55 protein-coding genes and 1 other annotated feature (1 of these 56 cut by a window edge) are annotated in these 57,671 nt (G+C 43.4%); of the genes, 10 read left to right on the forward strand and 45 right to left on the reverse strand.

The genetic code is table 11. The annotated features are described in order from the left end of the window. Nucleotides 1-8 precede the first annotated feature (8 nt). Nucleotides 9-136 (reverse strand) — a sequence feature (ribosomal protein L20 leader region). A gap of 159 nt (nt 137-295) precedes the next feature. The 19 genes from thrS to J2S25_RS05660 form a co-directional block, all read right to left on the reverse strand. After that, nucleotides 296-2,227: a threonine--tRNA ligase gene (gene thrS / locus J2S25_RS05570; RefSeq protein WP_044393439.1), complete on the reverse strand. Its 1,932-nt coding sequence runs from the start codon at nt 2,225-2,227 to the stop codon at nt 296-298. Between the two features lie 359 nt (nt 2,228-2,586). Then, complete coding sequence (gene ytxC / locus J2S25_RS05575; RefSeq protein WP_044393438.1) at nt 2,587-3,462, reverse strand: sporulation protein YtxC; 876 nt, start codon at nt 3,460-3,462, stop codon at nt 2,587-2,589. A gap of 131 nt (nt 3,463-3,593) precedes the next feature. Next, the gene (gene dnaI, locus J2S25_RS05580) at nt 3,594-4,526 is read right to left on the reverse strand and encodes a primosomal protein DnaI (protein WP_044393481.1); all 933 of its coding nucleotides are present in this window, start codon (nt 4,524-4,526) and stop codon (nt 3,594-3,596) included. Nucleotides 4,527-4,531: 5 nt separating this feature from the next. Then, complete coding sequence (locus J2S25_RS05585; RefSeq protein WP_044393432.1) at nt 4,532-5,938, reverse strand: replication initiation and membrane attachment family protein; 1,407 nt, start codon at nt 5,936-5,938, stop codon at nt 4,532-4,534. Between the two features lie 51 nt (nt 5,939-5,989). Next, the gene (gene nrdR, locus J2S25_RS05590) at nt 5,990-6,448 is read right to left on the reverse strand and encodes a transcriptional regulator NrdR (RefSeq protein ID WP_044393479.1); all 459 of its coding nucleotides are present in this window, start codon (nt 6,446-6,448) and stop codon (nt 5,990-5,992) included. Nucleotides 6,449-6,578: 130 nt separating this feature from the next. Further along, nucleotides 6,579-6,983, reverse strand: coding sequence for a hypothetical protein (locus tag J2S25_RS05595; protein ID WP_044393431.1), 405 nt, complete (start codon nt 6,981-6,983; stop codon nt 6,579-6,581). 104 nt (nt 6,984-7,087) lie between these two features. Continuing rightward, nucleotides 7,088-7,468 (reverse strand): adenosylmethionine decarboxylase, encoded by a 381-nt coding sequence (speD, locus tag J2S25_RS05600; RefSeq protein ID WP_044393430.1) that lies wholly within the window; start codon nt 7,466-7,468, stop codon nt 7,088-7,090. A 241-nt stretch (nt 7,469-7,709) separates the two neighbouring features. Next, nucleotides 7,710-8,741 carry a glyceraldehyde-3-phosphate dehydrogenase gene (locus J2S25_RS05605; protein ID WP_044393429.1) on the reverse strand — a complete coding sequence of 344 codons (1,032 nt, stop codon included), beginning with the start codon at nt 8,739-8,741 and terminating at the stop codon, nt 7,710-7,712. A gap of 188 nt (nt 8,742-8,929) precedes the next feature. Beyond that, nucleotides 8,930-9,526, reverse strand: a complete 597-nt coding sequence (gene coaE / locus J2S25_RS05610; RefSeq protein WP_044393427.1) for a dephospho-CoA kinase — start codon at nt 9,524-9,526, stop codon at nt 8,930-8,932. 26 nt (nt 9,527-9,552) lie between these two features. Next, nucleotides 9,553-10,185, reverse strand: a complete 633-nt coding sequence (ytaF, locus tag J2S25_RS05615) for a sporulation membrane protein YtaF (RefSeq protein ID WP_307191463.1) — start codon at nt 10,183-10,185, stop codon at nt 9,553-9,555. Between the two features lie 84 nt (nt 10,186-10,269). Next, nucleotides 10,270-11,097 carry a DNA-formamidopyrimidine glycosylase gene (mutM, locus tag J2S25_RS05620; protein WP_044393421.1) on the reverse strand — a complete coding sequence of 276 codons (828 nt, stop codon included), beginning with the start codon at nt 11,095-11,097 and terminating at the stop codon, nt 10,270-10,272. Between the two features lie 26 nt (nt 11,098-11,123). Beyond that, the gene (gene polA / locus J2S25_RS05625) at nt 11,124-13,751 is read right to left on the reverse strand and encodes a DNA polymerase I (protein WP_044393420.1); all 2,628 of its coding nucleotides are present in this window, start codon (nt 13,749-13,751) and stop codon (nt 11,124-11,126) included. Nucleotides 13,752-14,049: 298 nt separating this feature from the next. After that, entirely contained in the window at nt 14,050-15,816 is a 1,767-nt protein-coding gene (pnpS, locus tag J2S25_RS05630) for a two-component system histidine kinase PnpS (RefSeq protein ID WP_044393417.1), read from the reverse strand. Then, a complete protein-coding gene (locus J2S25_RS05635) occupies nt 15,813-16,526 on the reverse strand; it encodes a response regulator transcription factor (RefSeq protein WP_044393414.1) in 714 nt (237 codons plus the stop codon). The genes pnpS and J2S25_RS05635 overlap by 4 nt, the downstream gene beginning before the upstream one ends. Nucleotides 16,527-16,704: 178 nt before the next feature. Beyond that, on the reverse strand, nt 16,705-17,181 hold the full coding sequence (locus tag J2S25_RS05640; RefSeq protein WP_044393412.1) for a MaoC/PaaZ C-terminal domain-containing protein: 477 nt from the start codon (nt 17,179-17,181) through the stop codon (nt 16,705-16,707). Nucleotides 17,182-17,259: 78 nt separating this feature from the next. Beyond that, the gene (mdh, locus tag J2S25_RS05645) at nt 17,260-18,198 is read right to left on the reverse strand and encodes a malate dehydrogenase (RefSeq protein WP_044393410.1); all 939 of its coding nucleotides are present in this window, start codon (nt 18,196-18,198) and stop codon (nt 17,260-17,262) included. Nucleotides 18,199-18,272: 74 nt separating this feature from the next. After that, nucleotides 18,273-19,541, reverse strand: coding sequence for an NADP-dependent isocitrate dehydrogenase (gene icd / locus J2S25_RS05650; protein ID WP_044393408.1), 1,269 nt, complete (start codon nt 19,539-19,541; stop codon nt 18,273-18,275). A 160-nt stretch (nt 19,542-19,701) separates the two neighbouring features. Then, nucleotides 19,702-20,823 carry a citrate synthase gene (citZ, locus tag J2S25_RS05655; RefSeq protein WP_307191464.1) on the reverse strand — a complete coding sequence of 374 codons (1,122 nt, stop codon included), beginning with the start codon at nt 20,821-20,823 and terminating at the stop codon, nt 19,702-19,704. Nucleotides 20,824-21,186: 363 nt separating this feature from the next. Continuing rightward, entirely contained in the window at nt 21,187-21,645 is a 459-nt protein-coding gene (locus tag J2S25_RS05660) for a DUF441 domain-containing protein (protein ID WP_307191465.1), read from the reverse strand. Nucleotides 21,646-21,931: 286 nt separating this feature from the next. Between J2S25_RS05660 and ytvI the strand changes: the two genes are divergently transcribed. Then, nucleotides 21,932-23,053 (forward strand): sporulation integral membrane protein YtvI, encoded by a 1,122-nt coding sequence (gene ytvI / locus J2S25_RS05665; protein WP_307191466.1) that lies wholly within the window; start codon nt 21,932-21,934, stop codon nt 23,051-23,053. A gap of 92 nt (nt 23,054-23,145) precedes the next feature. On the opposite strand, the gene J2S25_RS05670 is transcribed toward ytvI, so the two are convergent. The 8 genes from J2S25_RS05670 to dnaE all read right to left on the reverse strand — a co-directional run bounded on the left by J2S25_RS05670 (nt 23,146) and on the right by dnaE (nt 34,235). Next, a complete protein-coding gene (locus J2S25_RS05670; RefSeq protein WP_307191467.1) occupies nt 23,146-23,532 on the reverse strand; it encodes an FxsA family protein in 387 nt (128 codons plus the stop codon). Nucleotides 23,533-23,685: 153 nt separating this feature from the next. Continuing rightward, entirely contained in the window at nt 23,686-25,446 is a 1,761-nt protein-coding gene (pyk, locus tag J2S25_RS05675) for a pyruvate kinase (protein WP_044393398.1), read from the reverse strand. A gap of 32 nt (nt 25,447-25,478) precedes the next feature. Further along, nucleotides 25,479-26,438 carry a 6-phosphofructokinase gene (gene pfkA / locus J2S25_RS05680; protein ID WP_044393395.1) on the reverse strand — a complete coding sequence of 320 codons (960 nt, stop codon included), beginning with the start codon at nt 26,436-26,438 and terminating at the stop codon, nt 25,479-25,481. A 301-nt stretch (nt 26,439-26,739) separates the two neighbouring features. Continuing rightward, the gene (accA, locus tag J2S25_RS05685; RefSeq protein ID WP_044393393.1) at nt 26,740-27,717 is read right to left on the reverse strand and encodes an acetyl-CoA carboxylase carboxyl transferase subunit alpha; all 978 of its coding nucleotides are present in this window, start codon (nt 27,715-27,717) and stop codon (nt 26,740-26,742) included. Then, entirely contained in the window at nt 27,702-28,586 is an 885-nt protein-coding gene (gene accD, locus J2S25_RS05690; protein ID WP_044393392.1) for an acetyl-CoA carboxylase, carboxyltransferase subunit beta, read from the reverse strand. Before accD ends, accA begins: the two co-directional genes overlap by 16 nt. Nucleotides 28,587-28,787: 201 nt before the next feature. After that, entirely contained in the window at nt 28,788-29,351 is a 564-nt protein-coding gene (locus J2S25_RS05695; protein ID WP_044393478.1) for a FadR/GntR family transcriptional regulator, read from the reverse strand. Nucleotides 29,352-29,415: 64 nt separating this feature from the next. Further along, a complete protein-coding gene (ystJ, locus tag J2S25_RS05700; RefSeq protein ID WP_044393391.1) occupies nt 29,416-30,654 on the reverse strand; it encodes an NADP-dependent malic enzyme in 1,239 nt (412 codons plus the stop codon). Between the two features lie 215 nt (nt 30,655-30,869). Beyond that, on the reverse strand, nt 30,870-34,235 hold the full coding sequence (gene dnaE / locus J2S25_RS05705; protein ID WP_307191468.1) for a DNA polymerase III subunit alpha: 3,366 nt from the start codon (nt 34,233-34,235) through the stop codon (nt 30,870-30,872). A gap of 168 nt (nt 34,236-34,403) precedes the next feature. Between dnaE and ytrH the strand changes: the two genes are divergently transcribed. Together ytrH and ytrI are read left to right on the forward strand one after the other, a co-directional pair. Next, nucleotides 34,404-34,733: a sporulation membrane protein YtrH gene (gene ytrH / locus J2S25_RS05710; protein WP_044393387.1), complete on the forward strand. Its 330-nt coding sequence runs from the start codon at nt 34,404-34,406 to the stop codon at nt 34,731-34,733. A gap of 1 nt (nt 34,734) precedes the next feature. Continuing rightward, a complete protein-coding gene (gene ytrI, locus J2S25_RS05715; RefSeq protein ID WP_044393385.1) occupies nt 34,735-35,238 on the forward strand; it encodes a sporulation membrane protein YtrI in 504 nt (167 codons plus the stop codon). Nucleotides 35,239-35,299: 61 nt separating this feature from the next. Here ytrI and J2S25_RS05720 read toward each other — a convergent pair whose 3' ends face one another. Beyond that, nucleotides 35,300-36,235: a DHH family phosphoesterase gene (locus J2S25_RS05720; protein WP_044393383.1), complete on the reverse strand. Its 936-nt coding sequence runs from the start codon at nt 36,233-36,235 to the stop codon at nt 35,300-35,302. Nucleotides 36,236-36,392: 157 nt separating this feature from the next. Between J2S25_RS05720 and J2S25_RS05725 the strand changes: the two genes are divergently transcribed. Further along, nucleotides 36,393-36,695, forward strand: coding sequence for a YtpI family protein (locus J2S25_RS05725; RefSeq protein ID WP_044393381.1), 303 nt, complete (start codon nt 36,393-36,395; stop codon nt 36,693-36,695). A gap of 39 nt (nt 36,696-36,734) precedes the next feature. On the opposite strand, the gene J2S25_RS05730 is transcribed toward J2S25_RS05725, so the two are convergent. The 3 genes from J2S25_RS05730 to J2S25_RS05740 form a co-directional block, all read right to left on the reverse strand. Continuing rightward, nucleotides 36,735-38,054 (reverse strand): CBS domain-containing protein, encoded by a 1,320-nt coding sequence (locus J2S25_RS05730; RefSeq protein ID WP_307191469.1) that lies wholly within the window; start codon nt 38,052-38,054, stop codon nt 36,735-36,737. A gap of 150 nt (nt 38,055-38,204) precedes the next feature. Beyond that, entirely contained in the window at nt 38,205-38,453 is a 249-nt protein-coding gene (locus J2S25_RS05735) for a hypothetical protein (protein ID WP_044393377.1), read from the reverse strand. 104 nt (nt 38,454-38,557) lie between these two features. After that, complete coding sequence (locus J2S25_RS05740) at nt 38,558-39,238, reverse strand: metal-dependent hydrolase (RefSeq protein WP_044393375.1); 681 nt, start codon at nt 39,236-39,238, stop codon at nt 38,558-38,560. 160 nt (nt 39,239-39,398) lie between these two features. On the opposite strand from J2S25_RS05740, the gene J2S25_RS05745 reads away from it, so the two are divergent. The 3 genes from J2S25_RS05745 (at nt 39,399) to J2S25_RS05755 (ending at nt 41,757) form a co-directional block, all read left to right on the forward strand. Further along, nucleotides 39,399-40,496, forward strand: coding sequence for a M24 family metallopeptidase (locus tag J2S25_RS05745; RefSeq protein ID WP_044393373.1), 1,098 nt, complete (start codon nt 39,399-39,401; stop codon nt 40,494-40,496). A gap of 148 nt (nt 40,497-40,644) precedes the next feature. Continuing rightward, nucleotides 40,645-41,319, forward strand: a complete 675-nt coding sequence (deoC, locus tag J2S25_RS05750) for a deoxyribose-phosphate aldolase (RefSeq protein WP_307191470.1) — start codon at nt 40,645-40,647, stop codon at nt 41,317-41,319. 30 nt (nt 41,320-41,349) lie between these two features. Then, nucleotides 41,350-41,757, forward strand: a complete 408-nt coding sequence (locus tag J2S25_RS05755; protein WP_307191471.1) for a cytidine deaminase — start codon at nt 41,350-41,352, stop codon at nt 41,755-41,757. Between the two features lie 94 nt (nt 41,758-41,851). Here J2S25_RS05755 and J2S25_RS05760 read toward each other — a convergent pair whose 3' ends face one another. The 3 genes from J2S25_RS05760 to J2S25_RS05770 all read right to left on the reverse strand — a co-directional run bounded on the left by J2S25_RS05760 (nt 41,852) and on the right by J2S25_RS05770 (nt 45,985). Further along, complete coding sequence (locus tag J2S25_RS05760; RefSeq protein ID WP_044393367.1) at nt 41,852-42,781, reverse strand: manganese-dependent inorganic pyrophosphatase; 930 nt, start codon at nt 42,779-42,781, stop codon at nt 41,852-41,854. Between the two features lie 1,150 nt (nt 42,782-43,931). Continuing rightward, the gene (gene ald / locus J2S25_RS05765; RefSeq protein ID WP_044395686.1) at nt 43,932-45,056 is read right to left on the reverse strand and encodes an alanine dehydrogenase; all 1,125 of its coding nucleotides are present in this window, start codon (nt 45,054-45,056) and stop codon (nt 43,932-43,934) included. Between the two features lie 785 nt (nt 45,057-45,841). After that, nucleotides 45,842-45,985 carry a hypothetical protein gene (locus J2S25_RS05770; RefSeq protein WP_307191472.1) on the reverse strand — a complete coding sequence of 48 codons (144 nt, stop codon included), beginning with the start codon at nt 45,983-45,985 and terminating at the stop codon, nt 45,842-45,844. 106 nt (nt 45,986-46,091) lie between these two features. On the opposite strand from J2S25_RS05770, the gene J2S25_RS05775 reads away from it, so the two are divergent. Next, entirely contained in the window at nt 46,092-46,532 is a 441-nt protein-coding gene (locus J2S25_RS05775; protein WP_307191473.1) for a universal stress protein, read from the forward strand. A gap of 53 nt (nt 46,533-46,585) precedes the next feature. Here J2S25_RS05775 and argH read toward each other — a convergent pair whose 3' ends face one another. Both argH and J2S25_RS05785 read right to left on the reverse strand, forming a co-directional pair. Next, the gene (gene argH / locus J2S25_RS05780) at nt 46,586-47,956 is read right to left on the reverse strand and encodes an argininosuccinate lyase (protein ID WP_307191474.1); all 1,371 of its coding nucleotides are present in this window, start codon (nt 47,954-47,956) and stop codon (nt 46,586-46,588) included. After that, nucleotides 47,953-49,158, reverse strand: coding sequence for an argininosuccinate synthase (locus tag J2S25_RS05785; RefSeq protein WP_307191475.1), 1,206 nt, complete (start codon nt 49,156-49,158; stop codon nt 47,953-47,955). Before J2S25_RS05785 ends, argH begins: the two co-directional genes overlap by 4 nt. 201 nt (nt 49,159-49,359) lie before the next feature. On the opposite strand from J2S25_RS05785, the gene J2S25_RS05790 reads away from it, so the two are divergent. Beyond that, on the forward strand, nt 49,360-49,677 hold the full coding sequence (locus J2S25_RS05790) for a hypothetical protein (RefSeq protein WP_044390754.1): 318 nt from the start codon (nt 49,360-49,362) through the stop codon (nt 49,675-49,677). Between the two features lie 121 nt (nt 49,678-49,798). Here J2S25_RS05790 and J2S25_RS05795 read toward each other — a convergent pair whose 3' ends face one another. From J2S25_RS05795 to sppA, 9 genes are all read right to left on the reverse strand, one after another. Beyond that, entirely contained in the window at nt 49,799-50,311 is a 513-nt protein-coding gene (locus J2S25_RS05795) for a MogA/MoaB family molybdenum cofactor biosynthesis protein (protein WP_044390752.1), read from the reverse strand. 4 nt (nt 50,312-50,315) lie between these two features. Then, nucleotides 50,316-51,152, reverse strand: a complete 837-nt coding sequence (locus J2S25_RS05800) for an EcsC family protein (protein WP_307191476.1) — start codon at nt 51,150-51,152, stop codon at nt 50,316-50,318. A 97-nt stretch (nt 51,153-51,249) separates the two neighbouring features. Further along, complete coding sequence (locus tag J2S25_RS05805; RefSeq protein ID WP_044390750.1) at nt 51,250-52,437, reverse strand: acetate kinase; 1,188 nt, start codon at nt 52,435-52,437, stop codon at nt 51,250-51,252. 254 nt (nt 52,438-52,691) lie between these two features. Further along, a complete protein-coding gene (locus J2S25_RS05810) occupies nt 52,692-53,687 on the reverse strand; it encodes a class I SAM-dependent methyltransferase (RefSeq protein ID WP_307191477.1) in 996 nt (331 codons plus the stop codon). A gap of 161 nt (nt 53,688-53,848) precedes the next feature. Then, nucleotides 53,849-54,349: a thiol peroxidase gene (gene tpx / locus J2S25_RS05815; RefSeq protein ID WP_307191478.1), complete on the reverse strand. Its 501-nt coding sequence runs from the start codon at nt 54,347-54,349 to the stop codon at nt 53,849-53,851. Nucleotides 54,350-54,499: 150 nt separating this feature from the next. Then, the gene (gene ytfJ / locus J2S25_RS05820) at nt 54,500-54,979 is read right to left on the reverse strand and encodes a GerW family sporulation protein (RefSeq protein ID WP_307191479.1); all 480 of its coding nucleotides are present in this window, start codon (nt 54,977-54,979) and stop codon (nt 54,500-54,502) included. A gap of 13 nt (nt 54,980-54,992) precedes the next feature. After that, nucleotides 54,993-55,694, reverse strand: a complete 702-nt coding sequence (locus tag J2S25_RS05825) for a DUF2953 domain-containing protein (RefSeq protein WP_307191545.1) — start codon at nt 55,692-55,694, stop codon at nt 54,993-54,995. Nucleotides 55,695-55,765: 71 nt separating this feature from the next. Then, on the reverse strand, nt 55,766-56,236 hold the full coding sequence (locus tag J2S25_RS05830) for an RDD family protein (RefSeq protein ID WP_439117489.1): 471 nt from the start codon (nt 56,234-56,236) through the stop codon (nt 55,766-55,768). A 29-nt stretch (nt 56,237-56,265) separates the two neighbouring features. Beyond that, nucleotides 56,266-57,279 (reverse strand): signal peptide peptidase SppA, encoded by a 1,014-nt coding sequence (gene sppA, locus J2S25_RS05835; protein ID WP_307191481.1) that lies wholly within the window; start codon nt 57,277-57,279, stop codon nt 56,266-56,268. Nucleotides 57,280-57,424: 145 nt separating this feature from the next. Here sppA and J2S25_RS05840 point away from each other — a divergent pair, with 145 nt between their 5' ends. Next, a protein-coding gene (locus tag J2S25_RS05840) for an NAD kinase (RefSeq protein WP_307191482.1) crosses the window boundary here: on the forward strand, nt 57,425-57,671 show its beginning. The gene runs 554 nt beyond the window's last position; the window shows 247 of its 801 coding nt (coding positions 1-247); the start codon lies at nt 57,425-57,427; the stop codon falls past the right edge of the window.

Genomic DNA, 57,671 nt, shown 5'->3' on the forward strand with positions numbered 1-57,671 from the left:
TTTATTTTGCAATAAAAAAAGTGCAGGCAATGACACCCACACTTACGGAAACAAAATAATCAGACGTTTACGTATTACCTGCCAACAGCTGTGAATGCGTCAGCCAGGTGAGAAGCGGGTGCTTCTTCTTTCCTAAAACTTGTATTCAGTTCACTCTTGCTAATATAGCATAATGTATTTGATGTGTCAAACGAATTAACTGCAACAAAAGGTATTTTAGCAGATAGCCATACAGGCTGCAATCTTTTTTTTACATAAAAGCCGATTGAATACGAACTTGTGATCAAAGCCTTTCCTATATCTTCGCGTCCTTCCTGAATAATTCAAGGAATTCATCGAAGGAGATAGTCTCGGAATTCTGTTCGCTGTATGGACGGACGTTGACTGATTTGTCGGCAACTTCCTTGTCTCCGACAACCAGCATATAAGGAATTTTCTGCATTTGCGCTTCCCGAATTTTGTAGCCAATCTTCTCATCACGGCCGTCCAACTCGACGCGGAAGCCTTCTGCTTTCAGCTTTTCCTGGATTTCCCTTGCATAATCATAGTGAACAGCAGGTGAAACCGGGATGATTTGAGCCTGAATTGGAGCCAGCCATGTCGGGAAAGCTCCCTTGTATTCTTCGATCAAGAAGGCAACGAAACGTTCCATAGTCGAGACAACACCACGGTGGATAACAACTGGACGATGCTGCTTGCCGTCTTCCCCGATATAAGTCAGGTCAAAACGCTCAGGAAGCAGGAAATCGAGCTGAACAGTGGACAATGTCTCTTCTTTGCCAAGCGCAGTCTTGACCTGCACATCCAGCTTTGGTCCGTAAAATGCCGCTTCCCCATCTGCTTCAAAATAATCGAGTCCCATTTCATCCATCGCCTCTTTAAGCATGGACTGAGCCTTTTCCCACATTTCATCATCATCAAAATATTTCTCTTTGTCTTCTGGGTCGCGGTAGGACAGACGGAACGAGTAATCAGTCATATCAAAATCAGCATAAACTGCAAGCACAAGTTCAACGACACGTTTGAACTCTTCTTTTATCTGATCCGGGCGAACAAAAAGGTGAGCATCGTTGAGAGTCATTCCTCGCACACGCTGGAGGCCAGCCAATGCGCCGGACATTTCATAACGGTGCATCGTTCCAAGCTCAGCAATCCTGATCGGCAGCTCCCTATAGCTGTGGATGCTGTTTTTATACACCATCATATGGTGAGGACAGTTCATCGGTCTCAAGACAAGCTGTTCATTGTCCATTTCCATGACCGGGAACATGTTTTCCTGGTAGTGGTCCCAGTGGCCGGAAGTTTTGTAAAGCTCGACACTGCCCAAGACTGGTGTATACACATGGTCATAGCCGAGGCTGACTTCTTTATCGACAATATAGCGCTCAATGATACGGCGGATCGTCGCGCCTTTCGGAAGCCAAAGCGGAAGCCCCTGACCGACCTTCTGCGAGTTTGTGAACAGGCTCAGTTCTTTGCCAAGCTTGCGGTGGTCACGTTCCTTCGCTTCTTCAAGCAGTCTTAAATGCTCCTTCAGATCCTCCTTGTTGAAAAAGGCTGTACCGTAAATACGTTGAAGCATTTTGTTGTCACTGTTGCCGCGCCAGTAAGCACCGGCGATGCTCAGCAATTTGAATTCCTTCAGCTTGCCAGTAGAAGGCACGTGTACTCCACGGCAAAGATCGACAAAGTCTCCCTGTTGATAAAGAGTGACCTTCTCATCTGCCGGAATCGCTTCAATCAACTCTAGCTTATAAGGATCGCCAAGGTCATTAAAAAAGCTAACTGCTTCTTCACGGCTTACTTCTTTGCGGACAATCTCCAGATTCTCGTTGATGATTTTCTTCATTTCCTTTTCAATCTCCGGCAAATCTTCCGGAGTAAGCGAATGCTCCATGTCGATATCGTAATAAAAGCCGTCTTCAATTACTGGCCCTACCCCGAGGTTTACCCCTTTATACAGGCGTTTGACTGCCTGTGCCATTAAGTGAGCGGTACTGTGTCGCAGGATTTCAAGTGCTTCTGGGTGATCCGGAGTGACAATTTCGATCGCCGCATCTTCCTCGATCGGTCTGCGGAGATCATACGGCTTTCCATTCACCATTCCGGCAATGGCCTTTTTTTTAAGCCCCGGACTGATTGAACTGGCGATATCTTCTGTAGTAATGCCTGCCGGAAAATCCTTCACTGCTCCATCTGGAAACGATATTTTTAACATGTCTGCCATTGGCTTTTCCTCCTATTCCTATGTGGCGCAATTTTTGCGCAAAAAATAAAAAACCCGTCCCTAAAAACAGGGACGAGTTTGATCACACGTGGTTCCACCCAATTCCCATTCCTGCGCAATACTCATGCATGAATGGCTCTGGTTGCGATAACGGCTTCTGCCGCCAGCCAATACTTGCCCTAAAGGCGTTCACAGCTGGAGTTTAGAGGTGGTAAGCGTTTCTTTTGTGTTAGGAAGTTTTCAGCCGCGCCTTCCCTCTCTGCAAACCTTTCAAGAATGCCCATATCCTCATCATTACATTTACTATTCGTTTAGTATGTAGGTAATTATAGTTTGTAATGTTTTGAAAATCAAGTGGGCTATCGGATGTTTTCATGATCTTCATTCAAAAAATTTACTCTTTCCTGTTCGAAAGTGGAAATTGGGTTGATTTTCACCCGTTCCTCAAACAAGTTAATGATCGTTCTCACTAACGGCTGATGCGCATCATCAGTGTAGAGGAAAATCGTTTGCGGTGCGATCGACAGCAGCGGCGCAATCGTTCCGGAATCGACGTAGACTGGGTGATTGACAAGCAGTCTTCGGTCAATCGTTTTAACCAATTCATTCCGCTTCATTTCCGTAAACTCCTGATTAAAGAAGGCCATATTTTCATCGATGACCAAATATAAATAAGGCATTTGCGGGCTTCTGTCTTTCAAAAAACTTCGCAATGTATGAAGAAACACCTGATACTCCTGTTCCATTTTATACTCATCAATGGCGATTTCTATCCATTTGGTAAGCTGTTCAAAATAAGCCTTCAGCCTGAATACGACAAAGGAATCAAACGAAAATGAGATCCGCTCATCAAGAATATCATTGATTGACTTTTTAATGTCCCCTGGTTCTTCGACACCTTCGATAAAAGTGGCCAGTTCCTTTCGGTTCCCTTCGAGGACTGAATAGAGGATATCCAGGATTTGATCCTGTTCTTCCCTTTCTGTGTAAAAATAAGATTCTGCTAGGATGCTTCTTAGCCAGTCATCCCGTTTCAGTTTCAAGATAAAATCATGCAGGCATATCTTCAATTCCGCTAATTTTCCTGTCGCAAAAAACGCTTCTGGAATCAACACTCTATTTTGATCTTCATTTAGAAGAATGGAACTTTTTTCCTGCAAAGAAGCAAGTCTGGTAACTAAATATTGGTATAATTTCCAGGCATCCTCGTTTTTTTGGAAGATGATTTCAATCAACCATATCCCCCCTTTTAAATAATCCCTGATTATATATATGGGGGACTTAGACAATTTAGAAGTCTCTAGATGGCCTGAGAAAAAGTAAAGAACAAAAAAAATAGGCTACAGCCTTCTCGCTGCGCCTACTTTTACACTCTGCGGTTCTTGCCCTCTACTTTAACCGGCTGAGCAAGGTATTTGATTCGTTCCATAATTCTTGCCGCCTTTAGCTGCTCTTCTTCTCCTCGTTGGCTGTGTGTCAGATGGTGTTCAAGCCCGGGAAGATCGTAGTTGGAAGTAAAAAAGGTAGGTAAATTTTCAAGCATGCGAAATTGCAGAATTGTTCCAAGGATTTCATCCCTGACCCAGCTGCTCATCGTCTCCGCTCCAATATCATCAAGCATCAGGACATCGGCCTTTTTGATCGCTTCCAGCTTGTCGTTGACCGAATGATCCCCAATCGCATTCTTCATTTCTCTGAAAAATTCCGGAACATATACAATCAAAGAACTGATCTGCTTTTGGGCCAATTCGTTGGCAATCGCACCAAGAAGGTATGACTTGCCCGTTCCGAACGGTCCATGCAGGAACAAACCTTTTTGTTTCAGGCCAGGTTCATAGTTTTCAACAAAATCCTTCGCCAATTTTATCGCTTTGAATCTCGCCGCGTCATCCAGTTCAATTTCCCCAAAGGATGCTTTAAGGATTTCCTTCGGCACATAGATGCTGTTGATCAGCCGAGCGTTCTTTTGCTGCTCATCATACATGACCTTCTTTTTACAGCGATCGTATTTAACATCAATGTATTTGCCTTTAATAAAAAGCTGAGGTTCATAGCCTTTGATCATATTTTTGCAAGCTGTGAGACTTTCACAATTTTTACAATTCTTGCTCTGGTTGGAATACTCATACAGCTTGGACATGCTGCCATCAAGCATTTCCCTGGTGATAAAGTCTGCATTTTCATCGAGGAATTGTTTGATGGTCTGATCTTGCATGACCTGTCTTTTGAGTGCCACATACCGGTCCTGAAAGCTTTCGTTATTAGCGAGCTTTTTCAGCGTTTCGTTTATGTTTTGCAGCTGAATCACCTCCCGGATTTAAATTTTTTCAGCTCTTCCTCCAGCTTTTTCTTCTCTATTTCAAAGTCAGGATCTTCTTGATTTTGCGGTTGATCCCGTCCATTCTCGCTCTTTTTCTCAAACCAGTCCGGCAACACTTCCTTGCGGACAGATTTCCGTTTTCCTGATGCAGCTGGCGTTTTCTTTCCTTCTGCCCAATCGAGGTATTGTCGATGTTCACTTTTCGCCAGCTCCATGGCATCCGTTACCGTCGAGATTTTTTTCCTCGACCAGTGGCTGGCGATTTTCTCGATATATGCTTTTGTCAGCTTCATATTTGTTTTGATCATAACATATTGGACCAAAACATTCACGACACCCGGAAGCAGCTTTTGCTTGAACATGACTTCTTCAATGATCTGCAGATCAGATTTGGAAGGTTCAGCACCGCCTGATAAATCAATCAACAGTTGTCTAGGAGATGTTTTTTCAAAATAATGAACCAATTCTTCTTCTTTCGTTTTTGGCTGATCGATCCCAGCTTTGTGCGGAAAAGGCTGAGTTCGGTCCAATAATGCCGGCAGTTGGTCCTGGTATTCAAATTGGTACCAGTCTCTGGCCGCCTTTCTCAATTCCTCGATATCGATTTCACTATCATCTGTAACCGCACTCAAGACGATATTTTTCATCTTTATTGCATCAATTCCGTACAGGAAGGCAAGATTGCTGATTGCTTCTTTCACCTTTGTCGTAAAAGCCTTTTTAGGGATCAAGGAATCCTGAATCCCTCCGACTAACAGATCGAAATTAAATTCTGCCGTGTTTATTTGGATTTTGTTAGATTCCTTCCTGCCGATGAAGGTTTGCGTTTCCGCTTCAGTAAGATCGGCGGCTGAATCCTCATTATACAAGAGAGCCTGTGGCGGAACAGAAAGAAACACATCTTGAAAAGCCTTGGTAATCTCAGAATATCCTGGCTCTGCCTCAGGCAGCTTGTCACTAAAAAACTGCTTCAGTCTCAAGAACTGATTTTTTCCGATTTTCCGATATAAATACACATTCAACATACCATCCAGAAAAAATTGTTGCGGACTAAGCGGCGGCTGTAATTCATAAATGAAGGAACGGCCATCTTCACTATTTTTCACATACGTCTTCAGCAACCCCATGCCTTCAAGTTTTTGGCGGGCATGAAAAATTTCCTTCAAATTCAGATCCATGATTGCCATCAGGTTATGATGTGTACCAGACTGCGACCAAAGCCGATTTTCTTCAATTTCAGCCCACAAGGTCATATACAAGCTTAAGCAAGTCGGACCAATCAGCGGCTGGTACAAAAAGGTGAGCACCTTGCGATCATAATCATGCAGCAGGCCGCCGGCTGCAACATGATACCGGTCAATAGGCACGGTCTCTTGCCAATGCTGCGTCATCCTTTTCCCCCCCACTCTGTCCATTACAATCGATCACAATTTCCCTATATGTTATTGTTCTTTTTTCAACAGCTCTTTCAGTTCATCAATGAAAACATTGATATCCTTGAATTGACGGTAAACGGAGGCAAAGCGGACATAGGCGACTTCATCAATTTTGGCCAGCCGATCCATTACCGTCTCACCCACTGCCTCACTCTTGACTTCTGATACCCCATGGCTTCGCAGTTCTTTTTCCACCTCGGAGATTAAATCCTCCAGCTCTTTTAGGGCGACCGGTCTTTTTTCACATGCCTTCAGTAAACCGCGAAGGAGTTTCTCCCGATTGAACTCCTCACGAGTACCATCTTTTTTCACAACAATCAATGGGATTTCTTCTACTTTTTCAAATGTGGTAAAGCGAAAGCCGCAAGCTTCACATTCCCGTCTTCGGCGAATGGATCGGCTGTCGTCCACCGGTCTTGAGTCAAGTACCCGAGTGGAATTATTTTGGCAAGTTGGACATCTCATCTCGATCAGCTCCGAATAGTTAAAATAGAGAATATATGAGCGAAGGACCATTCGCTTTATCCACCAAAAAGTCCATAAGCAATCTTTATCTCTTTATCTTATAAAAAAGCAGCATTTGGAACAAGAGAAACTATTGATTTCCATATTTACCTGCTCCAATGAAGGGAAATGTTTTACCTAACTTTTCGTATATCTTGAATACTTCTTGTCTCAATGCAGGATTCATTCCTGCCAATGAAAACCTTTCTGTAGAAATATGTAGGTCGACCGCTGTCTCAAATGGTTTTGTCGTGATAATGGTTACGGTTAAAAAACTCTGAATCCTGCCGTTTAGCTCCGCCGAGATTTCCCCATGTTCCTTTGATACGCTTGTAATTCGAGCTGTGGGATCAACTTTCAGCAGATCCTCGACTGCCTGGAATACCTGATTGAAATTTGCTTTATAATAACGGGTACGCAATTGTTCATCGCTGTTATTTTCACTCGTTCCACTGTATTTCTCGTATCGCCTAATGATCGATTTTAAAAAAGACATCGATAATCCTCCTGCACCTTTTTTCTATCTACAGTTTACCTTACTTTTGCCACAAATAAAAAGAGGTGTATCGCTACACCTCTTGAAATTTTTCATTTTTTTAATTATAGAGCCTTCGCTTGTGCTTGTTTGACATGCACAGGACCCATACCGCGTGGAATTTCAATATTTTCACGTGTTTGTGCACCTAGAGCTTCAGCAATATAGTCTGCTGCAATATTAGGATCCAGATCGCCGCATGTGTAAACATCAATGCTGGCGTATCCGTGCTCCGGAAAGCTGTGAATAGTTAAATGAGATTCAGAGATAATGACAACTCCGCTCACACCCTGCGGCGCAAATTTATGAAAAGCAACTTCGCGGATTTCAGCACCTGATTTCAAAGCAGCTGAAACGAAAGTTTGTTCAATAAAATCCATATCATTCAATTTTTCAAAATCGCATCCCCAAAGTTCAGAAATTACATGACGACCTATTGTTTCCATATTCAATTTCCCCCTCTAACAATATTAGAATGAAATTCCTATTTTCAATGGTATCTTAACTACCACGGGGGAAAGTTAGTCCAAAGAGGTCCTAACCCTTTAAGTAGCCAATTGGTACCGCTATTAAGAAGTTCACGATGACTAGTATACTTCGTTTATATTTATTTTGCAACATATGAAATTAAATTTTTCTGTAACGAACAAAAGCCTGCCGATTTGGCAGGCTTTTCTGTATGGTTCCTTATCCAGCCTTTAAAGCTGCTGAGATGGACATTGCCTCGGCAACGTGTTTAGTCAAGTCTACTACCCTGCTTGAGTATCCCCATTCGTTATCATACCACGCAAGTACCTTGACTTTGTTGGCGCCAATTACCATTGTAGACAATCCATCAATGATTGCTGAGTGTTCATTTGTATTGAAATCGATGGATACGAGGGGATCGGTTGTGATGTCCAGTATACCCTTAAGTTCCCCTTTTGCAGCTGCATAGAACGCATTGTTCACTTCATTGGCAGTTACCTCTCGCTTCAAATCAACAACCAAATCTACAAGCGAAACATTTGGTGTCGGTACCCTTAGTGCCATGCCGTGGAGTTTTCCCTGCAACTGTGGAAGGACGAGTGACAGCGCCTTTGCTGCCCCTGTTGATGTAGGGATGATGGATTGCCCGCAAGCCCGCGCACGGCGCAAGTCTTTGTGTGGGTTATCAATATTATTTTGATCATTTGTATAAGCATGCACAGTTGTCATCAAGCCATTTTCGATTCCAAAATGGTCATCCAGCACTTTTGCGACAGGTGCCAGGCAATTCGTCGTGCAAGAAGCATTGGAAATGATGTCATGCTCCCCAATGTTTAATGCATTTTCATTCACGCCCATCACAATCGTAACATCTTCATTTGTGCCTGGTGCAGTGATAATAACCTTCTTTGCACCTGCTGTTAGATGAAGTGACGCCTTGTCACGTGAGTTGAATTTTCCTGTAGCCTCGATGACAATATCAACTTTCATTTCTTTCCACGGAAGCTCAGCAGGATTGCGATTGCTTAATAGTCTGACAGCTTTTCCATTTACCATCAAGTGACCATCAGCTGAGTCAATCTCTCCTTGAAATGGACCATGAATTGAATCATATTTAACCAAATGCGCCAGTGTTTCAGCTGGATAGCTCGCATTAATCGCTACAACCTCAAGATTTTCCTCAAGAATGGCTTTCCTGAATACCATTCTGCCAATTCTCCCAAAACCGTTTATCGCTATTCTCGCCTTCATAGTACGGCCCCTTCCAAAATAGTGTCATACTTATATCCCGTTGTTATGGTATTAGTATAACATATTTTCCTTTTCCGCGAGATATAAATGCACACATTATAAAATTTAAAATAATTCTGATATTCATTATCAGGGAATATGGCCTAGGATAGGAACGAGGCAAAAGAAAAAAGAGCCTATTCAGCTCTTTAGATTGCCCATTTATCCAAAATTTTCATTAATTGCTCTCTTGATTGCTCGATCGTACCGTTATTATCGATCACTTCGTCAGCCAACACAATCTTATCCTTCAAGGGCATCTGTGATCTGATTCTTGTAATTGCTTCCTCTTCGCTAAACCCATTCCTGCCTATCAGCCGATCCAGCTGTGTTTTCTCATCGACATAGACAACGATGATTTTTTCAACCAAGCCTGTTAGCTTGCTTTCAAACAGCAATGGAATATCCAGAACCACGGCTTTTTCATTAGAAGCTACCGCTTGCTGCCTTTTAATCGCCATTCGCTCGCGCACTGCAGGATGGACGATCGAATTGAGCTTCAGCCTTTTTTCCTCGTTGGCAAAAATAATGGATCCGAGGGCGGAACGGTTAATGCTGCCATTCTGTTCTAAAATTCCCGGACCGAAATGACGGACAATTTCCTGATATGCTTGTTCTCCTGGTTCAACAGCAAGCCTTGCCTCTATATCGGCGTCGATCACAGTGATGCCAAGCTCAGTGAACATCGCCGATACCGTGCTTTTCCCGCTCGCTATCCCTCCTGTTAATCCAATGATTAGCGTCATCTACTTTTATCCCTTCATCCAGTTTGCTAGAGCTTTAGCAGTCCAATGACGATCAATAAAATTCCTGGTACAAATGAAAACTTCTGCAACCAGCTACTCTCTGAAAAATAACTGCCCATTCTCATGCCGGCGTAGACGAACAAGGAACTCATGAACGCCACCGTCAAAGCAAGATACCCAGGCGAAAAGCCTAATAAAGCCGCACCAATCCCGGCTCCGAATGCGTCAAGAGAAAGAGCAAGACCAAGCATGACTGCTTCCATTCCATTGATGGTTCCCGATTGGTCAAAGTCAGCCGACATCGGTTTTCTTAAAATATTGATCACAATGCCTAGTGATTTAATTTCAAAATTCAGGATGATTTTTTCATGACAGTCCAACTCTGACTGGTCCTCGCGGAAAAACTGAAATAATACCCAGCCACCCAATACGATCAAGAACATACCACCTAGCATCTCTGCCAATTCAGGTGAAAAAAAACTCTCGAGAAAATGTCCGATCAACATTGCAACCATCAGTACAGCTGCTGAACAGAGCGCAATGACAGCAATCGATTTAACCGGAAATTTCATTTTCCGCAGTCCATACGTTAGCCCTACACTGAAACTGTCAATACTGACAGCGAATGCAAGTAAAAGCAGCGAGATTATTTGTGCCATATCAAAGCCCCTTCCTGTCAATCGCTACGTTAGTATATGGAAGGAGCCTAGATATGGTGAGAAAATCAACAGGCGATTATAGTTTTACAGTTTTTGGCATGTTGGACAAAAGTGGGTCCCTCGTCCACCGACGACCGTTTTTTCCAATAGTGTGCCGCACACTTGGCACGGTTCATTTTTGCGTCCGTACACGAGCAGCTGGAGCTGGAACATGCCAATCTGGCCCTGGGAATTGACATAGGAGCGGATGGTGCTTCCACCCTTCTCCACAGCCTCCGAAAGCGTACGGACAATTTCCCTGTAGAGGACAATTTCTTCTTCCTGAGACAATGAATTAGCAATCCGTTCCGGGTGGATTTTCGCCCGAAAAAGCGCCTCATCGACATAAATATTCCCAAGGCCGACAAGGATCTTTTGGTCAAGCAGCGCAGGCTTTATTTTCCGAGTGGTCCTTTTAAGCTTTTCCGACAGCCATTCTACTGAGAAATCGGCTGAAAATGGCTCAGGCCCCAAATCAGCGAGTGGCTGCGAATCAAATTCCGTCCCTTTGGCGTAAAGGTGCATCGTCCCAAATTTGCGGACATCCCTATAGCGCAATTCTTTCGCGTCGGTAAAATGAAAAATGACATGTGTATGTTTTTCAACAGGTTCTTCTGCGCTGAACAAACCGTACTTCCCTTCCATCCTAAGATGGGAGACAAGTGCATAGTCATCGGTGTAAAAGATCAGGAATTTGCCTCTTCTGCCGATTTCGTTGATTGTCTGTCCGCGCAGGGCATCCGAAAATTGTTCCACTTCATTTGGCTTTTTAATCATCTTTGGCCAAAAAACGGATACTTGGGCGATTTCTTTTCCCAAAGCGAGCACCTCAAGCGTGCGTCTGACTGTTTCTACCTCTGGAAGCTCAGGCATCCTATCCCGCCTTTCCTCTTCTTACTTTATTTCGCATCGTACCATGTTGGCCCGTAGGAGAAGTCCACCTTCAAAGGTACCTTTAAATCGATTGCGTTTTCCATTACTTCCGGAACTATTTTTTTCAAGCGCTCTATTTCATTCTGCGGCGCTTCAAAAATTAATTCATCGTGCACCTGAAGGAGCAGCCTCGTCTTTAGCCCTTCTTCACGCAGCCTTTCCGCCATATCGATCATCGCCTTCTTGATGATATCAGCCGCGCTTCCCTGTATGGGTGTATTCATCGCCGTCCGTTCAGCAAAACTTCTCAGATTGAAGTTGCGCGCAGTAATTTCCGGTATGTATCTGCGACGGTGCAGCAGTGTCTGGACATACCCCTTCGCCTTCGCATCTTTCACGATTTCATCCATATATTCTTTTACACCTGGATAGCTCTCCAGATAGCGTTCAATAAATTCCCCAGCTTCTTTTCTTGAAATGTTCAGGCTTTGTGATAGGCCATAATCGCTGATTCCGTACACGATTCCGAAGTTAACCGCCTTCGCATGGCGGCGCATATTCGAAGTAACCTCCTCTTTGCCGACATGGAAAACTTCCATCGCTGTCTTTGTATGGATATCCATATCATTGCGGAATGCATCGATCAGTTTTTCATCCCCGGCAATATGGGCGAGGACACGCAGTTCAATTTGCGAATAGTCGGCCGCAAAAATCACCCAGTCTTTTTCTGAAGGAACGAATGCCTGCCTGATTTTCCGCCCTTCCTCCAGGCGAATAGGAATATTTTGCAGGTTAGGGTCCGTTGAACTGAGCCTGCCGGTAGCAGTCAACGCCTGGTTAAACCTTGTATGGACTTTATTTGTCTCCTTATTTACAATCTTTTGCAACCCTTCAATATAGGTTGACTGTAGCTTGCCAAGCTGGCGATAATTCAGTATTTCTTCGATGATTTTATGCTTCGATGCCAATTTTTCCAGGACATCTGCAGAAGTGGAAAAACCGGTCTTCGTTTTTTTAGCAACAGGAAGACCGAGTTTTTCAAACAGAATTACTCCCAATTGCTTCGGTGAATTGATATTGAATTGTTCTCCTGCTAGCTCAAAAATTTTCGTTTCGATTTCAGCAAGCCTGGATTTGATTTCTTCACCCATATTTTCGAGGCGAACCGTGTCTAACTTGACACCCTGGTATTCCATATCTGCCAGCACCAGCGATAATGGCATTTCCAAGCTGCTGAACAAATCATGCTGATCATTATCCCATAGATCCTGCTCAAGCTTTTCCTTTAAGGCTACAAGAACATCTGCCTTGCGCACCAGGTGCTCCGCTAGTTTGGTTTCTTCGGGAATCTTACGTTTGGCACCTTTTCCAAAAACCGCTTCGTCGGATTGGACAATCAGGAAGCCATGCTGCCTGGCGATGGCAGCCAGATCATCCGGCGATTCGGAAGGATTTAGGATATAGGATGCCAGCGCGACATCGAATTCAGCACCTTTAAGATGGATGCCATGATGGCGCAATGAAACCTCAGAACGCTTCGCATCGTAGACTATCTTTTGGCTGGACTCATCTTCAGCCCACTTTTTGAATGCTTCCGATGCCAGCGCCGTTTTTACAGGCAGATAGTAGTGTCCAGTTTCATTCACAATCGCAAAACCGACGATATCAGCGTAGTGATAGTTATCCTCAAGGATCTCGACGTAAAAGCCGTTTTCTTTCGCAAAAATGTCTTGGTCAACTGTGTCAATCTGCTTATACTTCATGTCTTCAAGCTCGATCGTTTCCGTCACATCCGTGTCAAGCTTGTCCAATAACGAGTTAAATCCGAGTTCTTTAAACATTTTCACCAGCTTCTCGTTCTCTGCGCCTTCATATTCCAGTTCACTCAACTCGATGACTATCGGCGCTTGACGATTGATGGTTGCAAGTTCCTTACTCATGATCGCCTGGTCTTTGAATTCTACAAGCTTATCCTTGAGTTTTTTTCCACTAACCTGGTCAAGCGATTCCATCAGCTTTTCTAGCGAACCGTATTCCTTCAACAGCTTAATCGCTGTCTTTTCACCTACACCAGGAACTCCTGGGATATTATCTGAGGCATCCCCCATGAGGCCTTTCATGTCAATAATTTGTATAGGGGTCAGCCCGTATTTCTCCTTAATATGATCAGGGGTATACTCCTCGATATCCGTTATCCCTTTCCGAGTGATGTTGACAATCGTTTTATCTGAACTCAATTGAGTTAAGTCCTTATCACCGGATATGACCTTTGTATCAAAACCTTCTTTTTCTGCTAGCAAACTGAGGGTCCCGATAATATCATCGGCTTCATAATTTTCGAGTTCATATTGGGCAATTCCATAAGCTGTCAGCAATTCACGGATAAAGGGGAATTGCTCAGAAAGCTCTGGCGGCGTCTTTTGCCTGCCACCTTTATATTCACTGAAGGTTTTATGCCTGAAGGTTGTTTTTCCTGCATCAAATGCAACAAGAATATGGGTAGGCTTTTCCTCCTCAAGAATTTTCATCAGCATCATCGTAAATCCGTAAACTGCATTTGTATGTATTCCTTTTTCATTATTCAGCAGTGGCAAAGCGAAGAACGCACGATAGGCGATACTGTTGCCGTCAATCAATACAAGCTTCTTGGACATGCCATCCCTCCTCCAGGATCATGAGAATTTTCTTCCTATTTTATCACGAGAGACGATAGAAAGAAAAAAATAAGAAAAAAGCACAAGCGGGGTCTGCTTGTGCTTTTTTCGGTTCCTTGGATGAAGGGGTTTTCACTAATGATGATACCCGTAAAGTGTTAAGAGAAAATAAACCTCTTGTTAAGTCTATGTAAATTTGGAAAACTTCTCTCAACCGTTCCCTTCAAAAAACCTTCTTTTCGTCTGTGTTGAAATTTAAGTCCCTTCTCCGTTCTCAAAAAGCCACTTGATCATCTGCTTATCGAGGCATCTTCTTATAGAGTTTAATCGTGAAGGTGGTTCCTTTCCCGACTTGACTGGTTATCTCTATTTGTCCTTTATGGGCTTCCACGATGTGTTTGACGATGGCAAGGCCCAGGCCCGTTCCTCCTGAATTCCGGCTCCGCGCCTTATCGACTCGATAAAAGCGTTCAAAGATCCTTGGAACCTCGCTTTTTTCAATACCAATACCTGAATCCTTTACCAACATAGAAACTGTGTCTCCGTGGTCAATTAAATTGACCTCCACTCTGCTGCCGTTTTGAGAATAAGTGATCGCGTTGCTGACGAGATTGATCAGTACTTGCTTTAGCCTGTTCGCATCTCCTTCAATGACCACCTGTCTTTCTGGCTCTTCAAGCAAAAGCGTAATGCCCTTTTCTGCAGCTTTTCCTTCTAACATTTCCATCACTTCCACTGCTTGCTGGCGGAGATCCACATCTCCAGCTGACAGATGGAAACCATGCTGTTCAATTTTGGAAAGGTCTAGCAATTCCTGAATCAACACTTGAAGCCGGTCACTTTCTTTCAAGATGATTTCAAGGAAAGCTGCCAGTGTAGCTTTATCATGCATCGCGCCATCCAGAAGTGTTTCAGAAAAGCCCTTGATGGAGGTAATTGGTGTTTTTAGCTCATGCGAGACATTGGCCACGAAGTCTTTCCTCATCTGTTCAAGTTTTTTCAACTCGGTAATGTCATGGAATACAAGGAGTATTCCTTTCCAGACATTGCTCGTACCGATGATTGGCACTCCATACACTTCGAAATGACGCCTTTCAATTTCAATCGGAAGGACGACTTGCTTCCTTACTTTTTGCTCGGTCATGAAAATTTCTTCCACCATTCGGATGATTTCCTCATGTTCGATCACTTCATAATATAGTTTATACAAATATTCAGAAGGCTCCACATTGAAGATTTCCTTGTAGGGCTTGTTAATCAAGTTAATAAATCCCCTGCTGTCAATCAAGATCAGACCGCTGCCCATATTTTCGATCAATGTCGTCAGTCTGTCCTGCTGAGATTCCTTCTGCCTCATCAATTCCTGAAGGTTCCTGGCAAGGATATTGATGGACGAACTCAGCATACCCGTTTCATCTATGTGATCCTCATAGGTCCTTGCACGATAGTTTCCTTTTGCCAGCTCAATCGCTACATTTGTTGCAGATTCAATTGGTTTCGTGTAGCGGTTCGTAATCCTTGTAACGAGGAGGATGATCACTACCATTGCCATGCCTAGACTAAAGGTAAGAATCCACCAAATTTGGCGATATGCTTTCTGAACTTCATCAATCTTTGTTGTTAGAAATACATAACCTTCTTTTTCACCGGTGTGAAGGAGGGGATTCCAATAATAATGAAGATCAAAGGCGCCGTTAACTTCAAGATCGTTTTGCTTATTAGGCGTCTTTTTCACAATATTGCTAATAATGTCTTTATGTTTGCTGATTTTTGTGCTGGATAGCTCCCCTGTATCATAATGGATCTCACCATTTAGGTCTACGATCGTGATTCTGGCGTTTAGCAATCGGCTCATCGTTGAAATTTCTTCTCGATCCAGTGAGCCAAGCCCTCCATTTTTTTCAATATTAGAGGTTAAAAGATTGATTTCAATCTTTAATCGTTCGTTAAAAGAATTGATATAATAATTTTTAAATAATTGCCCTAACACAAGACCGAGGCCTATTAGTACGATGATAATCAAGGTAATAAGGGCAAATAACAGCCTTGTCCTGTACTTTGTCATTCTCCCTTCGGTTCCTCCAGCTTATAGCCAAGTCCGCGGATTGTTTTGATATAGGACGGCTTTTTTGTGTTTTGTTCCACTTTTTCACGTAAATGGCTTATATGTACATCGACAATTCTTGTGTCCCCAGCAAAATCATAATTCCAGACCGCGCTTAATAGTTGATCCCGCGTCAAGACCCGGCCTTTATTCCTCGCAAGATAGAGAAGCAATTCGAATTCCTTCGGGGTTAAATCGAGCATATTCTCCATGAAATAAGCTTCATAGAAATCAGGCATAATCCTCAGTTCGCCAATATTGATCTGGCCCTCATCCTCCAGTTTTCCCTCAGGATCCGGCACTGCCTGCACCCTTCTTAGGATGGCTTTTACCCTTGCGACAACCTCTCGCGGGCTGAACGGCTTTGTCATGTAATCGTCTGCACCCAGCTCTAGGCCAAGCACCTTGTCAAACTCGTCATCCTTTGCTGTCAGCATTAAAATGGGAACATTGACTTTCTGCTGCCTGAGTTGCTTGCAAACTTCCATGCCGTCAAGCTTAGGGAGCATCAAATCCAGGACCATCAATTCGGGTTTTTCTTCTACAGCAAGGCGAATCCCTTCCTCCCCGTCCATTCCGGTCACAACTGAGTAACCTGCCTGTTCAAGATTATACTTTAACAATGTCACAATAGATTGTTCATCATCCACAACCAATATTTTCTTGTTCATGTAAGCCTCCAAAAAAAGTTATTACCCCTGATTCACCCAATTCGTTCTATCTCCATTATACTATCAATTCATAAAGGAAAATCAAATTAAAAAAAGAGCGGATTTTTTTCTTCCGCTCCAACTCTTATTTTATACAGTCCACTCTGAGTGCATCAAACAATCAGGTACATCGAATACACTAAAAATTTTCCAATGCCTTTCCATCCATTTGCTGAACTGGGTATGGCGGACAGACAAGCAATTGTCCCTTTACCACTGTCTCCTCCTCTTCATTTTTTCCAGTAACTGCAATCACAATATGGTGCTTGCTTCTGATGACCTCGGTCACTTCAAACAGGAATTGTACTGTTCCATAATGATAGACTGGTTTTACATATTCGAGATCTTGCTTAAGAATATGGCTTCCAGGTCCTGGAAGGTACTTGGAAATAGCCGAAGTAATAATCCCATTCAGCATGATCACAGGAACAATTGGCTTTTCATATGGTGTTTGCGATGCATAATCATGCTGGATATACAAAGGATTCGCATCATTGGTCAAGCCTAAATACAGCAGCAGGTCTTTATCTTCGATTTTTTCTGTAAGTGTTAATTTTTCTCCGATAGTGATTTCTTCTATTTTCCTGCCAAGCTTACGTTTTCTACCAAGCAACAATTTGCATCTACCCCTTTGCAATCGAAGTGTAAAAAAATCGGGGAAAATTCCCCGATTTCTTAAAGCGAGATATCAGCCTTACGCTAGCACAGCCATTACCTTACGGACTGCCTCCGCAGATTGATCTAGTGCAGATTTTTCTTCCGCCGTTAATTCAAGCTCAATAACTTTCTCAATTCCACCGGCTCCCAGAATTGTCGGAACTCCTAGGTAAATTCCTTCATATCCATATTCCCCTTCAAGATAGGCAATTGCTGGAAGAACACGGCGCTGGTCTTTAAGGATCGCTTCACACATTTCTACTAGTGAAGCTGCAGGCGCATAATAGGCACTCCCATTCCCAAGAAGGTTGACAATTTCTCCTCCGCCTTTGCGTGTACGCTCTACAATCGCTTCCAGACGTTCTTTTGGAATTAATGTCTCAAGCGGAATCCCTCCTGCATATGAATAACGCACTAGTGGCACCATATCATCTCCGTGTCCTCCAAGAACAAAACCTGTTATATCTTTTACAGAAAGATTCAATTCCTGGGCTACGAATGTACGGAAACGAGCAGTATCCAACACTCCAGACTGGCCGATTACTCTGTTTTTAGGAAAACCAGATTCCTTGAAAATAGTATAAGTCATCGCGTCTACAGGGTTCGTCAATACAACAATGAAACTGTTTGGGGAATGCTTGGCTATTTCCTGGGCGACATTTTTCATAATTTTCTGGTTCGTCTGGACAAGATCATCCCGGCTCATGCCGGGCTTGCGGGCAATACCTGCAGTAACAACGACGATGTCTGAGTCTTTCGTATCTTCATAGCTGGATGTACCGGTAATATTGGCATCGAATCCCTGCACTGGGCTCGCTTCAAGCATATCAAGCGCTTTGCCCTTTGTGGCGCTTTCCATTTGCGGGATATCGACCAATACTACATCCCCGAGTTCCTTCTGTGCCAGCAAGAATGCAGTTGTTGCTCCTGTGAATCCTCCACCAATGACTGAAATCTTTTTGCGTTTCAATGACATCAGGCTTCCTCCTCAGATCGAATAAAATTTTTATGTAAAGGCTACCCGTTAAATGGATAGCCTTTCCTACCTTTTCAGCCCATGTTCTTGATCAGTACATCGCCAAACTCAGAAGTTTTCACTTCTGTGGCGCCATCCATCAAACGAGCAAAATCATATGTTACAACCTTTGAAGCGATCGATTTTTCCATTGATTGAACGATCAAATTCGCTGCTTCAATCCAGCCAATGTGTTCCAGCATCAGGACGCCGGAAAGGATGACAGATGAAGGGTTCACCTTGTCCAATCCAGCATATTTCGGTGCCGTTCCATGTGTAGCTTCGAAAATGGCATGACCTGTTTCATAGTTAATGTTAGCCCCAGGAGCAATTCCGATTCCGCCTACTTGTGCAGCAAGCGCATCAGATATAAAGTCGCCATTCAGGTTCATCGTTGCAACCACATCAAACTCCTTTGGACGAGTAAGAATTTGCTGAAGGAAAATATCTGCAATCGCATCTTTTACAATGATTTTGCCTGCCGCTTCTGCATCAGACTGTGCTTTATTCGCTGCATCTGTTCCTTGTTCTTCCTTGATCCTGTCATATTGAGCCCACGTGAATACTTTATCGCCAAATTCCTTTTCAGCAAGTTCATAACCCCAGTTTTTGAACGCGCCTTCTGTGAATTTCATGATATTGCCTTTATGTACTAGTGTTAAAGATTTGCGGCCTTCTGCGATAGCGTACTGGATTGCTGCACGTACGAGGCGCTCAGTTCCTTGTTTGGAAACAGGCTTAATGCCAATACCTGAAGTTTCAGGGAAGCGGATTTTATTTACTCCCAATTCATTTTGCAGGAAGTCAATAAGTTTCTTGACGTCATCAGAACCGCTTGCATACTCGATGCCAGCATAGATATCCTCTGTATTTTCACGAAAAATAACCATGTCAGTATCTTCAGGGCGCTTAACAGGTGATGGCACACCTTCGAACCAGCGAACAGGGCGCAAGCATACAAACAGGTCTAACTCCTGGCGCAGTGCAACGTTCAGAGAACGGATTCCTCCGCCGATTGGGGTTGTCAGTGGACCTTTGATTGCGATCAGGTATTCTTTGATCAACTCTAATGTTTCGCTTGGAAGCCATTCGCCAGTTTGGTTAAATGCCTTTTCACCAGCAAATACCTCTTTCCAGACAATTTTCCGCTCGCCTTTGTATGCTTTTTCAACCGCTGCATCAAGAACGCGGACAGAAGCTGCCCAGATATCCGGACCTATGCCGTCACCTTCGATAAAAGGAATAACTGGATTGTTTGGTACGTTTAAAACTCCATCTTTGACTGTGATTTTTTCACCTTGCATTGTTTTCTCTCCCTCCAAAATCCTCGTTTCAAAATCAAAGGTTAGCAGCCCTTATGCCTCTAACCTTTGCTCTTCGGAAGCCAGGCATTGATGACTGACTTCCCTCACTCTCCTATTACAGCAATTTTTCACTAAAAAGTAAAATATTGCAGCTTCTTTTTTATATTCCTCTCCTTTCAATGGCAACATATTCCTGCTTTCCTGGACCGATATAATCGGCGCGAGGACGGATCAGGCGATTGTTGTCATATTGCTCAAGGATATGGGCAAGCCACCCGGATACACGGCTTACGGCAAAAATTGGTGTAAACAGATCATGATCAATGCCTAGACTGTGATAGACAGATGCAGAATAGAAATCTACATTTGGCGGCAGGTTCTTTTCCCCTGTTACGATTTCTTCGATCTTAGTGGACATATCGTACCAGTGTGGTTCACCGGTAAGCTCAGTCAGCCGTTTAGACATTTCTCTTAAGTGCTTTGCACGAGGGTCTCCCTGGCGATAGACACGGTGTCCGAAGCCCATGATCTTTTCCTTGTTCGCAAGCTTTTGACGGATTGACGGCTCCACATTTTCAAGCGTGCCGATTTCAGTCAGCATTTTCATCACCGCTTCATTTGCTCCTCCGTGTAGCGGTCCCTTCAACGCACCGAGGGCAGCGGTAACACCTGAATATACATCAGAAAGTGTCGCAACACACACGCGTGCAGTAAAAGTGGAAGCATTGAGTTCATGGTCGGCGTGAAGGACAAGCGCCTTGTTCATCGCTTCTACCGCTATTTGTTCAGGTTCCTCGCCTGTCAGCATGTAAAGAAAGTTCGCTGCGAAATTAAGGTCTTCTCTTGGCGGTACTGGCTCAAGACCTTTTCGGACTCTAGCGAATGCCGCAACGATTGCTGGCATTTTCGCCTGCAGACGGACCGCCTTTCGATAATTCGCTTCTTTTTCCATTACATCAGCTTCATCATCATATAATCCTAAAAGTGACACAGCCGAGCGGAGGGCAGCCATTGGATGGACTTTATCGATTGGATACATCTTGAAATGCTCGAGTACTTCCTTAGGCAACGCTGCATTTTCTGCAAGCTGTGTCTTCAATTCTTCCAATTCTGCCGCTGTAGGAAGCTTGCGATGCCATAATAAGTAAATTACTTCTTCGAAACTAGCATTTTCAGTTAAATCATCAATATCATAACCAACATACGTCAGCGTATCATCGATGATCGAACTGATTGAAGATGTTGTAGCCACTACCCCTTCAAGACCACGTGTTACTGTCATACAAATCTCTCCTTTGTCGTTTAAATTCCCCATACCCCATCATTTGTCTGTAAATGAATTGCTGTACAAGACAGCGATCAGAAAAAAGTGATTTTCTGACATATTTTCGAAAAGCCGAACCATACGCCGGCGACAGACCGATCTTACTAATTTTGCCATTATAAGCTGTTTTCGAGCGCTTGCTCAAGTAACCGGCAAAAAAGAAAATGCTTACATTTTTGAAAAATAAAAACAATGAATTCCTGCATCTCTCCAATGCCTGCGCATAATTGGAAGCAGTTACAAGTCCTATTATAAACAATTATCTGATATTTGTGAATGAAAACAACTTAATTCAGAGGAAAATATTATTTTAAAAAAAGGCTATTTAAAAAGATCAAAGATTTTCATTGCGGCGTAGGCAATCCCTGCACCTATCAGCGGACCAACGGCTACTCCTTTAAAAATGGAAACCGCCAAAATCGTGCCTAGGACGAGCGCAGTTGTGATATGGGGATCTTCCGCCAGCAAAGTCACACCGCCTTTTGCAAGCAGCGCAACTGCCATTCCCGAAAGAAGAGCTATCCATGCATATGGAGATTTGAACGCGCCAGATAAATCCTTGAAGCCGATATCACCGCTAGCAATCGGGGCTAACACAGCTATGGTGATAACCGTCACTCCCCAGTTAATCCCCTTTCCCTGGATAAGCGAAAATGTTTTTGCTTCGACACCGGCAAGCTTCATCACCAGAAGGACCAGCACGGCAATGATTAATGATTGATTTTTGGCTGCGAAGGCAATCACCAGCAAAGTCAGTAGAAATATCAAAGGTTGAAACATCAATTTGTCATCCTTCCAAGGTTAAAACTATTTTAACATAATTAAAAAAAAGACTCTTCCACTTTTCCATTTTCTACTATATTCCACAGAAACTTGTTCATATTCCCTTATTTATTATTCAGCTACTTGAGGTTTTTAAAGGAATTATCAGAAGAAAGGCGAATCTTTTTTATAGACAGACTGTATATTGTTGCAGCATAACATTTCAGGAACACCGCCACGACTTGCATGTTAGTCAATAAGAACGGATTCTGCAAGAATGGCGATTCCAAAAGGAGGAACCTGATTGAATTCCATCTATCTTCATCGAACCCTGCGCTTTTTCCTGGTCATCAGCGTGATTATCGCAGGAATATTTGCGCTGTTTTTTGTCTCAAAAGTCACTTATCCATTTATCATTGGGTTCCTGATTGCATTTATGATGAATCCGATGGTCAACTTTTTTCAGGAACGGCTGAAAATGCCGAGATCACTGGCAGTGATCATTGTCCTTATCTTAATCCTATCTTTGTTTGCGGGGCTGATTACATTGCTCATTGTCGAAATTGCTTCCGGAGCTGAATATCTCGCAAACGTTGTTCCTGAACACCTTGTTACCCTGATTAATTACATAGAGCACTTATTTGCTGCGCAGCTCATTCCACTCTATAACCAACTGGCAGGAATGTTCCAAAGCCTTGATACAGGTCAGCAGGACACGATTATGAACAATATTCAAAGTGTCGGCGCCAACATTGGGACGACAGCAGGCACTTTCATTAAGAATTTTTTCGAAAAAATCCCGAATATCCTTACATGGTTCCCTAATGCAGCTACCATTCTCATTTTCTCCTTATTGGGAACTTTTTTCATCAGCAAAGACTGGTACAGATTGTCAGCAATCAGTAATAAGCTGCTGCCAAAACGAGCAAGAACAAGCAGCCGTACGGTGTTTATCGATTTAAAAAAGGCGTTATTTGGATTCATGAAGGCTCAGGCTACCCTTGTATCACTTACTACAGTTATCATCCTGATTGGCTTGCTGATCCTTCGTGTCGATTATGCGATCACGATTGCCCTTGTTGCCGGGATTGTCGATATTGTTCCCTATCTTGGCACGGGAGTTGTCTTTGTTCCATGGATCATCTATGAAGCAATTGCAGGTGACACGGCTTCCGCAATTGGTTTGGGCGTTTTATATATTGTGGTGCTTGTCCAAAGGCAGGTCATGGAGCCGAAAATTTTATCTTCCAGCATCGGCCTTGATCCGCTCGCCACTTTGATCGCTCTATTTGTAGGATTTAAAACCATTGGCTTTCTCGGTCTGATTGTCGGTCCAGTCATCTTGGTTGTCATCAACACCCTGCAGCGTGCGAACGTTTTTCACGATGTATGGACATTCATAAAAGGAAAAGAAATCATTAAATGACAGTGGATTTTGCTGACTATCCTCTGATCCCGGTTCCTTTGCATCTAAAACAGCATACAAAACGCCAACCATCAAAAGTTGGCGTTATAAAGTCAGCGGATTACTTTGATGGTTCCTTTATCAATCCAGTTACGGAACTGTTTCAGCATCAAAGCTTTGAAAAACTTTCTGGTAGGAGGAGCCAGGAGCAAGAACCCTAGAATATCAGTGATAAACCCAGGCGTCAGAAGGAGGATTCCTCCAGTTAAGATGCTGATTCCATCCAAAATCACATCTCCTGGCATCATGCCTCTCCTTACTATTTCCTGTGTTTTTCTGATGGTTTCCAAGCCTTGTTGCTTCGCTAGAAAAGCTCCAAGGAATCCAGTCAAGAAAATGAGAACGATCGTCGCCGGAATGCCAATGGTCTGTCCGGAAAACATGAGTATCCCAATTTCTGCAGCCGGAACTATCACTAAAATCAAAAAAATATATTTCATGTTACACCTCAATTTGTTAGGAGATTGCGTGTCTTTCTCTTTTATTATATGTGCCGAATTGAGCAGAACACAACTTATTTGGTTTTATGACTTCACACATGCCTTAACAATAAAAGGATGGAGAGCATGCCTCCATCCTTTTATCTTATCTTTTTAAAGTACGCTTGCGTGGCCTTTGTAAATGACACCTCTTGCAGAATCAACGGTGATTTCCTGACCGTCATTAAACAGAGTCATTGCATTCTCCACTCCGACGATAACTGGGATGCCTAGATTTAGTCCGACTACAGCTGCGTGGCTTGTCAAACCGCCCTCTTGCGTGATTAATGCACTGCACTTTTCAAGCGCAGGCACCATGTCGCGGTCAGAACCAATTGTAACAAGAATACTGCCTTGTTTTACCTTGCTGATGGCTTCTTGTGCATCTTTTGCTAAGACTACTCGTCCGTATGCAGACTTGCGGCCAATCCCTTGTGCTTTTGCCAAGATACCGCCGACTACATGGATTTTCATCAAATTGGTTGTCCCAGCTTCTCCTACTGGAACACCTGCAGTAATGACTACGAGGTCTCCATGGGAAACATGTCCGCAATTGACACTTTCTTCAACGGCACTCGCAAGCATTTCATCCGTCGTTTCTGCCTTTTGCCCTAGCTGAGGATATACTCCCCATACAAGCGCAAGGCGACGGACAACATGATCGTTAGATGTAACCGCGATGATCGGTGCCTTTGGGCGATACTTTGAAATCATCCGTGCAGTGTGACCACTTTCGGTTGGAGTAATGATCGCATTCACTTCTAGGTTAAGTGCTGTATGCGCAACCGATTGTCCGATCGCATCGGTAATATTGTGTTCTGTCTCTTTGCTGCGCAATGACAGCAATTCCTTATGATTTAATGCACTTTCTGCACGTGAAGCAATATTATGCATGGTTTGTACAGCTTCTACAGGGTATTGTCCAGCTGCTGTTTCGCCTGAGAGCATGATGGCGTCACTTCCATCGAAAATTGCATTCGCCACGTCGCTGGCCTCCGCACGGGTCGGGCGCGGGTTGCGCTGCATAGAATCTAGCATCTGTGTAGCAGTAATAACCGGCTTTCCTTGTGTATTGCATTTTTTGATCAAATCTTTTTGAACAAGTGGTACCTCTTCTGCAGGAATCTCCACTCCAAGATCTCCACGCGCCACCATGAGGCCATCAGAAACTTCTAGAATTTCGTTGATGTTATCAACGCCTTCTTGATTCTCAATCTTAGGGATGATTTGGATGTACGATCCATTGTTTTCTTCCAAAAACTGGCGGATTTCCAATACATCCGTTGCGCGACGGACAAATGATGCTGCAATGAAGTCTACCCCCTGCTCAATACCGAATAGAATATCTTTCCTATCCTTCTCGGTAATTCCCGGAAGGTTTACCGAAACACCAGGCACATTCACACCCTTTTTGTTTTTAAGAATCCCAGCATTTAGAACTTTTGTTTTAATTTGATTTTCTTCCTTGTCGATGCTGGTTACTTCCAGCCCAATCAAGCCGTCATCTAGGAGAATTTTTGCCCCTGGATGGACATCGTCAATTAGCTGGTCATATGTTACAGAGAATTTCTCCGATGTTCCTAAAACTTCGTTCATGGAAATGATGCATTCCTGACCTGTTTTTAATTCAACCGCACCATTTTCCATATCGTTAGTGCGGATTTCAGGGCCTTTCGTATCGAGAAGGATGCCTATCTTTTTCCCTGTTTTTTCTGCAGCCACTCTGATATTTTTGATACGCGCAGCATGTTCTTCGTGATTTCCATGCGAGAAATTCAAGCGAGATACATTCATTCCAGCTTCAATCAATTGAGTTAATTTTTCTACACTTTCACTTGCGGGACCAATCGTACAAACAATTTTCGTTTTACGCATAGATTGCCACCTCCTGGTTTACTGAAAAGCAATTAAATAGAAAGCTCTTGTGATAATTTATATAAGTTCATGTCAAGCGTGTGTTCTTTTCCTAGTGCTTCAATAATGTCATAATCCACTAGCTGATTCTTTTCCATCCCAACAGCTCGTCCGCCTTTTCCTTCTATAAGCAGCTCCACTGCACGTGCGCCAAGACGGCTCGCGAGTACCCGATCAAATGCAGTTGGGGACCCTCCACGCTGGACATGTCCGAGAACCGTAACCCTTGTATCGAAATCTGTCTCTTCCTTTAATTGCTTCGCAAATTCATAGCCGCTTACGACGCCTTCAGCCACAACAATAATGCTGTGTTTCTTGCCTCGTTCATGTCCTTTTTTAAGCCGGTTAGCAATATCAGTCATATCATAATGGTCTTCTGGTATTAGGATCGTTTCAGCTCCGCCTGCTAAACCTGCCCACAAGGCAATATCTCCTGCATTGCGTCCCATTACTTCCACGACAAACGTTCTTTCATGTGATGATGCAGTATCGCGGATTTTGTCGATCGCATCAATTACTGTGTTGAGTGCAGTATCAAAGCCAATGGTAAACTCTGTGCCAGGAATATCATTATCAATGGTACCTGGAACGCCAACACAAGGGAAACCTTGTTCGGTCAAAGCCTTTGCTCCCCGGTAGGATCCGTCACCGCCAATGACGACCAGACCGTCAATGCCGAATTTTTTCAGTTGTTCGATTCCTTTTTGCTGACCTTCTTTCGTTTTGAATTCTTCACTGCGTGCTGAATAAAGGAATGTTCCGCCACGATGGATAATGTCACCAACTGAACCAAGCTCCAGTTTTTCGATCTTTCCCTTCATCAATCCAGCATACCCACCAATTACACCATAAACCTCGATATCATGAAAAATCCCTTTTCTTACTACAGCACGAATCGCAGCATTCATTCCAGGTGCATCCCCGCCACTCGTTAAAACTCCAATTCTTTTCATTTTCATTCACCTCATTCGGTATTATCTATGTACTTTGCTGCTTTTCCAATCGTTCCTTCCTGAATAACATGAAGAAACAGCAACGAAACTGGAAAAACATCACTCAAACTAATTACTGGTTATCCTGTTAGCATCTCTTATTATAAACCAGAATACCCGGGAATATTTCTAAAATAACATGTATGGGGGCGCTATCTCAATAGAATCCTCCATATTGACAATAAGTTGGAATTATCATGTAATTGCAAGCGCTTTTTTTATGAGGTTACTTTAAAAAATAAAACGTGCACTTTCGCACGTTTTATTTTACCCCGATCCGTTCGGTTGGAAACGAAAACTCGCCAATTCGTTTATATTTCTCATATCGCTGGTTCAACAATGTCTCTTCATCTAGCACTTGCAGCTTTGACATGGAGTCTATTAAAATTTTATCGATATACTTTGCTTGCTGCTGCAAATCTTTATGCGCTCCACCCTTTACTTCTGGAATGATTTCATCTATAATTCCCAGTCCTTTAAGGTCGGGAGCGGTGATTTTCATCGTTTCAGCTGCTTTCTTCGCCAACGAGGAATCCTTCCAAAGGAGCGCTGCTGCGCCTTCAGGAGAGATGACTGAATAGGTCGAGTTCTCCAGCATGTGAATATAATTTCCAACTCCGAGCGCCAGTGCTCCACCACTTCCGCCTTCGCCAATGACGACACAGATGACCGGAACCCTCAGGCCAGCCATTTCGAACAGATTGCGGGCAATTGCTTCGCTCTGTCCTCTTTCTTCTGCCGCTTTTCCAGGGTAAGCGCCTTTTGTATCAATGAACGAAATGATCGGCCGCCGGAATTTTTCAGCCTGCTTCATCAAACGCAGTGCTTTCCGATAACCCTCCGGATGGGGCATGCCAAAGTTCCGGCGTATATTCTCCTTCGTATCTTTGCCGCGCTGATGGCCAATAACCGTTATTGGATAGCCGTGGAACTTGGCGATCCCACCAACAATTGCTTCGTCATCTCCAAAAGTTCTGTCCCCATGACATTCGAAAAAGTCTGTGAACAGCAACGAGATGTATTCAAGTGTTGTTGGGCGATTAGGATGACGAGCTATCTGTACCCGTTCCCACGGTTTCATGTTCCCATATATTTCTGTTTCAAGCTTTTGCAGTCTGGCCTCAAGCTTATCGATTTCAGATGTTAGATCCACGTCGGTATTTTTCATGTATTCCTTAAGCTCACTGATTTTCTTTCTTAATTCCACTACCGGTTTCTCAAATTCTAGTTCTCCTGCCATTCGAACGTCCCTCCTGGCTGATGAATGTCAAGTATTGCTGCAATCTTTTCCTTCATATCAACTCTCGAAATCACAGCATCGAGCTGCCCTTGCTTTAGCAAAAATTCTGCTGTCTGAAAGTCTTCCGGCAGTTCTTCTCGAATTGTCTGTTCAATAATCCTTCGGCCAGCAAAGCCAATCAGCGCTCCAGGTTCGGCGAAATTGTAATCTCCAAGACTGGCAAAGCTTGCAGAAACTCCTCCTGTGGTAGGATGCGTCATAACAGAGATGATCAATCCGCCGTGATCGCTGAATCTTTTTAGCGCAACGCTTGTTTTCGCCATTTGCATCAGACTCAATACACCCTCCTGCATCCTTGCTCCACCTGACGCGGTAAAGATAATGAATGGGATGGACAATTCATCAGCCTTCTCAATCGCTCTTGTAATCTTTTCGCCTACCACTGATCCCATGCTCCCCATTCTAAAATGGGCATCCATGATCGCGATCGCAGCTTCATATCCTTTTACGGTGCCTATGCCAGTAACTACTGCCTCATTCAATCCTGTTTTTTTGCGGTCTTGTTCGAGTTTTTCTTCGTACCCGGGGAAGTCGAGCGGATTGCCTGAAACCATCTCCCGGTCCAGTTCCCGAAAGCTTTCGAAATCCAAGAAACTATTAATTCGTTCAGCTGAATTCATCTGGAAATGATACTCGCATTGTGTGCATACTTTGTAGTTCTTGTTTAGTTCTTTTGTATACAAGATTTTTTTGCAGTTCGGGCATTTGGTCATGATTCCTTCAGGAACATCCTGCTTCGCCGCTTTAGAAGGAATGGTTGCGTACTTTTTCGGTTTTGTTTTCGTTTTCGTAAAAAGTTCCTTAAGCAATATGTAACCCCCTCCGAATCATACTGGTTGATTTGTACTATTCTCCATTTGTTAGGAACTGCTTCTGCTTATTCTTTCTATTCTGAATGTACTGCCCAACGGTGGTCAGGCCACCACAGCCAAAAAGAATGAGAAACTGGCATCCTAGGCATATCCACAAGTATAAAACAGCCTGCCTTCAAAAGATGTTGCTTTCTGTCGTCATTTCATCGACATATTCCGTAAGATACGATGCCTATTCAAAATCAGTTCTCCGTTTTTTGTAACAAGGGCATCTACCAGCAAATGGTATTGCGCCTTTTCAGCTTTGCTTGTTTTCATCTCAAGTGCCTTGTAATAATCGTTTAATATACACCAAATTCGATAAAAAAGGTGATTATCAGCAAGTTTAGCCATTTTCCTAAAAAATTCCTCGTCTTCAAAATGATCGTCATCTATCAAGATTTTTAATCTTTTGATGTCTTCGTCCTGAATCTTTTCAGCTGCCAAAAGCAAACAATCTGCTTCGATCATGCTTTTTGTTTCGACCACATCATCTTTGGCTTTTTTATCTTGCAGGATAAAGGTGCTTAATAATTGGACTAGCTGGTTGCCGCGGAAATCCCTGATGAAGGTTCCTTCTCCCCTTCTCGTCTCAATCAGCCCTAGAAGCTCTAAAGCCCGCAACGCTTCGCGAACAGAAGAGCGCCCAGCATTTAGGCGCTCTGAAAGTTCACGTTCGGAGGGGATTTTATCCCCGGGCTTCATGCCGCCTTTATTAATCATATCCCTGAGCTGCCTGACTATTTCCACATATACTTTCGTGTTTTTTTCAGGCTGTTCCACTCCATCACTCACCTTTTCCGATCAATGCAAGGCGTTCAGTACGCTCCTTGACCTCCTGAGGATCGACCTTGATTCGAGCAACTCCGGTTTCCATCGCCGCTTTTGCAACAGCTGCAGCAACAGCCGGCGCTACCCGCGGATCGAATGGACCAGGGATCACATAATCGCTGGATAGCTCTGATTCCTCAATTAGGCCTGCAATTGCCTGTACAGCTGCCACTTTCATTTTTTCATTGATATGGGTTGCCCTTGCGTCCAATGCTCCGCGGAAGATTCCAGGGAAGGCAAGAACATTATTCACCTGGTTCGGGAAATCAGAGCGGCCAGTACCTATGACCGCTGCACCGGCATCCTTCGCTTCGTCCGGCATGATTTCCGGCACTGGATTGGCCATCGCAAAAATGATGGAATCAGGATTCATCGTCTGAACCATTTCTGCCGTCAGTGCTCCAGCTACTGAAACGCCAATGAACACATCTGCCCCTTTGATTGCATCAGCCAGCGAGCCTTTTACATTGTCGCGGTTAGTGAATTTCGCCACTTCTTCCTTGATGGAATTCATGCCGTTCGAGCGTCCTTCGTAAATCGCGCCTTTTGTATCACACATGATGATGTCACGGACTCCGTATGAGTATAGTAGCTTGATGATGGCAATGCCAGCCGCTCCCGCTCCGTTCGCAACCACCTTGATTTCATTCATTTTTTTCCCGACAATTTTCAGCGCATTGACGAGCCCTGCCGCGGTGACTATTGCAGTTCCATGCTGGTCATCATGGAATACAGGGATATTCGTCTCTTTTTTCAAACGTTCTTCAATTGCAAAACAGTTTGGTGCAGCTATATCCTCCAGGTTCACGCCGCCAAATGTCGGTTCAAGGAGCTTCACGGTTTCTACAATTTTATCTACATCCGTTGTATTTAAACAAATGGGAAATGCATCGACACCAGCAAAGCTTTTGAACAAGACTGCCTTTCCTTCCATTACAGGAAGTGCGGCTTCCGGACCAATATTGCCAAGCCCTAAGACAGCAGTCCCATCGGATACAATTGCCACCATATTGCCCTTCATAGTATAATCATAAACTGTTTCCGGCTTATCATATATCTCCTTGCAAGGCTCTGCAACTCCCGGAGAATAGGCAAGGCTTAAATCTCTAGCATTCATGACAGGAACTTTCGATTTCGACTCTAATTTCCCTTTATTCACACGGTGCATGTGCAAAGCTTCTTCACGTAAAGTCAACTCAGGTCCACTCCTCATTTTTGGGCTCTCTGCGACACGATCATTGCATTCATCCTATCCCGTACTACAGCTTGATTCTCTACGGTGAAAAATACGAGAGATCAACAGCAACAATATAGGCGAACAGCCTGATTATTTACGAACACTTCCTATTTTAGTGGTCTGACCACGCATCCTTTTCCAAATATAACACATCTGCTCTGCTTGATAAAGAACTAATTTTTCAGAATAACGTTCTGATTCCCCAAGACTTTCTTAAATTCGTTCACACTTCTCAGCTCTGTGCTCACATTGAATTCATTTGGTAACAGCACGGATTTCCCGGTCTCTTCGTTATACACAATAACCGGCACTGTCCCGTGATGTATTTTCAATAAAGCTTTCAGTTCATCTATTCGGTCGTTGCTGCCCGCTCCTTTTGCGATCCGCAAGTACAAAACCGTCTTTTCCTGCCCGTTTGGTGGTGCTGCTGCTGCTTCAAGATCAAGCACTTGATGCACGATAAATTGACTCCTCCCATCCCGTTCCTCAAACTTTCCTTCCAGCAGCAATATTCCTCCTTGTTTCAGAACATGTCCAAATTGCTTGTAAACTGCCGGGAATACAACCGCTTCTGTTTCACCGCTTGCGTCACTAAGAGTCAGGAAGGCCATTAATTCTCCTTTTTTTGTACGGATTTTCTTTTGTTCTGTTAGATAGACCCCGAGCCTTATTTTGTTTCCGGGGGCCTTCGATGCAATCTTTTTCACCCCGGCTTCCTCGAATTCTTTCTCATGGATGGAAACAGGATGCCTGGAGAGATATACACCGAGCACCTCTTTTTCAAGCCTGAGCCTGTCTTCTATTCGCATTGGGTCCACCTCGATATACTTTGGCTTCAAGGAGAATTCTGCTTCTGTAAACATATCGATCTGGCCGGAGTCATCGGGTGCTACTAGCTGTGCGTGTTCAATCGCCACATCAATGGTTGCTAAAAGGACGGCGCGATCCTTGCCAAATTCATCGAAAGCTCCAGAGTAGATTAGGACTTCCAGCACTTTTCTTGTTGCAGCCTTATGCGGCACACGAATGCAGAAGTCAAAGATATCCTTGAACTGCCCGTTTCTTCTCGCCAGGAATATTTCCTTGAGCGACGCGATTCCCAGCCCTTTGATTCCTGCCAGGCTGTATCGAACACTATCTCCTTCCGGCTCAAAGCCAAATGCACTTTTATTGATAGAAGGCGGCTTGAGCTTAATTTCCATTTGCTGCAGTTCCCTTGCATACTGGGCGATTTTTGCATCGTTGCCAATAGCAGATGTTAAAAGAGCCGCCATAAAGTAAAGCGGATAATGGGTTTTGAGGTAGGCCAGCTGATAGGTAATCATGCTGTACGCTACGGCATGACTGCGGTTGAAGCCATAATTTGCGAAACGGATGATCAGTTCATAGACAAGCTCCGCAGTCTGGTGATCGTACCCCTTCCTTAACGCGCCAGTCACAAAATGTTCCCGTTCGCTTGCAAGGACCTCCTTCTTTTTCTTGGATACCGCCCTTCGCAGCAAATCCGCTTCTCCGAGAGAGAAACCAGCCATCTTGGAGGCAATTTGAATAATTTGCTCCTGGTATACGATGACACCATATGTATTGCGCAAAATGGATTCAAGGTCCTGATGATAATAGTCGATCGGCTGTCTTCCGTGCTTGCGATCAATGAACAGTGGAATATTCTCCATTGGACCAGGACGATAAAGTGCATTGACGGCGACAATGTCTTCAAAGCGGGTTGGCGCAAGCCTTGTCAGCACTTTTCGCATTCCTTCAGATTCAAGCTGGAAAATTCCTGTCGTCTGTCCCCTGCCAAGCAATTGAAACGTTTCGGTATCTTCACCCGGAATATCCTGGACTCGAAGCTTTTGGCCTGTTTTCAGCCGGATCGAGCGAAGGATCGAATCAATTAATGTCAGATTCCGCAAACCAAGGAAATCCATTTTCAATAATCCCAATTCTTCCAGATGGTCCATTGAATATTGAGTCAGGAACACTTTCGACTGACCTGTTTGGATCGGTACAATATTGGTAAGCGGTTGTTCGCTTATGACAACTCCTGCAGCATGTGTGGACGTATGGCGCGGCAAGCCCTCTAGTTTCATTGCCGTTTCAAGAATTCGTTTATTTTTAGAAGTTTCTTTTATAAATTCCTTGAGCCCGTCTGATTCACTGATTGCATCCTTCAAAGTAATTCCCAATCGGGATGGAACTAGCCTGGAGAGCCGGTCGAGTTCCTTTGTATTCAAACCGAAAACGCGCCCTACATCCCTGACCGCTGCCTTGGCAGCAAGCGTACCAAAAGTAGCAATCTGTGCGACATGAAGTTCCCCGTATTTTGCCGCAACATATTCTATTACCTCATCCCGGCGATTATCAGGAAAGTCGATATCGATGTCGGGCATTGATATCCTCTCCGGATTTAGAAATCTTTCAAAGAGGAGATTATGTTCAATCGGATCCGCATCGGTAATGAACAGCACATAGGATACAATCGACCCGGCTGCCGAACCACGTCCAGGGCCGATCAAAATCCCCTTTTCCCTTGAATATTTAATAAAATCCCAGACAATCAGGAAGTAATCGCTGAAGTTCATTTTTTTAATGATCGATAGTTCATATTCAAGTCTTTCTACATGCTGCCGCGATGGTTTTCCGTACCGTTTTTCCAGTCCATGAAAACAAAGCTCCTCCAACATTTCATCAGCACTTTTTCCCGTAGTGACCGGAAATTTCGGCAAATGTCTCGTACCAAAGTCAAGCATCACATTGCACTCTTCAGCCATTTTTAAGGTGTTTTCCAAGGCTTCTGGATACTCTGATAACAGCTCAGTCATTTCTTTTGCTGTTTTCAAGTAAAATTCGCTGCTGCCAAGCTTTTCTCGACCATCATCTTGGAGTTTGTCCCCATTCTTGATCGCAAGCAGGCACTCGTGGGCAAAATAATCCTCTTTTTCCAAATAATGCACCTGATTGGAAGCTGCCAATGGCGTATTGGTATCTGACCCTAGATCGTTCAGCTGTTTTATCAGCTCTCTCTGACCTGGGAGGCCATGGTCCTGTATCGCCAGATAAAAGTTTTCCTTCCCAAAAATTTGTTTATAAGAATCCACAGTAATTGCTGCTTTTTCTCTTTCTCCATTTGCCAAATAATATTCGATTTCACCGATTTTACCTGGTGTCATCGCAAATAGTCCGGCGGCATAATGCTTCAGCCACTTTATCGGAATTCCCGCGGGGGATTTTGTCTGAACAGCACTTGAAATTTTAATCAGATTCTGGAAGCCAAGATTGTTTTTCGCAAGGAGAACAAGCGGGAAGGATTCATTTTCCAAAGAGGAACTGACGACATCAACTGTTAAGCCCAACAATGGCTTAATCGAATGCTTCAGGCATTCTTTATAAAACGCAACCGATCCATACATCACATTATGATCGGTCAGTGCGAGTGCGGAAAAGCCTTTTGCCTTTGCATCGCGGACAAGCTGCTCGACAGTGGCGGTACTGGTGAGCAGGGTGAATGCACTATAGACATGGAGGTGAATAAACGGCATTTCTCTCACACCCTTTAAAGATAAGATTTATCTCATTCATTATAATCTTTTCAGGAAAAAAAGAAAATATGTTCTCCTTTGTTTTACGTAACTTTACACATATTGACGACGGATTGTCCATATAGTGAAGTACAAGCAAAAAATCGATTTAATACGAGGGTGAAAACAATGAACCAGCCATTTATTCCGGGGTTGTTTGAAGCATATTTCATTGCGCTAGGTGTTTTGCTTGGCGGCTCTTTAATCGGAGGATTGGCCTCTTTTTTAACAGGACAGCCGTTAATGACGGAAATCGCCCGCTTCTCCAGCTCGATCCGAATTTGGGCCATCATCGCGGCAATTGGTGGCACGTTTGATACAGTCTACAGCTTTGAAAAAGGACTTTTTCACGGGGAAACAAAGGATATTTTCAAACAGTTTCTATTGATCCTCACTGCCATAGGCGGCGCTCAGACTGGGGCTCTTCTTATTGACTGGCTGACACAGGAGCATATCTAACATGAGGATCCCTCCATATTATCGAAGACCAGAATGGCAGCGATTTTTTTCCGGTGCAGCAATTGGTGCACTCGTCAGCTGGATCTTATTTTTATATTTAAATGGTGAATGGATGGAAATCCACGCGAAAACGATCGAGAAGCAAAAAAAGGAAATCGCTGATTTGAAAAGTGACATTGAAATTTGGATGGAGGATTATGAAGAGTTAAACAAAAAAAACCAGGAAAAGTTAACCGTGCAGGAGATTAAAGTGAAAATTGTCAATGCGAAAAAGTATAAACAGTTAGATACCCTAAGCATCTACGAAATGGAAGAGGAAATGCAAGGCCAATTAAATATGCTTCTTGCAAAAGACCTCGATTCTGTTTTTCAAAGCCGGGAACTAATTACAAGAGTGATTGAAAACAAATCAATTGGAATCGGCGATAAACACTACAAACTGAAAATCAAGTCCATGGTCATTTATACTTCAGTAAGCATTTTGGTAGAAATTACTCTGGAATGAACTGGTTTTGGTTATTTTTTTTCAGTAAGAAAGGTGCGTTTCGAAGAGACGCACCTTTTTATCATTCTCTGCAGGCTTCGATAAGGTCTTCCAGGACACGGTCGACTTCATCCCATGAGTAGATCGATGCTCCAGCGGCGAGCGGATGACCGCCGCCATGATATTTTCTGGCAATCGTATTGATGACAGGGCCTTTAGAGCGGAGGCGCACACGAATTTGGTCCTCTTCTTCGATAAAGAACACCCATGCTTTTATTCCCGCTACATTGCCGAGTTCACTAACAAGCAACGATGCTTCTGAAGGCTTTACAGCATATTTGTTCAGCAATTCCTGTTTCATTTCAACCTTCGCTGCACCGTTTTCGAGCAGCTCAAAGTTTTGAAGGATGTATCCGTTGAGCTTCACCACATTCGGTGGAAGCTCATACATTCTGTCATATAGCTCTGTACGTGAAAAATTGTAATGGATCAATTCTCCGGCATAGGCAAATGTTTTATTGGTCGTGCTTGGATAAAGGAATCTGCCTGTGTCGCCGACAATTCCGGCATATAGCAATCTGGCCGCTTCATCAGACATCCTAAGTCCCCGATTCTTGAAAGTTAGAAAAAATTCATAAATCATTTCACTCGTAGAACTTGCAGAAGTATCCACCCACTGAAGATCCCCATATGGATCTTCATTCGGATGGTGGTCCATTTTCACAAGCTGTTCCCCTAGGCGATAACGCTCATCACAAATCCGCTCGGCATTTGCGGTGTCACAAACAATGACAAGAGCCCCTTTAAAAATTTCATCCTGCACGGAGTCTAGCCTCCTCAGGTAATGAAGGGAAGGTTCCTCTGCGCCAACGGTGTAAATATTCTTTTCTGGATAGGAGGTCTTCAAAATTTCCGCAAGTCCTCCCTGTGAACCATATGCATCAGGGTCTGGCCGGACGTGGCGGTGGATAATGATGGTCTGATAATTTTCAATTGCCTCAAATATTTTCTCTTTCATCAAAATGCTCCTTCACCTTTTTTCCTATCTCAATTATGAACATATTTTTTGGAAAAGAAAAGTATGAACATCTATTGGCAGATTTTCTCCTTATGATTGGCAATCTTCTTTGATAAGCTGTAAAATAAAATGGATTATTGAATTTGGAGGAATTGCAATGCCTTTGCTCGTATTATTAATCGTTCTTTCTTTCGTCTTTTATATCTTTTACAAGATTAAATATGTCCGCAGTAAAAGACCTGCTGAACGAAGCTGGCTTTCTGCAAAATCCAGCATTGCCCTTGGACTTTTCATTGCGTTATTCGGGATGAATCAGTTATTCCTGTTCCCGACGACTGTCACCTACATTGTTGGTTCGATCTTCATTGTCATCGGAATATTGAGTGTATGGGGCGGAATCAAAGCCTATAAATTCTACCTTCCACATGCCATTCAGGAAGCTAAGGAAAATTACCGTTAAAAAAACCGGATCCTGCCTTGGACCGGTTTTTTCATTCTATTAATGCCTGTCAATCAGCTGGCACATCATCATCGCCTTCCCAACTAACACATCTTCATTGAAGACTTCAATGTCGACCTTCCCAAACTTTCTCCCTACCTCGAGCACCTTCGGGTAGATTTCGATGACACTGTCAATTTGTACAGGCTTGATAAAATAGATCGTCATGTTTTCGACGACCAGATCTCCTTTTTTATACCCTCGCAGCACACGGTTGGCCGCTTCTGTTACGATGGTTGTAAAAACACCATAGGAAATCGTCCCGATGTGGTTCGTCATCTGCGGAGTCACCTGGCAGCGAAAACTGTCTGCATCCTTTGTTTTTCCTTTTGTCAGGACCATTTGGCTTGTCACCGTATCATCCAGCGTCTCTCCTACCTGCGGCTGGCGCTGTACCATCTGAAGCGCCTTCAACACGTCTTGTCTGCTGACGATGCCTTGAAGCTTGTTCCCGTCATCAACAACCGGCAATACCTCAATCCCTTCCCATACCATCATATGGGCAGATGAAGCAACACTTGTCAATCCGCTGACGGTCATCGGATTTTTCGTCATTATTTTCTCAATCAAGGTATCCTGTTCATGCCCCATGACATCCTTCGAGGTAATCATCCCGATCACTTTCATATTGTGATCAACGACAGGAAAACGGCTGTGCAGCGTTTCGTCCTTATGACGATACCAATCTGAAACAGTATCATTCGCTTTGAGAAAAACTGTTTCTCCTACCGGGGTAAGAATATCCTCAACAAGAATGATTTCTTTTTTGATCAGTTGATCATAAATAGCACGATTGATCATGGTTGCGACTGTGAAGGAATCATAACTGCTTGAGATAATTGGCAGCTGTAATTCATCTGCCAGCTTTTTGACATGGTCCAAAGCGTCAAAACCGCCTGTTACCAAGACAGCTGCTCCGGCTTTTAGCGCAAGCTCGTGCGCATTATCGCGGTTTCCGACGATCAGTAAATTTCCCGCACCTGTATAGCGCATCATCGCCTCCAGTTTCATGGCGCCAATGACAAATTTATTCAATGTTTTATGAAGACCAGCGCGGCCCCCGAGGACCTGCCCATCGACGATATTCACCACTTCTGCAAAGGTGAGCTTCTCGATGTTCTCTTTCTTTTTCCGTTCAATCCTGATGGTGCCGACACGTTCAATCGTGCTGACATATCCTTTGTTTTCCGCTTCCTTTATGGCTCTGTATGCTGTTCCTTCGCTTACGTTAAGCGCCTTGGCGATTTGGCGTACCGAAATTTTTTCCCCTATTGGCAATTCGTCTATATATTGAAGTATTTGTTCATGCTTAGTTGCCAAGACCTTCACCCTTTATGATATTTTTCCGTTCCATGCAGTTCTATCCATTCTTCATTATAAGGTTTTAAAGGGCTTGATTCAATTGTCTTAGGGTCCAAGAGTTAATTTTGAGGAACGATCCGGGTAAAAAAGAAATTTTTGTGAACGAACTCAGCCAGTGTAGGAACGTGATTTTCTTTTCTGAACGCTTTCCATTTTCTGGTTTCCTGTTCGGATCTTCCTTTGCGAAGCGTATAAAAAAGCGGACAGATTTCCGGCAAAAACTAGCAGCGCAAGAAACAGCCATGAGCCTGCAAATAGAGCTTCCGTTCCTCCCGCCTGTAGATTGAGCTCAGGCAATGCGATGTAAAGCATCACACCGCATAACAGCAAATACAATAAATAACGGTTATTCTTCATACTTCCCCTCCTAATAGGTTGTCTTACTACATATTTATGCTTACGGGTTCAAAAAAAGCAGCAAGAATCAGAAAGGCTGCACAAATTTTGTGCAGCCTTTCTGATTATAAATCGATTACTTCTCCTATCTCGAGGACTCTGCCTTGATTGTTTTTCAACAATCTCACAAATGCATGCGGATCCTGCTTGATTGGCGGGAATGTATTGAAGTGGATCGGTACCACTTGCTTTGCACCGAGGAATTCTGCTGCCAGTGCGGCATCCTCCGGTCCCATTGTAAAATTGTCGCCGATCGGTAAGAATGCAAGGTCAATTGGATGCCTCTTTCCAATTAACTTCATATCCGAAAATAGACCAGTGTCACCTGCGTGGTACACGGTTTTTCCTTCTGCCATGAACAGGATTCCCGCAGGCATGCCACCATAGATGATTTCATTGTTTTCAGTGATTATTCCGGTTCCATGAAAGGCCTGGGTCATTTTGACCTTACCAAACTCAAATTCATAAGCTCCGCCAATCGACATGCCATGGGTTCTTAAGTCCTTCCAGCTTAAATAGGTAGCTACTTCGAAATTAGCAATTACAAGCGAGTCATGTTTTTTCGCCAGTTCAACCGTATCTCCTAGATGGTCTCCATGTGCATGGGTGAGGATGATCACATCTGGTTTCACATCCTCCAGCTTCAGATCAGTCAAATGATTTCCTGTGATGAATGGATCAATCAAGATGGTTGTACCATTCGTTTCCATTTTTACAACAGAGTGGCCGTGATAAGAAACTTTCATAATCCTGCTCCTTCCAGTCTAGGCTTTTTCCCCCCTAATATTACCTAATTTCAACACCTTTTGGAAATGTCCTGCTTCGACAACCCCATCCGTTAAAAGTTTTACTTTTTCTCTAGTAATTGCTACTCTCAAAGTGTGTACCTATGGAGGAGGAATAGCTATGACAGAAAGATTGACCGCGTTAGCCGATTGGATGAAGGACAATGATGTTGATGTCACTTTTATCACATCTCCCGACAATGTATTTTATTTGAGCGGTTTTTTAAGCGATCCACACGAAAGGCTGCTGGCTGTTGTTGTGTTCCAGGATGCTGAACCTTTCATGATTTGCCCGGCAATGGATAGGGAAAACGCCAAAAACGCCGGATGGGAGCTAGAAATGATCGGTTACAGTGATACGGATGATTCAATGGAACTTTCCATCCATGCAATGAAAAAGCGTGTCCATGCATTGAAGAAAATGGCAATCGAGAAGGAACAGCTGAATGTCGAGCGTTATGAAAAGCTTGCCGGACTTTTAGGCAATGTTGCATTCGTTTCAGCAGAGGAAAAACTGCGCCGGATGCGAATGGTGAAAACAGAAACAGAATTGCAATTGATTCGAAAAGCATGTGAGCTGGCTGATTTTGCAATTGAGACAGGAGTCAGTGAAATCAAGGAAGGCAAAACCGAGCTGGAAGTTCTCGCTTCCATTGAGTATGAATTAAAGAAAAAAGGCGTTACAGAAATGTCCTTTTCAACAATGGTCCTTACTGGTAAAAATGCCGCAGCACCACATGGCACACCAGGGCTGACGAAAATCCAAAAGGGTGACCTCGTCTTGTTCGACCTTGGCGTCGTGGTTGATGGCTACTGCTCTGACATTACCAGGACCGTTGCCTACGGCGAAATCAAAAAACAACAGGAAGACATCTATCACACTGTGTTGAAAGCCCAATTGAAAGCTTTAGAAACTGCTCGTACCGGGGTATCCTGCTCAGAGGTTGACATTGCTGCACGGAAAGTAATCGAAGAAGCTGGATACGGCAACTACTTCCCGCACCGCCTCGGCCACGGACTCGGAGTCAGCGTCCACGAGTATCCATCCTTGACAGGCTCGAATCCTTTACTAATGGAAGCAGGGATGGTATTCACTGCTGAACCAGGAATTTATGTACCAGGTGTAGCGGGCGTAAGAATAGAGGATGATGTAGTCATCACCGAAGATGGAATCGAAATTTTAACGAAATACCCTAAGGATTTGGTATTTGTATCATAAACGAGGCAGGCAGTTTGTTGTTTCTACATATGTTTATTACGAAATTTACATATGTTCCCGCGCCTGATATATTATTCAAGTAAGTATCACACAATAACTTTGATAGAAAAAAAGCGTCGATATTTTTACAGGAAAGGGTATGTTGAGCATGACGAATGATTTAGCGAGGATGATCGATCACACATTGCTTAAAGCAAATGCAACGGAAACAGAGATTGTAAAATTGGCAGAGGAGGCAAAGGAATATCAATTTGCTTCTGTATGTGTTAATCCTACATGGGTAAAGACGGCTGCTGAAATCCTGAAGGAGGCGGATGGAGTAAAAGTTTGCACCGTCATTGGCTTCCCGCTTGGAGCGACGACTTCTGAAACAAAAGCATTTGAAACGAAAAATGCGATTGAAAATGGGGCAACGGAAGTAGATATGGTCATCAATATTGGTGCTTTGAAGGATAAGCAGTTTGACTTTGTTGAACAAGATATCAAAGCAGTTGTAGCCGCAGCGAAGGGCAAAGCATTGACTAAGGTAATTATCGAAACATGTCTGCTGACTGACGAGGAAAAAGAAATGGCTTGCAAGCTCTCTGTTCGTGCTGGGGCGGATTTCGTCAAGACCTCTACAGGCTTCTCAACCGGCGGAGCAACTGTGGAGGACATCCGTTTGATGAGAAAAATAGTCGGCCCAGAGATCGGCGTGAAGGCATCTGGTGGCGTGAGAAGCCTTGAAGATGCACAAAAAATGATCGAAGCTGGCGCAACAAGAATTGGCGCAAGCTCTGGAATTGCAATTGTTAACGGCTTATCATCAGACTCTTCATACTAAGCAACAAACAATTGGGAATGGGGCTGAGTGATGGATAAAAAAACGCTTATTAACCAAGCTATCGATGCAAGAAGCAAGGCATACGTTCCATATTCTAAGTTTCAGGTTGGGGCTGCGATTATTACAAGCAATGAGAAAGTGTATCTCGGCTGCAATATTGAAAATGCCTCTTTCGGACTGACAAATTGTGCCGAAAGAACTGCCATTTTCAAAGCCGTTTCTGAAGGAGACACCGAAATCAAGACAATTGCAGTAGTTGCAGATACGCAAGGTCCGGTTTCGCCTTGCGGTGCCTGCCGCCAGGTTATTGCCGAATTTGCGACTAAGGATACGAAAATTTACCTATCAAACCTGAATGGTGATGTAAAGGAAACAACAATTGATGAAATCCTTCCAGGCTATTTCACCTCAAAGGATATGGAAAGGGCCGATCGGTAAGGCTGCAAGCGGAAATTGCTTGCAATGATTTCTTCCAAAAAAATCAAACAAAAAAAACCGTCCATGCGAGGACGGTTTTTTTTGTTTTGCGTTATTATTTTGCCAGTACGTTTGTCAGTACTGGCACAACCTGCTTCTTGCGGGAAACAATGCCTTTTAGTGTCGCGGTATTGTCTTTTAACGTAACACCGAAGGCTTCTTCGACTGCAGAAGCCATTTCCCCAATCGCAATCGCAGCAGAATCATTTGTTAAAATGTCCGTGATGACCAGCAAGAATAAATCAAGTTTCTTTTCAGTCACTTTCTTGATCAATGCATCCTCCAGTTCCACCCTGCGCAAGAGAACATCATCGACATCCACCGTATTGACTTGAGCGATTTCAACCTTATGATCTCCCATCTGGAATTCCTTCGCATCAAGGGAAACTAACTCTTCAATGGTTTTGCTGCTAAGATCTGCGCCAGCCTTTAGCATTTCAAGACCGTATTTATCTGCATCCACCCCTGCTATTTCAGCCAGTTCACGAGCAGCTGCCACATCCTGATCTGTGCAGGTTGGAGATTTGAACAGTAAAGAATCGGAAATAATTGCAGACAGCATCAGTCCAGCAATATTCTCTTCAATTTCGATATTGTTTTCCTTGTATAACTTTTTCAGGATTGTCGCTGTGCATCCTACAGGCTCCACACGAAAATAAAGCGGATCGCTTGTCTCAAAATTGGCAACGCGATGATGGTCAATGACTTCTACTATTTGCACATTCGCAATATCCTCTGCGCTTTGCTGACGTTCATTATGGTCGACAAGAATGACCTTCTCCACTTCTTCAGAAACCCTGCCAGCAAGACGCGGTGCTTCCGCGTGGAAATAATCTAATGCAAATTGAGTTTCCCCATTGACCTGGCCTAGACGTACAGCTTCTGCATCAACACCTAGCTTTTGCTTTAAATTTGCATACGCAATCGCCGAGCAGATTGTATCTGTATCAGGATTTTTATGCCCAAAAACAAGTACTTTTTCCAATCACGACACTCCTCAGGTTAAAATTTCACGGAAATTCTATCAGAGAACCCGTATCCAATAAATAATATACGCTAAAACCGAAAGATTTTAAACAGATTTGAGAAAAACCGGGCAAAAACCGCCCGGTCCTTTTTGGTTTGGCCGATCATCGATTTCCACTCCAGACACTCGCTTGCCGCGGGGCGACAGGTGAGCCTCCCCTTGCTTCGCTCAAACCTATTACGATCGCAACCGAGCCAATCACCATCCAAATAAGTAATTTCGCGCCAAACCCTCACAGGATAGGTTTTTTTGTTAAGAACATAGAACTTGTCAAAATAACGGGGGGTTCTTGACAACTTTTCGCTCTACGTCCCCAAACCTGTCAAAATAACAGGGGTTTCTTGACAACTTTTCGCTCTACACCCTCAAACCTGTCAAAATAACGGGGCTTTCTTGACAACTTTTCGCTCTACGTCCCCAAACCTGTCAAAATAACGGGGTTTTCTTGACAACTTTTCGCTCTACACCCCCAAACCTGTCAAAATAACGGGGCTTTCTTGACAACTTTTCGCTCTACACCCTCAAACCTGTCAAAATAACAGGGTTTTCTTGACAACTTTTCGCTCTACACCCTCAAACCTGTCAAAATAACAGGGTTTTCTTGACAACTTTTCGCTCTACACCCACAAACCTGTCAAAATAACAGGGTTTTCTTGACAACTTTTCGCTCTACGTCCCCAAACCTGTCAAAATAACGGGGCTTTCTTGACAACTTTTCGCTCTACGTCCCCAAACCTGTCAAAATAACGGGGCTTTCTTGACAACTTTTCGCTCTACACCCACAAACCTGTCAAAATAACAGGGCTTTCTTGACAACTTTTCGCTCTACGTCCCCAAACCTGTCAAAATAAATTTTTCCAGCATTAGCACATAGCCTACGCTTAGGCAAGCCGTTTGCCGCTAACTCCTCAAGACGTTTTTCGCCTTCGTGTCTATCAACAAAAAAGATTCGTTTAAGAATATTTGGCTCCATGCCTTGATTTTCCCGCAATTGCAAAAAAAGGGTCAACATATATTATTCAAGCGCCTTGGTCAGCTCCGACAAGCGCTGCCCGTCTTTTTATAGGAAAAAAGATCCGGAATGATTATTTCCGGATCTCGTTTTTCATTATGAAATTTGTTCCAATAAAGTTTTTGTTTCAGAGTATACCAGGTTATGCGCTTCGGCTACGGCCTGATAGGTTACATAGCCGTTCAGCGTGTTGATCCCTTTCAGCAAGGCTTCGTTGTCAAGGCAAGCCTGCTTGTACCCTTTGTTCGCAATTTGCACCGCATAAGGCACTGTTACGTTTGTCAGTGCGATTGTGCTTGTGCGGGGAACTGCTCCCGGCATATTGGCAACAGCGTAGTGTACGACACCATGCTTTTCATAAGTAGGGTTGTCATGAGTTGTGATTCTGTCCGTTGTTTCAAAAATTCCACCTTGATCGATCGCGATATCGACAACGACGGATCCTGGGTTCATAGATTGGATCATTTCTGCAGTTACCAGCTTAGGAGCCTTTGCACCAGGAATCAATACAGCGCCGATTACAAGGTCAGAAGCTTTAATCGCTTCAGCAATATTCAATGGATTGGACATAAGCGTTGTAATATCAGAACCAAATATATCGTCTAAATGGCGAAGACGATCGGGATTCAAGTCAATCATCGTAACCTCAGCACCAAGTCCGACTGCCATCTTTGCTGCATTCGTTCCGGCTACACCGCCGCCGATGATGGTAACCTTGCCTCTTTGGACGCCAGGAACGCCACCAAGAAGGATCCCTTTTCCGCCATGCACCTTTTCTAGAAACTGAGCGCCAATTTGGGTAGACATACGTCCAGCCACTTCACTCATAGGCGTCAGCAATGGAAGTGAACCATTTGCCAGCTGCACTGTCTCATAGGCGATTCCCACTACCTTGTTCTCAATCAATGCTGTTGTCAGTTCGGGTTCTGGGGCCAAGTGCAAATAGGTGAATAAAATTAACCCTTCACGAAAATAACCATACTCTTCTGGCAGAGGTTCTTTCACTTTCATGACCATATCCTGTGCCCATGCTTCTTGTGCATTTTCGACAATGAATGCACCAGCAGCTTTGTAATCTTCATCGGTAAAACTCGAGCCGATGCCGGCAGCTGATTCGATATACACCTCATGTCCGAATTTCACAAGGTTGACAACTCCTGCAGGCGTCATGGCCACTCGGTTTTCATTATTCTTTATCTCTTTAGGTACACCGATACGCATTCTTGCATACCTCCTATGTATTATAATCGCTCATCCATTCATCCTGCTCCATCTCATAATTTTCAAAATAAAAAACAGGAAAAAGAAACGAGATTGAAAACACTTTCATTTTAGTAGAAAAAAGCGCGTTTGGCAAAACAATTCGTTTGAAATTTTTTAAATATATTATTCTGTATATTTGAATAATTCTATATAGTGAATTGGAAAGCACAACTCCTCGAATTTACTATATTACTAAAACAACTGCAATAAGGGTATCTCTCTTGCAGAATGATGCCCTTATGCGTGCAGTTCCGCCTCCATAAGGCTATCTCTCTTGCGGAATGATACCCTTATGCGTGCAGTTCCGCCTCCATAAGGCTATCTCTCTTGCAAAAAGATACCCTTATGCGTGCAGTTCCGCCTCCATAAGGCTATCTCTCTTGCAAAAAGATACCCTTATGCGTGCAGTTCCGCCTCCATAAGGGTATCTCTCTTGCAGAATGATACCCTTATGCGTGCAGTTCCACCTTTATAAGGGTATCTCTCTTGCAGAATGATACCCTTATGCGAGCATTCCCACCTCCATAAGGGTATCTTTCATGCGGAATGATACCCTTATGCGTGCAGTTCCACCTTTATAAGGGTATCTCTCATGCAAAAAGATACCCTTATGCGTGCAGTTCCACCTTTATAAGGGTATCTTTCATGCGGAATGATGCCCTTATGCGAGCAGTTCCGCCTCCATAAGGGTATCTTTCATGCGGAATGCCCTTATGCGAGCGAGGTCACGGTTTCGTTCATTTCTATTCTTTTTTGGAAGCTGTTTTCATTTGTTCCTCGGGGATTATTCCGCTGTTGTATGAATCCATGATCTGCTGGCTGACTTGCATGACGCCTTGGTCATCGTAATGATAGGGTGCCCGCCCTTGTCTCTGCTTTTTATTCATTGTTCCTTCCTCCTCGTATATAATGCTTACATTTATAGTTTTCGTTGGATTGTCACAGCTATGTAAACGAAACTGTTGTATAATAAAGGAAAAGGAGGCGAGAACTATGGCGCTATATTATAAAAATATTTTAGTTGCCGTTGATGGTTCTAAAGAAGCAGCACGGGCTTTTAACAAAGCCATTGAAATCGCAAAAAGGAACGATGCTAAACTGGTCATGACCCATATCATCGATTTGCGGACATTTGCCACGGTTGAGGCATATGACCGTGCAATCTCTGAGCGCGCGAATCAGTTTGCTACTGAGCTGATGGAAAGCTACAAACAACAGGCGACCGATGCCGGAATTAAAGATGTAAGCTATGAAATCGATTATGGTTCACCAAAGGTCAAGATTGCGAAAGATGTTGCAAAAAAATACAACGCCGACCTGATTATTTGCGGAGCAACTGGAATGAACGCAGTTGAACGTTTCTTTATTGGAAGTGTGTCTGAACATATTACCCGCTATGCATCCTGCGATGTCCTAGTAGTTCGAGCAGAATAATAAAAATTTTCAGGAATAAAGCCCGCAGCCAGATGCTGCGGGCTTTATTCCATTTACAACAAGTTTTTCGCTTTTTCAAGTTGTGCCCGAACCTGCGAAAAGCCAGTGCCCCCAGCACTATTCCTTCTATCAATAGCGTTGTATGGGTTTAAGACCTCATAAATGTCTTCCTCAAATAAAGAGTTCATGTCTTTATAAACAGCTAACGGCAATTCGCCAAGATAACAGCCTTTTTCAATGCAGGTGAGCACAAGCTTGCCGACGATTTCATGGGCTTGGCGGAAAGGAAGTCCTTTTGATGCTAGATAATCAGCCAGCTCTGTGGCGTTAGAGAAGTCATTTTTGACCGAGCTTTCCATTTTGTCTTTTCTTACCTTCATAGTACCGACCATTCCAGTAATTATCTTCAGAGAGCCCCTTACTGTCTTGACTGTATCAAACATTCCCTCTTTATCTTCCTGCATATCTTTGTTATAAGCTAATGGCAAGCCTTTCAATATCGTCAACAGTCCTATCAGGCTGCCATATACCCGGCCCGTTTTTCCCCGGATCAATTCGGCCATATCGGGATTTTTTTTTTGCGGCATGATGCTGCTCCCAGTCGTGAAAGCATCGGACAGCTCAATGAATTGAAATTCCTGGCTAGTCCAGAGAATAATTTCTTCACATAACCGGGAAAGATGCATCATCAATAGAGAACTGTCTGACAGGAATTCAAGAATGAAATCGCGATCGCTGACTGCATCAAGACTATTTTCATAAATCCCGGCAAATCCAAGCATCGATGCCGTTTTATGACGGTCGATCGGAAAAGTAGTTCCTGCGAGTGCCCCGGCACCAAGAGGCGAGAGATTAATCCTTTTCAGGCTTTCACTAAAACGCTGTTTGTCTCTGTCCAGCATCCAAAAATAGGCCATGAGATGATGGGCAAATGAGATAGGCTGCGCCCGTTGCAAATGAGTATACCCTGGCAAAATCGTCTCAATATTTTGCTCGGCCTGTTGGATAAGCGCCTGTTGGAAATCGGTGATCAGCATAATGATGTCTGACACCTGCTCTTTCAAGTACAAATGCATGTCTGTGGCAACCTGGTCATTCCTGCTTCTCGCTGTGTGGAGCTTCCCGCCAGTCGGACCAATTAATTCTGTCAAATGGTGCTCAAGATTCAAATGGATATCTTCCAGTTTAACGGAATAATCCAGTTCCCCTTGCTCTGCTTGATATGCAAGTTTTTTCAAACCTTGAACGATTTCATTTGCTTCTGCTTCCGTGATGATGCCACAGGCAGCAAGCATGGTAGCATGGGCGACGCTTCCTTCAATGTCCTGCTTCGCCAATTCTTGGTCAAAGCTGATCGATGCACCGAACTCGTCTACCCATTCTTCTGCAGAACCGGTGAATCTGCCGCCCCATAATTTTTTCACACTGTCACCTTCTTGCCCTGGACCATACTGTGGACTACTGTTGGCAATCCCCATAGGTTGATGAAACCAACAGCTGCATTATGATCAAATTCGTCGTCTGCAGTGTATGTTGCCAATTTCTCATTGTATAAAGAATAAGGTGATTTTCGACCCTCGATTATGGCATGGCCTTTAAACAACTTGACTCGGACCGTGCCAGTAACATGCTTCTGTGTGGATTTTAGAAAGGCAGCCAGCGCTTCCTGAAGCGGAGAGAACCATAAGCCTTCATAAATTAGTTCTGTCAATTTTTTCTCGATTACTGGTTTGAAGTGAGCCACTTCTTTTACAAGCGTGATATCTTCCAGTTCTTTATGTGCCTTGATCAAGGTCATCGCAGCAGGCGCTTCATACACCTCGCGCGACTTAATGCCGACAAGACGATTTTCTACATGGTCGATTCTTCCGACACCATGCTTGCCTGCAATCGCATTTAATTCAAGAATCAATTCTGAAAGGGAATACGCTTTTCCATTCATGCCAGTCGGTACTCCTTCCACAAACTCAATCTCAATGATATCAGGGATATCTGGTGTATTTTCCAGCTCGGCAGTTAAATCGTATGCGTCGATTGGAGGTGCTTGCCATGGATCTTCCAAAATTCCGCATTCATTGCTGCGTCCCCACAAGTTCTGGTCGATGGAAAATGGACTGTCCAAATTGATTGGAATCGGTATGCCATTGTTTGCTGCATATGCTATTTCTTCTTCGCGTGACCATTTCCAGTCACGGACTGGAGCAATTACCTTTAGTTCAGGGTTCAAAGCTTTAATCGATACTTCGAAGCGAACCTGGTCATTGCCTTTCCCAGTGCATCCATGCGCTACTGCCATCGCACCTTCCATCTCGGCAATTTCTACTAGTTTCTTAGAAATAAGCGGGCGTGAAAGTGCGGAAATAAGCGGATATTTCCCTTCGTATAATGCATGTGCCTGGAGGGCAAACAGTGCATATTCATTAGCGAATTCTTCTTTTACATCCAATACATAGGATTGGACAGCGCCAATCTTCAAAGCTTTTTCTTTAATAAAATCGAGGTCTTTTCCTTCCCCGACATCAAGGCAGCATGCTACTACCGAGTATCCTTGATCCTTTAGCCATTTAATTGCTACAGATGTATCAAGCCCGCCAGAATATGCGAGCACCACTTTGTTTTCAGTCATTTGCTTTCTCTCCTTTTTTTGGTACGGATATTTATACATTTTTATAAATTTTTATTCACATTTATAAAAGTAACAGGTTTCGCGTTATTTTTCAAGATTAAATTTTGATTTTCTGAAAAAACTTCTGTTTCGCTAATGTAGAAGAGGCACTGCAAGTATAGTAGAATGGAAACATGTTTACCGGAATGGGGGGTCTCTCGAATGGATGATTATTTTCTTTATAACAGCCGACTAGGCATTCCTTTGCCTAAGTTTAAGAATAATTGGGAAGAATTTGATCTTGATACACAGCACGCCATCCTGCTTCACTGGGAAAAAATTCGCGGAAGCATTCCAGACCGGATTGCCGAGCTCGAAGAAACAATCAATCAAAAGCAAGTTCAGCTTTTTAATGAAAATGACTTTGGAGTTTCCTGTAAATTAAACAACGAAATTGCCGAGCTTGCATCCATCATCAACGACTTGTGGCTGTGGTACCGGACACATCAGGATCTTTCATTAGAGAAGATGCATGGATAATAGATACTTTTTCTTAAAGATGGCCTCATACTCTGAGGCTATTTATTATGTTTCACGCGAACCTAAGCCTTTTTCCCCACAAAAAAAGATGAAATCAGCAGGATTTCATCTTTTTTCTTGTTTATATATCCTTCTTCAACTCTCTTACTACATGTCCAATCTCTGGGAGGATCAGTTTTTCCATAGCCAGGCGGACTGCTCCTGTTGAACCTGGTGTTGAAAAGACCGCTCGATCATTTACGACTCCCGCTGCAGCCCGTGACAGCAATGCTGCTGAGCCAATATCCTCCTGATAGCTTACGATCCGAAAAATCTCGCCAAACCCCGGGATTTCTTTTTCAAAAAGGCTCTGGACTGTTTCAATCGTAACATCTCGTCTCGCGATACCAGTACCGCCGTTTGTGAGGATGACATCTACCTCTGGATTAGCGGAGCCTTTCAAGACTTCAGACCTAATTGGTTCTGCTTCATCTTTGACAATCACATAATCGACAATTTGGTGGCCGGCTGTTTCGAGGGACTCTATCATCAACTTCCCGCTTTTGTCGGTCTCTGCTGTCCTTGTGTCGCTTACAGTAATAACTTTACAGCGTACCTGGTTAGGTGCAGCCTGCTTATGCTCTTGAATGCTCATTTTCTCACCATGCTCCTTTTTCTTTAAAATATCTCATTTGGTAAAATTTATCAGAAAAATCAGTCACTCGCCTTGTCAACTGATAGTTTGCCCCCGCACCGATTGCCATCGAGAGGATCGGCATGCCCTGAACATGTTTTTTGCGGAACATCAAGATTGCCATCCCTTTAAAGATTTGCTTAATTGGCTGTTCAAGCCAAGTACTATTTGTAAAATCATCACTACCTTGATAAAAATAGAAATCTTCTGCCTGGTCAAGATCATTTTTCAATTCTTCCCAGCCAGCACTTTGCATCCTCGAAGGCATAGTGGATGTATGAAAGACCTTCAGCGCGATCATCATCTCAAAAGGTGTATTCACCTCATAACCGTATGTCATCGCAATTAACTGAACAATTCGCAGGTTGATTACAGCCATCGCTGGCATATCGACTCCGAGTACAAGATTTCCGCCGCTGCCTGATATTCCGCCCTGTACAAAGGAGTACACTCTGTGGCGAGCAATTTGTTGCCTGGCGATGAATTCAAGCTGTTCAATAGGCAGCTTTTTCAATTCCTCCATTGTCTCTAAGTCCGGATTGTAAACCCGGCCAGCAGAAAGAATCCGTTCCTTGGCATCATTTTGCAGTTGTGAACCCTGGATGAAAGAATGCAGGTGGAAAAGCCAACTATCGAGTAAAGCAAAGAAGCGCTCTTGAATCTCCACTGGCAATGAGGAAAAAGTTCGTTCCAAATATCGGTCATACGCCAGTTGCAAATCATTTGGCTCATAGTCATACAGCTTGTTTTCCCAAGCATACAATTCATCCAGCACCCTTTGTTCCCGTTGAGTCAGGCGCATCGAAAACCCTCCAGCTAATGTGAATTTTCTTCCAGTATAGCATAATTTTTATTCCAAATTAAAAGGCAGGAGCATTCAGCTCCTGCCTGACATCAAGTTATTTTGCCAAATGCATAACATCGCGGGCAATCATGACTTCTTCATCTGTCGGAATGATCATTACTTTTACAGGGGAGTGAGGATAGCTGATGAACGCTTCTTCCCCGCGCACTCTATTCAAAGCAGGGTCCCAGTAGATTCCCATAAACTCTAGTCCTTGCAACACGCGGGCGCGGATTGCTGAGCTATTTTCCCCAATTCCAGCTGTAAAGATGATGGCGTCCACACCGCACATACGTGCTGCATACGAGCCAATGTATTTATGGATTCTGTCAGCAAACACCTTCAGCGCAAGCTCAGCCCGATCATTTCCTTTTTCAGCTTCTTCTTCAATGTCGCGCAAGTCACTAGAGAATCCGGATACACCGAGCATGCCGCTCTCTTTATTTAGGACATTCAATACTTCATCAGCACTTTTATTGGTTTTTTCCATGATGTATGGAATCAGTGCCGGGTCAATATTTCCTGAACGTGTCCCCATTGTTACACCTGCAAGCGGTGTGAATCCCATTGATGTATCAATGGATTTGCCTCCTTCGATGGCAGCGATACTTGCACCATTGCCAAGATGGCAAGAAATCAGGCGGAGATGCTCGACAGGACGTCCAAGCATATCCGCGGCCCGTTGGGAAACATACTTGTGTGATGTTCCATGGAAACCGTATTTGCGGATTCCGTATTTTTTATAGTAATCATACGGAAGGCTGTATAGGTATGAGTTTTCAGGCATTGTCTGATGAAAAGCTGTATCAAAAACAGCTACTGCCGGAACATTAGGCAATACTTGCTGAAAAGCACGGATACCCGTTAAGTTTGCCGGATTATGCAGCGGTGCCAGCTCAGAAAGCTGGTCGATTTTTTGTAAAACTTCTTCTGTGATCATGACTGATTCATTGAATTCTTCCCCGCCGTGAACGACACGATGGCCAATTCCTTCGATTTCATCTAATGACTGGATGATGCCAAGTGTTGTCAGCTTATCAAGCAGGATATTAACTGCAACCTCATGGTTTGGGATATCGACAATTTCTTTGATTTTTTCTCCAGCCACACTGATTGTAAAAATAGAATCCTTCAATCCAATCCTCTCAACGATTCCCTTAGTGATAACTTCCTCGCTCGGCATTTCAAACAGTTGAAACTTAAGTGAAGAACTGCCGGCATTGATTGCAATAATTTTTGCCATTTTGTACCGCTCCTTTTATAGAACAACCTGATTAAAAACCCAGTGAATTAGGACACCTTTTATTGTGTGCCACAGGCCGTAAATATATCTCTCAATTCCTCATTTAAACACTGTCTTTTTCACATTTCAAGAAAAGCTTGCATAATCACCAAATGAGTTTTTATTCAGATACTTCTAATGATTAGAAAAAAATATTTCCACAGTGTTATTACCCTTTTGAATAACAAAAGAACCGGCAAATACCGGTCCTTGCTTTATTTAACAGTACTCTTATTCTCTTGATGCCATATGTCGATTTTATCTAGAATCCGTTTTACTGCCGGTCCATCGGATAACTTTGGCAACTCAGCTAAAAGAGCCTGTTTTGGAGGCTTTACTTCTTCCCCATTTTTCTGCAGGATGAGGATGCTTTTAGCAGCCTGCTTGGTTTTAAACAAAGAGACTGGAAGCTGTAAAATTCCTTGGACTATCAGATGATTCTTAATGAATTCCATCAAGATTGGTGCTTGGTCACTTTCAAACAGTCCATTAGGGATGAGGAGGAACGAATAGCCGCCATCTTTTAAATGCTTAGTGCTCTGCTCAATGAACAGATGATGTGAATACGTATGTCCTTCTGCTGCTTTGACTTCATAATCCGCTGACCTGAGATCATTCGGATAATAACCTACGGGAAGATCGCAGACAACCACATCCGCCGGATCGACAAACAAAGGTTCAAGACTGTCCTGATTAAAAAATTCAACTGAATGCTTTTGGAGATTGGCATGGACGAACGCAAGGCGAATAAGGAGATCATCAATCTCCACACCGACCGATTCGATCATTTTATTCGTCTGCTGATTTAACACTGTTGCTAGAAGATTCCCCGTGCCAACAGCCGGATCAAGCAGCCTAAATGATTGCTGATCCACAAATTTGCTGACAAGGTATCCGATGAAAATGCCAACAGAATCAGGCGTCATCTGGTGATTCGGCTGGATATGCTCTTTCATTCCCTTCAGGATCGCCAGTTGGAAGCCTTTGCGGATTTCCTCTTTGCTAAAAGCATCAAGATGGATATCTTTGTATGCTTTTTCCAGTCTTTTCTTTGTGACTTCATCTAATTCGTCCTGAAGCACCGTTTCCTGGAAAATATTTTCTCCTGTCTCAGCCAGCGCCTCCAAATAGGTACAGGAAAGTTCTTCTTTTAACATGTCCGCAGTATTATTAAATGCGGTAAATAATTGTTCGACCGGAGTCATACTCACTTTACTTCCTCCCGATATGAATAGATATTTATCTATTTTAGCGATGTTTCGAGTGATGTACAAGCTGGACAATTCTCGAAGTGAATTTTATACTTTCTTTAAATAGAGAAACAAGCCGCAGAGATGCTTATCTGCGGCTTGTTTCTTGAACGCTGTTTGTGTTAGTTTGCTTGCTTTGCAGCTTCAACTGCTGCTTCGTAGTTCGGGTGGTCTGTTGCCTCGCTTACGTATTCTGTATAAGTTACTTTGTCGTTTGAGTCAACTACAAATACAGCTCGAGTCAGTAAACGAAGTTCCTTGATCGCTACCCCGTAAGCTTGTCCGAATGAAAGTTCACGGTGGTCAGATAGCGTCTGAACGTTCTCAATTCCAGCCGCTCCGCACCAGCGTTTTTGTGCGAATGGAAGGTCAACGCTTACTGTAAGGATTTTCACATTTCCAAGATTTGCAGCTTCTTCGTTGAAACGGCGTGTCTGTGCATCACAAACACCTGTGTCAAGTGATGGAACAACACTGATCAGTCGAACTTGTCCTTTGGAATCGTTAAGCGTCACTTCAGAAAGATCATTTGCCAGCACGGTAAAATCTGGTGCCTGGTCTCCCACCTTTACTTCGTTTCCTAATAATGTTACTGGATTCCCTTTAAATGTAACAGATGCCATCTCTCTTCATCCTCCTTGTCCATTTTATGTACAGTGTTACTATATCTTTTACAGAATTGTTTTGCAATTATTTTAAAATGATCCAAGAAGATCCCAGCAAATTCGCGCCGAAAACAAGCTGCCTTTTCACGGTGAAAAGGCAGCACTGGCTTAAAATTCAAGATCCATTTTTGGTCCGTTGTATTCATTCTGGTTATGAGTTTGTTTTTCCTGACTGCCTTGGTCTTTCATCGACATCATTTGCTGGATTTTTTCTACTGCTTGTGGTGCCAGATCAAGGATTTTTTCGTATAGATGTGTGCTTTCATCAAGATGAAGCATCTTAACACCTCTTGAATTCACAATTAGGAAAGCGATTGGGGTGATAGATACTCCACCGCCGCTACCACCGCCGAATGGATGCTGCGGTTCTGTTGATTGTCCTCCAGTGCCGCCGGATCCTCCCTTTTGACTTTCTAAAACGAACTCACTACCTCCAGCCGCGAATCCAAAACCCACCTTTGAAACGGTCAGGATTACACTTCCATCCGGTGTTTCTACAGGGTCCCCAATGATTGTGTTGACATCAATCATTTCTTTTAAACTTTCCATTGCCGTGGTCATCAGTCCTTGAATTGGATGGTCGGACATTCCTGTTTCCTCCTTATTTTTTGACAGAATTCGAATTCTCGCTAGAAATGGCGGATCTAGGCTTTAATTTAAAATGTGGCCAGCCACCTTTCCAATATTTAACCAGCTTTATTCCTGCCAAAATAGCATGCCCGACTCTGATTTGAAGTATACATGTAAAACTAGTACTTGAAATAGGTTGCTGAAAGCTTGGCGTGATCGTCACGATCGGCCTTTCCGTCAGTTTCATATATTGGCTCAGCATTCCGATCACACCTCCCTTGGCTGCCCACAAAGCTCCTGTGATCACAGCCGTAGCTGCTGCATCACCTACGCCGACCATTGTATGCCAGGTAATATTGCAAATCGTTACTTTCTTTAGAAATTCTCTGATGATTTTATGGAGGCCAACAATATGTGTAAGGATTTCCCGAAAATCATGGATGCTATTCAAAATATCCTTGTTGTCTATTTGAGTCGTTTCTTCTTTTTTAAGAGTTTCCTGAGGACCTGTTTTCGTTTTTTTCTTGGCAACGATGGCCGGGGAATTGTCATCCACTTTTATAACCGGAACATCCATTTTGTATTTTAGCAATCCTCCCCAGGCTTTTACTGTCACTAGTAAATGATCATCATCATTGTCATGAAAATAATCGAAATTTATCTTCACTCTAGTAATAAGGATTATAAAGGCCAGCACTGTGAACACAAGGATTGCAAGCAGCACCCATTTCATCTCATCCACAACCTTTCAGCCTACTATTATCAACCAAAGGCAAAAAAATAAACCTGCAGCAGCAGGTTTATTTAGCGTGGTTCATGTATGACAGTAGTATCAGCGAATAAATCATGCAAGCCCTGTTTCTTTTTTGTAAAAGCCACGACAACATAAAGAATTAAAATAGTTGCTGAAAGAAAACGGCCGATCCACTCGCGGAAAAGAACTGTACCCCATGTCAGATTTTTTCCGTCCAGTTTTACCACCTTTAATCCAAACACCATTTTCCCTAACGTCTGACCAAGATATTTTGTCATCAGAACAAAATACAAATAGAATACAACAGCCGTCACGATTGTCTTCGGTGAAAAAAACCCTTCCTCCAGCAATGGAATATCCATTGCCCGGAAAACAGGATTGATGATCAACCTGTTGATACTGCCAATGACGATCATATCTAGCAAGTAAGCCCAAAAGCGCATCCAAAATCCGGCATATCTTCCTGTGAAATGATATTCTCTGCCAATTTCATCAGAGCTTCTCGTTTCCTCTTTCTCCATTTCATTGGAATTCATTTTATCTCTCCCCCTTATTCAGCGTATAAGTACATTAAGCGTGGAGAATTAGGCTGAGACAACAGTTTCATCAGGCCTGCCATTTCGGCATCTTTTCCGATGATTCTCTGGGCTCCCATGTTGAAAAACGAACCAATGCTCATGCTGTTTTCCTTATACTTTACTACGGTCGCATCTCCAAGCTTTTCCTCTTTCTTGACGTTGTCAATGACATCTTCTAAATAGCCGAAATCATCGATCAAGTGGAGTTGCTTTGCCTGGCGGCCATCATAGATGCGGCCATCAGATATTTTTTTAACTTGCTCAACAGAAATGCCTCGTCCTTCAGCAATCACTTTCACAAACCCTTCATAAGAGTTATTAATCATCGATTGCAGTATTTCTCTTTCTTCATCTGTCATCGGCCTTGTTGGACTCATGATATCCTTGTATGGTCCACTCTTGATTGTCGTGAATTCAACACCGTATTTTTCTGCAAGCCCTGCATAATTCACCCCTTGCATGATAACGCCAAGAGAGCCTGTAAGTGTTTCCGGGCTTGCATAGATTTTATCGGCTGGCGCAGACACATAATAACCGCCTGACGCTGCCATTGACCCCATTGAAACATATACTGGCTTTTTCGTCTCTGTCTGGATTTCCTTGATCTTGTCGTGGATTTGAGCACTTTCCACGACACCTCCACCAGGAGAGTTTACCTGGAGAATAACAGCCTTAACGTCATCCGCTTTTTTCACAAACTCAAGCTGTTTCATGAATACCTGATGATTATAAAGCGGGCTTTCAAAGAACGATTGGGCATCCCCTGTATCTTGGATAACTCCATTAATAGACAATATTGCAATTTTGCTCATCATGTCCCCTTCTGCAATGACTTCCTCAGCAAATGGTTCATTCGAGGCGGTGAACATATCTTGCAGCGTATTTTCCGCATCGCTGAAGGCAAATGCTGAAAGAAGATTGATCACAGTCGAAGCAATAAATAAACCAGCAGCGATTCCTAATGCTGCCCACCTTTTTCCATTCATTTTGAATCCTCCTTAAATTTTCCTGACTTTCAAAACCTTATGATAAAATGATAAACTAATGTCAGATAATCTTTATTGTAGCAAAAGTTTTTTTACACGGGGGAAAATATCGAATAAAAATACGTAATGTTTGGAGGAAACAACTATGCCAGATCGCCGCAATATTTATTTTCACCATTCACCAGACACAGCCATGCTTGAAAAAGTAAAGCCGTTAATTGAACTAGCTCCAAAGTTTGATTTCCATATCGTTACGGACCACAAGAAAGCAAACATTATTGTCAGCATCGGGGACGATAGTACCTTTTTGCAAGCAGTAAGAAAAACCGGCTTCCGAGATGACTGCCTTTACGCAGGCATATCAGTCACTGGCACCCTCAATATGTACTGTG

It is taken from the genome of Mesobacillus stamsii (genome assembly GCF_030814065.1).
In the GTDB taxonomy this organism is placed as follows: domain Bacteria; phylum Bacillota; class Bacilli; order Bacillales; family Cytobacillaceae; genus Mesobacillus; species Mesobacillus stamsii.

What these genes read in the sequence shown, in the direction of transcription:
- thrS (WP_044393439.1), bottom strand. Translation starts at nt 2,227, where the DNA reads ATGGCAGACATGTTAAAAATATCGTTTCCAGATGGAGCAGTGAAGGAT.
- J2S25_RS05585 (WP_044393432.1), bottom strand. Translation starts at nt 5,938, where the DNA reads ATGACGCAGCATTGGCAAGAGACCGTGCCTATTGACCGGTATCATGTT.
- nrdR (WP_044393479.1), bottom strand. Translation starts at nt 6,448, where the DNA reads ATGAGATGTCCAACTTGCCAAAATAATTCCACTCGGGTACTTGACTCA.
- J2S25_RS05595 (WP_044393431.1), bottom strand. Translation starts at nt 6,983, where the DNA reads ATGTCTTTTTTAAAATCGATCATTAGGCGATACGAGAAATACAGTGGA.
- speD (WP_044393430.1), bottom strand. Translation starts at nt 7,468, where the DNA reads ATGGAAACAATAGGTCGTCATGTAATTTCTGAACTTTGGGGATGCGAT.
- J2S25_RS05605 (WP_044393429.1), bottom strand. Translation starts at nt 8,741, where the DNA reads ATGAAGGCGAGAATAGCGATAAACGGTTTTGGGAGAATTGGCAGAATG.
- coaE (WP_044393427.1), bottom strand. Translation starts at nt 9,526, where the DNA reads ATGACGCTAATCATTGGATTAACAGGAGGGATAGCGAGCGGGAAAAGC.
- ytaF (WP_307191463.1), bottom strand. Translation starts at nt 10,185, where the DNA reads ATGGCACAAATAATCTCGCTGCTTTTACTTGCATTCGCTGTCAGTATT.
- mutM (WP_044393421.1), bottom strand. Translation starts at nt 11,097, where the DNA reads ATGCCTGAGCTTCCAGAGGTAGAAACAGTCAGACGCACGCTTGAGGTG.
- polA (WP_044393420.1), bottom strand. Translation starts at nt 13,751, where the DNA reads ATGTCCAAGAAGCTTGTATTGATTGACGGCAACAGTATCGCCTATCGT.
- pnpS (WP_044393417.1), bottom strand. Translation starts at nt 15,816, where the DNA reads ATGACAAAGTACAGGACAAGGCTGTTATTTGCCCTTATTACCTTGATT.
- J2S25_RS05635 (WP_044393414.1), bottom strand. Translation starts at nt 16,526, where the DNA reads ATGAACAAGAAAATATTGGTTGTGGATGATGAACAATCTATTGTGACA.
- mdh (WP_044393410.1), bottom strand. Translation starts at nt 18,198, where the DNA reads ATGTCATTGAAACGCAAAAAGATTTCAGTCATTGGTGGAGGATTCACA.
- icd (WP_044393408.1), bottom strand. Translation starts at nt 19,541, where the DNA reads ATGCAAGGTGAAAAAATCACAGTCAAAGATGGAGTTTTAAACGTACCA.
- citZ (WP_307191464.1), bottom strand. Translation starts at nt 20,823, where the DNA reads ATGACAGTAACACGTGGTCTTGAAGGGGTAGTGGCTACAACATCTTCA.
- J2S25_RS05660 (WP_307191465.1), bottom strand. Translation starts at nt 21,645, where the DNA reads ATGTTTCAACCTTTGATATTTCTACTGACTTTGCTGGTGATTGCCTTC.
- J2S25_RS05670 (WP_307191467.1), bottom strand. Translation starts at nt 23,532, where the DNA reads ATGAAATATATTTTTTTGATTTTAGTGATAGTTCCGGCTGCAGAAATT.
- pyk (WP_044393398.1), bottom strand. Translation starts at nt 25,446, where the DNA reads ATGCGTAAAACGAAAATTGTTTGTACGATTGGTCCCGCAAGTGAAAGT.
- pfkA (WP_044393395.1), bottom strand. Translation starts at nt 26,438, where the DNA reads ATGAAAAGAATTGGAGTTTTAACGAGTGGCGGGGATGCACCTGGAATG.
- accA (WP_044393393.1), bottom strand. Translation starts at nt 27,717, where the DNA reads ATGGCAGGAGAACTAGAATTTGAGAAACCGGTAGTGGAATTAAGAAAG.
- J2S25_RS05695 (WP_044393478.1), bottom strand. Translation starts at nt 29,351, where the DNA reads ATGATTAATAAAGGCGGCATGAAGCCCGGGGATAAAATCCCCTCCGAA.
- dnaE (WP_307191468.1), bottom strand. Translation starts at nt 34,235, where the DNA reads ATGCCGTTTATTCACCTCCATGTCTATAGTGCATTCACCCTGCTCACC.
- ytrH (WP_044393387.1), top strand. Translation starts at nt 34,404, where the DNA reads ATGAACCAGCCATTTATTCCGGGGTTGTTTGAAGCATATTTCATTGCG.
- ytrI (WP_044393385.1), top strand. Translation starts at nt 34,735, where the DNA reads ATGAGGATCCCTCCATATTATCGAAGACCAGAATGGCAGCGATTTTTT.
- J2S25_RS05720 (WP_044393383.1), bottom strand. Translation starts at nt 36,235, where the DNA reads ATGAAAGAGAAAATATTTGAGGCAATTGAAAATTATCAGACCATCATT.
- J2S25_RS05725 (WP_044393381.1), top strand. Translation starts at nt 36,393, where the DNA reads ATGCCTTTGCTCGTATTATTAATCGTTCTTTCTTTCGTCTTTTATATC.
- J2S25_RS05735 (WP_044393377.1), bottom strand. Translation starts at nt 38,453, where the DNA reads ATGAAGAATAACCGTTATTTATTGTATTTGCTGTTATGCGGTGTGATG.
- J2S25_RS05740 (WP_044393375.1), bottom strand. Translation starts at nt 39,238, where the DNA reads ATGAAAGTTTCTTATCACGGCCACTCTGTTGTAAAAATGGAAACGAAT.
- J2S25_RS05745 (WP_044393373.1), top strand. Translation starts at nt 39,399, where the DNA reads ATGACAGAAAGATTGACCGCGTTAGCCGATTGGATGAAGGACAATGAT.
- deoC (WP_307191470.1), top strand. Translation starts at nt 40,645, where the DNA reads ATGACGAATGATTTAGCGAGGATGATCGATCACACATTGCTTAAAGCA.
- J2S25_RS05755 (WP_307191471.1), top strand. Translation starts at nt 41,350, where the DNA reads ATGGATAAAAAAACGCTTATTAACCAAGCTATCGATGCAAGAAGCAAG.
- ald (WP_044395686.1), bottom strand. Translation starts at nt 45,056, where the DNA reads ATGCGTATCGGTGTACCTAAAGAGATAAAGAATAATGAAAACCGAGTG.
- J2S25_RS05770 (WP_307191472.1), bottom strand. Translation starts at nt 45,985, where the DNA reads ATGAATAAAAAGCAGAGACAAGGGCGGGCACCCTATCATTACGATGAC.
- J2S25_RS05775 (WP_307191473.1), top strand. Translation starts at nt 46,092, where the DNA reads ATGGCGCTATATTATAAAAATATTTTAGTTGCCGTTGATGGTTCTAAA.
- J2S25_RS05785 (WP_307191475.1), bottom strand. Translation starts at nt 49,158, where the DNA reads ATGACTGAAAACAAAGTGGTGCTCGCATATTCTGGCGGGCTTGATACA.
- J2S25_RS05790 (WP_044390754.1), top strand. Translation starts at nt 49,360, where the DNA reads ATGGATGATTATTTTCTTTATAACAGCCGACTAGGCATTCCTTTGCCT.
- J2S25_RS05795 (WP_044390752.1), bottom strand. Translation starts at nt 50,311, where the DNA reads ATGAGCATTCAAGAGCATAAGCAGGCTGCACCTAACCAGGTACGCTGT.
- J2S25_RS05800 (WP_307191476.1), bottom strand. Translation starts at nt 51,152, where the DNA reads ATGCGCCTGACTCAACGGGAACAAAGGGTGCTGGATGAATTGTATGCT.
- J2S25_RS05805 (WP_044390750.1), bottom strand. Translation starts at nt 52,437, where the DNA reads ATGGCAAAAATTATTGCAATCAATGCCGGCAGTTCTTCACTTAAGTTT.
- tpx (WP_307191478.1), bottom strand. Translation starts at nt 54,349, where the DNA reads ATGGCATCTGTTACATTTAAAGGGAATCCAGTAACATTATTAGGAAAC.
- ytfJ (WP_307191479.1), bottom strand. Translation starts at nt 54,979, where the DNA reads ATGTCCGACCATCCAATTCAAGGACTGATGACCACGGCAATGGAAAGT.
- J2S25_RS05825 (WP_307191545.1), bottom strand. Translation starts at nt 55,694, where the DNA reads ATGAAATGGGTGCTGCTTGCAATCCTTGTGTTCACAGTGCTGGCCTTT.
- J2S25_RS05830 (WP_439117489.1), bottom strand. Translation starts at nt 56,236, where the DNA reads ATGGAGAAAGAGGAAACGAGAAGCTCTGATGAAATTGGCAGAGAATAT.
- sppA (WP_307191481.1), bottom strand. Translation starts at nt 57,279, where the DNA reads ATGAATGGAAAAAGGTGGGCAGCATTAGGAATCGCTGCTGGTTTATTT.